The organism is Fundidesulfovibrio magnetotacticus (assembly GCF_013019105.1).
Lineage (GTDB): Bacteria > Desulfobacterota > Desulfovibrionia > Desulfovibrionales > Desulfovibrionaceae > Fundidesulfovibrio > Fundidesulfovibrio magnetotacticus.
The window spans coordinates 57672-112841 of record NZ_BLTE01000002.1; the positions used below are offsets into that span (position 1 = coordinate 57672).

Below are 55170 nucleotides of genomic sequence, written 5' to 3' on the forward strand. Positions count from 1 at the left end.
CAAGCTCTTCCTGGGCGTGGCCGCGGCCTCGCTGGTCACGGTGGTCTGCGGCTTCGCGGCCGTGCGCTTCCTGGGGCTGGAGAGCTTCCGCCGGGTGGACCAGGAACGCGCCGTCAACGACATCGCCCGCGTCGCAGCGGCGCTGGACAACGAACTGGCCCACATGGACACGGCCCTGCGCTTCAAAAGCGCTTCGGACATCACCTACCGCTTCGCCAAGGACCGCGACCGCCAGCTCGCCGCCAACTACTTCTCCCTGGAGGCCCTGCGCGGCGGCAACCTGAACCTCATGGCCCTCTACGATCCCCTGGGGGCCTTCGTGGCAGGGGCCGCTTTCGACCTGGCCACGCGGGAAAGCCTCCCCCTGACGCCCCTGCTGGAGAGCCTGCCTCCGGCCGTGCGCCTCTCCGGCACGGGCGGCAGCCCCATCCAGGGACGGGGCCTGGCGGACACCGAAGCGGGGCTCATGCTCCTGTGCTGGCAGCCGGTGTTCAACTCCCTGGGCTGGGGGCCGCCCCGGGGAACGCTGGCAGCGGGCAGGATCCTGGACGAGCGCATGGCTGAAACGCTCTCGCGCCAGCTCCACGTGCGGTTCACCATCCAGGCCCTGGACCGGGCCGACCCCTCGGCCGTGGCCGGGGCGCTCACCGCCCGGCGCGAGGACAGGCCCGCCTCCTTCGGCCCCGAAAACGAGGAGAGCCTCACGGCGTACGCCGTCTACCCCGGCTACGACGGCGCGCCCGTGGCGCTCCTGAGCGTGCACCACCCCAAGGCCGACATCGCCCAGCTCCGTCAGGCCATGCTCGCGGCCCTGGGCCTGGTGGGCCTGGCGGGTCTTTGCACCTTCGGGGTGAGCCTGTGGCTGCTCGTGCGCACGGTCACGCGGCCCCTGGAGCGCATCACCCGCCACGTGCGCGGCCTCAAGGACGCCCAGGGGCTCTCCCGCCCCCTGGCCCTGGGCCGCTCCGACGAACTGGGCGCGCTGGCCGACGCCCTGGACGCCGCCGGGCGCGACCTGGCCCGCCTCTACGGACAGCTGGACCGCCAGAACGCCGCCCTGAGCCTGCTGGTGGAGAACATCCCCCACCCCATTTCCGTGAAGGACGGCCAGGGCCGCTACGTGCTGGCCAACCCGGCCCTGGCCGAACTCCTGGGCCAGCCCCTCACCCGCCTGACGGGGGCCACGGACCGCGAACTGAACGCGCCCGCGGGCTGGGCGCGCCGCGCCCGCCAGTTGGAGGCCGAGGTGCTCCTGGGCGGGGAGCCCCGCTTCGCCTCCGAGGAGATCTTCGACGCCCCGGCCGGAGGCACGCGCCTCTTCGAGACCAGCCGCCTCCCCCTGGCCGACCCCGAATCCGGCGCGACCCGCGTGCTCACCGTGAGCCTCGACGTCACCGAGCGAGCCCGCGCCGAGGAGCGGCTGCGCCTGAGCGAAAACAGATACCGCTCCCTCTTCGACTCCATGAACGAAGGGGCCGTGGTCCACGAAATCGTCCACGGAGCCGACGGGGAGCCCTCCGACTACCGCGTGCTGGACGTGAACGCCGCCTTCGAGCGCATCCTGGGCATTTCCCGCGCCAGGGCGGTGGGCGCGCTGGCCTCTCAGCTCTACGGAACGCCGGAAGCGCCTTTCCTCGCCGTGTACTCCCGGGTGGCCGAAACCGGCGAGCCCGCGCTTTTCGAGGTGTTCTTCGAGCCCATGGACAAGCACTTCACCATCTCGTCCTTCCGGCCGGCGCCGGGCCAGTTCGCCTCCATCTTCACCGACACCACGGAACGCCTGAAAACCCAGAAGGCCCTGCAGAACGCCCACCTGACCATCCAGCACGTGCTGGACTCCATGCCCTCGCCCGTGATCGGCGTGGACGCCCTGGCCCGCGTCACCCACGCCAACCGCGCCGCCTCGGCCCTCCTGGAGCACGCCCAGGGCGGCCTGCACGGCCGCCCCCTGGCCCAGGCCTTCCCGGCCCTGGCCCCCCACATGGCCGCCGTGGCCGACTCCCTGGAGCGGGGAGGCCCCGCCGAGCTCCACCGCATCCCGCTGACCGTGGGCGGCGTCCAGCGACTGTGCGACCTCCAGGCCTTCCCCATGACCGCCGCCGGGCGCGTCACGGGCGCGGTGGTGCGCATCGACGACGTCACCGAGCGCGTGCGCATGCAGGAGGTGGTGCTCCAGACTGAAAAAATGATGAGCGTGGGCGGGCTGGCCGCGGGCATGGCCCACGAAATCAACAATCCCCTGGGGGGCATCCTCCAGAGCGTGCAGATCATCAAGCGCCGCCTCCAGGAGGACCTGCCCGCCAACATCCGCGAGGCCAAGCGCCTGGGCTGCCCCCTGGAAAACGTGCTGGCCTACCTGGAGGCCCGCGAGGTCACGCGCTTCCTGGACGGCATCCACGAGGCCGGGCGGCGCGCCGCCGCCATCGTGGCCAACATGCTGGAGTTCAGCCGACGCAGCGAATCCAAGATGACCCCCTCCAAACTCGACGCCGTGGTGGACAAGGCCCTGGAACTGGCCTCCAGCGACTACGACCTGCGCAAGAAATACGACTTCCGGCTCATCGGCATCGTGCGCGACTACGACCCCGCCCTCCCATCCGTGCGCTGCACCAAGACCGAGATCGAACAGGTGCTCCTGAACCTCATCAAGAACGCGGCCCAGGCCCTTTCCATGGGGCCTTCCCCCGACGCGCCGCGCATCACCCTGCGCCTGATCCGCGAGGAGAGCTTCGCGCGCATCGAGGTGGAAGACAACGGCCCAGGCATGGAGGAGGCCGTGCGCAAGCGCGTCTTCGAGCCCTTCTTCACCACCAAGCCCACCGGCGTGGGCACGGGCCTGGGGCTCTCGGTGTCCTACTTCATCGTCACCCAGAACCACGGCGGATCCATGACCGTGGAGTCCTCCCCCGGCCGGGGAGCGCGCTTCATCGTGCGCCTGCCGTTCTCGCCGCCCCCGCAGGCCTGAAACGGGCCGCGACCGCCGCGAGCGTCCGGCTTGCGTCCGGCCCCGCGCGGGCCTACACTGGGCCATCATCCACATCCGGAGGTCCGCCGTGCGTTTCAGTGCCAGAATGGGCGGGGTGCGCCGCTCCTACATCCGTGAAATCTTGAAGGTCACGCAGAATCCCGAGATCATCTCCTTCGCCGGGGGGCTGCCCAGCCCGGACCACTTCCCCGCCCAGGCCATGGCCCGGGCCGCCGCCGAGGTGCTGGCCGACAACGGCCCCCAGGCCCTGCAATACGCCACCACCGAGGGCCATCCGCCCCTGCGCGAGTTCATCTCCCGACGTTACAAGGCCACCTGGGGCCTGGACATCCCGGCCGAGAACATCCTCATCACCACCGGCTCCCAGCAGGGGCTCGACCTCATGGCCAAGGTGATGCTCGACGTGGGCGACGCCGTGCTCATGGAGCGCCCGGGCTACCTGGGGGCCATCCAGGCCTTCTCGCTCTTCGGGGCGGCCTTCTCCACCGCCGACCTGGGTCCGCGCGGCGTGGACCTGGACCAGCTCGAAGAGCGCCTGCGCGAGCGCCCCAAGATCTTCTACGCCGTGCCGAGCTTCCAGAACCCCTCGGGCGCCACCTACGACGCCGCCACGCGGCGCGACGCGGCAAGGCTCCTGGAAAACTCCGACACCATCCTGCTCGAGGACAACCCCTACGGAGAGCTGCGCTTCAAGGGCGAGGACGTGCCCCCCGTGCGCGCCTTCCTGGACCAGGAACGCTGCGCCCTCATGGGCTCGTTCTCCAAGATCGCCAGCCCCGGGCTGCGCATCGGCTGGATCACGGCCGCGCCGGAGCTGATGCACAAGCTCGTCACGGCCAAGCAGGCCTCGGACCTGCACACCTCCAGCCTGGCCCAGCGCATCCTTTACCGCTTCCTGGAGACCAACGACCTGGACGCCCACATCGCCGTGATCCGCCAGGCCTACGGCGAACGCCGCGACTGCATGGTGGAGGCCATCCGCCGCCACTTCCCCGAAGAAGCGCGCACCACCGAGCCCGAGGGCGGCATGTTCCTCTGGGGCACACTCCCGGCGGGCACGGACTCGGAAGAGGTGTTCGCCAAGGCCATCGAGCGCAAGGTGGCCTTCGTGCCCGGCCGCCCCTTTTTCGTGGACGGCACGGACAACGCCTTCCGGCTCAACTTCTCCAACTCCACGCCCGAGCGCATCGAGGAAGGCATCAAGCGCATGGGCCAGTGCCTCAAGGAGGTGATGGCCCGGGGCGGATCGGCCCCCGCCGGGGCGGAGCCGGGGCTGGACATCTAGGGGCGCGATCTTGAAAAACATGAATGTGTTTTTCATAATCATAATAAATGGTTCTGGCTGTTTGCCTTGAAAATCCGTAGGGACTGATTTTGAGGACGCAACACCAGCCCCAAGATCGTGCGGACAAGACGAGCCGGGGAAGGCGCAGGCCTTCCCCGGCTTCGTTTTTGCGCCTGGACGCGCGCAATCCTCCCCGCCGCGACCGCATCCCGCCGCGCCGCCCGCCCCATCGCCCACCTTGGCGGTCGGCATTGCACGTTTCTTGACACACACCGCCCTCTTGCGCATGACATGCCAAGAGTCCCAATCCGGAACGGCGCATCGCCCCGGGGGGATTCTCCAGTCCCGCGCAGGAGGAACCGCAATGTCCACCGACCACGCCGGAGCGCACGCGCTTCCCGCGCCGACGCGCCGTCGGGGGGGCGCTCCAGCGCTCTCCCTCCCGCGCCCCTCCCGCCTGACGGCCGCCCTGGCCCTGCTGGCCGCCTGCCTCCTCTCCGCCTGCGGCAAAGAGGAGCCCGTCCGCCCCGCGCCCCGCTCCGTGCAGGCCCCCGTGGCCGTGGTCCGGGCCGTGGAGGCCGTGGAGTGCCGCTCCTTCCCGGCCCAGGTGGAGTCGCTGGGCTCCGTGACCCTGGCGGGCAAGTCCCCGGGCGCGGTGGTGGAGGTGTTCGCCCAGGAGGGCCAGGCCCTCAAGGCCGGGGACCCCATCCTGCGCCTGGACGACCAGGAGCTCAAAAGCCGCGAGCAGTCCCTGACGGCCTCCATGGCCCAGGCCGCCTCGGAGCGCCAGGCCGTGGCCGCCAAGGCCGCCCACGCACGGGCCAACCTGGAGCGCCTGGCCAAACTGCTGACCCAGAAGGTCATCAGCCAGGACGACTTCGAGCGCGCCCGCACCGAGGCCCTGGCCCTGGCCCGCGAGGAGGAGGCCATCGCCGCCCGCGAGCGCTCCGTGGCCGCCCAGCGCGACGAGTTGCGCGCCCAGGGCCAGTACCTGCACATCACCGCCCCCTTCGACGGCGTGCTCTCCCGCCGCTTCGTGGACCTGGGGGCCTTCGTCACCGCCGGGCAGCCCCTGGCGCTGGTGGACGCCGTGTCCTCGGGCTTCGACCTCACGGCCCAGGTGGACGAGAGCCTGCTCTACACCCTCCACGTGGGCCAGCCCCTGGTGGGCGCCGTGCCGGCCCTCTCGCCCGCGCCCTTCGCCGCCCGCGTACGCGCCGTGGTGGGCCGCGTGGACCCGGCCACGCGCACCTTCCGGCTCAAGGCCGAGCTGCCCCCCCTGGGCGCGCAGCCCAGGGCCGGGCTCTACGGCAGGCTCTTCGTGCCCGCGCGCACGGCCAGAAAGATCCTCGTGCCCGCGGCCTGCCTGGCCCCGCGAGGCGACCTGCCCGCCGTGTTCACCGTGGACGACAAGGGCCTGGCCGCCCTGCGCGTGGTCAAGACGGGCGGGCGCTTCCTCAAGGTGGAGTTCGACGGCAAGCCCTTCCTCACCGACTCCGAAGCCTTCGACGACCCCTCCCGCGAGGCCTTCGTGGAGATCCTCTCCGGGCTCTCCGAGGGCGACCGCGTGGCCTGCGCCGGGAGCGTCCCCTTGCGCGACGGCGACCGCGTGGAGGCCGCCCCGTGAGCGCCGAGCCCCCCCGCCACGACCTTCTGGCGCGCGTCACGGCCGCCTTCGTGGACTCCCGACTCGTGCCGCTCATGGTGCTGGCCTCGCTCTTCCTGGGGGTCTTCGCGGTGGTCAAGACGCCCAGCGAGGAGGAGCCCCAGATCACGGCCCCCATGATCGACGTGCACGTCTCCATGCCCGGGGCCACGCCCCGGGAGATCGAGCGGCGCGTGGCGGCCCCCATGGAGAAGATCCTCATGGAGATCCCCGGGGTGGAGTACGTCTACTCCACGGCCGGGCACGGCGAGGCCCTCTGCGTGGTGCGCTTCGAGGTGGGCCAGGACCCCGAACGCAGCGCCGTGAAAACCCACGACCGCCTCTTCCAGCACCTGGACTGGATCCCCCCGGGCTGCTCCCAGCCCCTGCTCAAGCCCCGCTCCATCGACGACGTCCCCCTGGCCGCCCTCACCTTCCACGGCGGCGGCCTGGACGTGCGCCAGCTGCGCGCCCTGGCCCTGCAGGTGAACGAGGAGGTGCGCCGCATCCCCGGCGTGGCCGAAACCACGGTGCTGGGCGGCATGCGCCGCGCCGTCTCCGTGGAGCTGGACCCGGTGCGCCTGCGCTCCCACGGCCTGGACGCCGCCGACGTGCTCTCGCGCCTCACCGACCAGAACCAGGCCGACGTCATGCCCGAAGCCGTGCTGGAGGGACGCGCCGCCGCCGTGCGTCTGGACAGCTTCTTCCGCAGCTCCAAGGAGCTGGCCCGCGCGGTGCTCGCCGTGCGCGAGGGACGCCCCGTCTACCTGGGCGACGTGGCCCGGGTGCAGGACGCCTTCGACGAACCCGGCCAGTACGTCTTCCACTTCGACGGCCCGGCCTCCGGCCGCGCGGAACAGGGCGTCATGGCCCCCGCCGTCACACTCGCCGTGTCCAAGCGCGCCGGGGCCAACGCCACGGACGTCACCCGCGCCGTGGCCCGCACCGTGGAACAGCTGCGCGGCTACGTGATCCCCCAGGGCGTCGCCGCCGACATCACCCGAGACTACGGCGGCACGGCCCGGGCCAAGGTGCACGAACTGCTGGAGCACCTGGCGCTGGCGGCCCTGTCGGTGGGGGCCATCGTCTGGTTCTTCCTGGGACGCCGGGCCAGCCTGGTGGTCATGGTGGCCGTGCCCGTCACCCTGGCGCTCACCCTGGCCACGTACTGGTTCATGGGCTACACGCTCAACCGTGTCACGCTCTTCGCGCTCATCTTCTGCATCGGCATCCTGGTGGACGACCCCATCGTGGACGTGGAGAACATCGTGCGCCACCTGGAGATGCCGGGCAACGCCCGCAGGCCCCTGGCCCGGGTGATCGTGGAGGCCGTGGGCGAGGTGCGCGCGCCCCTGGTGCTGGCCACCTTCACCGTGGTGGCGGCCATCATGCCCATGGCCTTCGTGGGCGGGCTCATGGGCCCCTACATGCGGCCCATGCCCATCGGGGCCTCGGTGGCCATGCTTCTCTCCATGGGCGTGGCCTTCTTCGTGACGCCCTACACGGCCAAGCACCTCCTCAAGCCCGAACCCGCGGCCCACGCCCACGCCGAGGGCCGGGCCACGCTGCTCTACCGCCGGGCCATGGAATCCCTCATCCGCTCCCCGAAGCGGAGGCTGGCCTTCCTGGGCGTGGTGGCGGCGCTGCTCCTGGCGGCCTGCGCCCTGGTTCCGGCCCGGGCCGTGCTGGTGAAGATGCTTCCCTTCGACAACAAGAGCGAATTTCAGGTGGTGCTGGACATGCCCCTGGGAACCCCCCTGGAGGAGACCGCCCGCGTGGCCGCCGAAATGGCCCGAGCCGTGCTCGAGCGGCCCGACGTGGCGAGCGTCCAGCTCTACGCCGGGGTCTCCGGGCCGTTCTCCTTCAACGGCCTGGTGCGCCACTACTACCTTCGCCAGGGCCAGAACCAGGCCGACCTGGCCGTGAACCTGGCCCCAAAGTCCGCCCGGCCGCGGCAGAGCCACGACATCGCCAAGGCCGTGCGCCTGGCCCTTATGCCCATCGCCCTGCGCCACGGCGCGCGCCTTAAAGTGGCGGAGGTCCCCCCCGGCCCCCCCGTGCTCCAGACCCTGGTGGCCGAGGTCTACGGGCCGGACCCCGAGGGCAGGCTGGCCGTGGCCCGGCAGGTGCGCCAGGCCTTCCAGGACTCCCCCGGCGTGACCGACGTGGACTGGCTGGTGGACGACCCGCGCCCCGAGCCCGTGATCCGCATCGAACGCGACAAGGCCCTGGCCGCCGGGGTGGACCCGCGCCGCGCCCTGGAGGTGGTGGCCGCGAGTCTGCGCGGCGGCAAGGCCGGGCTCCTGCACGACGAGTCCGCCGGGGAGGACGCCCCCGTGGTGGTGCGCCTGCCACTGCGGGAGCGCGCCCACCTCCCCGACATCCAGGCCCTGGCCGTGCGGGGGCAGGACGGAACCATGGTCTCCCTGGACCAGATCGCCTCCGTGACGCTTCAGGAGGCCCCCTCGGCCCTCTACCGCAAGAACCTGCGGCCCGTGGTGTTCGTCACGGGCGACGTGGCCGGGAGCGCGGAGAGCCCCGTGTACGCCATGGGGGCCGTGGAGGAGCGCCTTGCGGCCCTGGAGAAGGCCGGCACGGCCGCGTGGCAGGCCCTGGGCACGCCCTCCCTGACCCCGCGCTGGCTGGACCGCCCGCCCGCGCCCGGCGCGTACGGCATGGTCTGGGACGGCGAGTGGCGCATCACCCAGGAGGTGTTCCGGGACATGGGCATCGCCTTCGCGGTGGTCATGGCGCTCATCTACATCCTGGTGGTGGGGTGGTTCGGCTCGTACACCACGCCCATCGCCATCATGTCTCCCATCCCGCTCTCGCTGGTGGGCATCCTGCCCGCCCACGCCCTGGCCGGGGCCTTCTTCACGGCCACGTCCATGATCGGCTTCATCGCGGGCGCGGGCATCGTGGTGCGCAACTCCATCATCCTGGTGGACTTCATCGAGATGCGCCGCGCGCAGGGCGCGCCCCTGGAGGAGGCCGTGGTGGAGGCCGGAGCCGTGCGCTTCCGGCCCATGCTCCTCACGGCGGCAGCCGTGGTGGCCGGGGCCTTCGTGATCCTTTTCGACCCCATCTTCCAGGGCCTGGCCATCTCGCTCATGGCCGGAGAGCTGGCGGCCACCTTCCTCTCGCGCATGGTGGTGCCCGTGACGTACTACCTGGACCAGCGCCGGGCCGGGAGCCGCGCGGCGTTGACGCCCACGGCCAGGGACGGCTAGGCTCGAGGCCTCCGGCCTGCGACCCGGCAGCCCGGGCTCGTGTTTTCCGGCGGAGGCATTGCACCCGCCATGATCGACCGCAACCCGGGCGGTACGACCAGGCCCGACCGCCCGGAAGCCCAAGGAGCCCCCATGCGCGCCGCATTCCGCCTCATTCTCGCCCTGGCCCTGTCGTTGTGCGCCGCCGCCGCCCTGGCCCAGCCCGCCAGCTTCACCGCCGACGTGGTGCACACCGCCAACGGCGCGCCCACCCTCTCGGGCAAGGCCTGGATCGCGCCGGGCAAGGTGCGCGTGGAGTCCTCCATCCAGGGCGTGCCCCAGGTGCTCATCACCGACACGCCGGGACGCCGCGTGATCATGCTTCAGCCGCAGCTCAAGCTCTACATGGAGACCAAGCTCGACCCCGCCCAGGCAGGGGCCGACCCCATGGCCCAGGCCGACGCGGCCCAGTGGCAGACCGTGGGCCGCGAGACCATCGACGGCTGGGAGTGCGAAAAGCGCGTGCTCAAGCAGGACCCCGCCAAGGGCGAGATGACCGCATGGTTCGCCGACAAGCTGGGGCTGCCCATCCGCTCGGTGGCCAAAGGCCCCCAGGGCACGGCCACAATGGAGTTCCGCAACATCAAGGTGCAGCCCGTGGAGGCCTCGCGCTTCGCCGTTCCGGCGGGCTACCAGAAGATGGACCTGCCCCCGGCCGTGCAGGGCATGATCCCGGGCATGAAGCCCGCACAATAGCCCCGCAGTCGCTCCGGCCCGCTCCCAAGGGGCGGGCCGGACGTTTCCTCGGCCGGGTGGGCCGGGATGCCGGGAGGAGCTGCCCGCCGGAGTCCCCGTCCACGCCGCTCCCGGCCTGACGCGCAGGCCTGACGTGCGTGAGCGGTCCCCGCTTGACGGCCACCCTCTCCCCTGATAGTTGCATGTGCAAACAACGAGGACCGCGTGGCCGACTCCAAGACCCTGCTCGAATGCTGCCTCTACTTCACCGCCAACGCCCTGGCCCGCACCGTCACGCGCCTGGGCGAGGAGGCCTTCGCGCCCCTGGGGCTGGCCCCCTCCCAGGCCTTCCTGCTCATGCTGGCCCTGGAGGAGCCAGGCATCGGACCCAAGGAGCTTGCCGCGCGCCTGCGCCTGGCACCCTCCACGGTCACGCGTCTGGTGGACGGCCTGGCCCGCAAGGGCCTCGTTGAAAAGAAGAGCCTGGGCAAGGCCGTGGAGGTGCGCCCCACGGAGAAGGGCCGCCTGCTGGCCCCGGAGATGGCCGCCTGCTGGAAATCGCTGCACCGGGCCTATTCCACGGTGCTGGGCGAGGAGGCCGGGCGCGAGCTCACGCGGCTCAACCATGAATCCTGCCGCAAGCTCGACGGCCTGGACTGAACGGCCGGGCCGGGCGGCCGGACGGAACGCCTGGCCCGTCGGCAGGACTGGGCGGCTGGCCTAAGCAGCTGACCTGAACGGCCGGGTCGGGCGGAACGCCGGGCCTGTCGGCAGGACTGGGCGGCCCAATCCTGCGCCCGTTCATTTGCGTGCACAACCAAACGTCATAGGAGCATCCCGCCATGAAAGACATCGGACCCGTCAACGCCCTCTACCCCTCCCTGACCACCATCGTGGGCTGCGTGGCGGACGGCCGCGCCAACTTCCTGGCCGTGGCCCACGTGGGCATCATGAACCACGGCCAGCCCCAGTACCTGACCTTCGGCATCAACAAGGCGCATCACTCGGGCCGGGGCATCCTGGAGCACGGCGAGTTCAGCGTGAACATCCCCGACCAGGACCTGATGGTGGAAACCGACTACGTGGGCATCGTCACGGGCAAGAACACGGACAAGTCCGGCGTGTTCGAGCACTTCACAGGCGAGCTGGCCCATGCGCCCCTCATCCGGGCCTGCCCCGTGGCCATGGAGTGCCGCCTGTACAAGACCCTCGATTTCGAGACACACGACGTGTTCGTGGGCGAGGTGGTGAAGACCTGGGCGCGCGAGGACGTGCTCACGGACAAGGGCAAGCCCGACCCGGCCCGGGTGCGCCCCCTGCTCTTCGACATGGCCACCCTGGGCTACTACGCCCTGGGCGCGAAGGTGGGCGACTGCTGGAACGCGGGCAAGGCCCTCAAGCGCAGATAGGGCGAGCCTTCAGGCGGGGCGGGCGGCTCGTCATGGCGGGACCGCCCCTCCCCTCGCCCCGGCCTCATGCTCCGCAGCAGGGACGCGGTGCGCGCCCGGCCAGGCGCACGGCGCTCCCCGTAAGCCGAACCCCGGGCAGGACTCGCCGCGCCGGTCACACCGCCGAGCGCAGGCCCGGCACGGGGTTCTCGTAGCCAGGCCCCCGGAAGCGGCCCTCGGCGTCCATGGCCTGCTCGTAGGCCGCGCCCCAGTCGCGCAGCTCCTCCAGGATGGGCACCAGGCCCCGCCCCAGGTCCGTGAGCGCATATTCCACGCGGGGGGGCACCTCCCGGAACACCGTGCGCGTCACGATGCCGTCGGCCTCCAGTTCGCGCAGCTGGCGCGCCAGCATGCGCTCCGTCACCCCCGCCATGGATCGGCGCAGCTCCGAGAAGCGCATCACCCCCGCGCGCCCCAGGTGGTAGATCACGATGGGCTTCCACTTGCCGCCCATCACCAGGAGCGTCAGCTCGAAAAAGCAGCGGTAGCGCTTGTCCCCCAGTTCCTTGACCGCGCAGGGCGCGATGGCCGTCTTCATGCTATACTTCCTGATAGTATGGTACAATCCAGACCGTACTTGCGCTCGTCGCGCGAACGGACCATAGGAGCCCCATACACCGGGCGTCAAGCCCGTCCGAGGAGGAGCATCCATGAAAGTCGTCGCCGTGAACGGCAGCCCCCGCAAGGGCGGCAACACCGAGATCCTGTTGCGCAAGGCCCTTGAATCCCTTGAGGAGGAAGGCTGGGAAACCGAGTACGTGCGGATCGGCGGGCGCAAGATCCGCGGCTGCATGGCCTGCTACAAGTGTTTCGAGAACAAGAACCTGCGTTGCGCCGTAGACAACGACCGCTTCAACGAGGTGATGGAAAAGCTTCTGGCCGCGGACGCCATCATCCTGGGCTCGCCCACCTACTTCGCCGACGTGACCGCCGAGCTCAAGGCCCTGCTCGACCGCGCGGGCCTGGTGGCCCTGGCCAACGGGGGGAAGTTCGGGGGCAAGATCGGCGCGGCCGTGGTTGCCGTGCGCCGGGGCGGGGCCATCCACGTCTTCGACACCATCAACCACATGTACCTGATGTCGGGCATGATCGTGCCCGGGTCCATCTACTGGAACCGGGGCAACGGCCTGAACCCCGGCGAGGTGGCCGGGGACGACGAGGCCATGCGCAACATGCGCCACCTGGGCAAGACCATCGCCTGGATGGGCAAGGCCCTGGCCCCGGTGAAGGACGCCTACCCGCCGCTGCCCTACGCGGCGGGGGCGTAAGGAGGCGGCCGTGAAGCCCGTCGCCGTGGTCGCCACCGTGGTCGCCAGGCCCGGATGCGAGGCCGCCGTGGAAGCCCGCCTGCGCGCGCTCGTAGCGCCCTCGCGCACCGACAAGGGCTGCATCCGCTACGTGCTGCACAAAAGCCAGGACGACCCGCGCGTCTTCGTCTTCATGGAGGCCTGGGAGAGCCGGGCGCTGCTCCAGTCCCACCTGGAGACGGAGCACATCGCCGCCTGGCGCGCCGACGCCCCGGAACTCATCGAGTCCATGGACGTGAAGGTCCTGGACGATATCGCCTGACGCGCGAATCCCCCGTCCGCCCGCGCTACGCGCAAGCGGACGGGGGACCATCCGTCAGCCGGGCCGGGGGAGCGATTCCCCGGCCCTTCGAGCTTCTAACCGACCAGTTTCTTGGCGATCTGGGCCACGTGGCGGCCCTGCCAGCGCGCCCCGGCCAGGTCCGCGTCCGAGGGCAGGCGCGAGCCGTCGCCCCCGGCGATGGTGGTGGCCCCGTAGGGCGAACCGCCCTTCACTTCCTCCACGCCCATCTGGCCCTGGTAGGCGTAGGGCAGCCCCACAACCACCATGCCCTGGTGCAGGAGCGTCACGTGGAAGGTGAGGATGGTGGACTCCTGCCCGCCGTGCTGCGTGGCGGAGCTGGCGAACACGGAGCCCGCCTTGCCCACCAGCGCCCCCTGCATCCACAGCTGGCCCGTGGAATCCAGGAACTGGCGCATCTGGCCGCACATGTTGCCGAAGCGCGTGGGCGTGCCGAAGATGATCGCATCCGCCTTGGCCAGCTCCTCCACGGTGCACACGGGCACGTGGGCCTGGGCCTTCTGGGCCTCCAGAGCGCCCATCTTGGCCAGCACCTCGTCGGGCAGGGTCTCGGGCACACGGCGGATCAGGGCGCTGGCCCCGTCAACCTCGGCCACGCCCGCGGCCACGGCCTGGGCCATGGCGTGGATGTGTCCGTACATGGAATAGTAGACGATGAGCACGTTCATGGATCGCCTCCGTCGCGATGTTTGAACTCCTCCTACCACGGAAAAGAAGCCTTGGACACCTCCGTTTCGTTGACAGCCGCCCGGCCCGGGCGTAGAGGCCGGGCCATGCAGCCGAATCCCGCCCGGGGCGGGAGCGGGGGAACCACCACGTCGAGCGGGAGCTTCGCCTCCCCCACGGCAGGGGCGCATCGCGGCAACGCGTAGGGCACCTTTCGGCCCGAGCCCGTCAGCTAACCTCGCAGGCTTCGAAGGGGAGACCTCCGCCTCGCGGGGGCCGCCCTGGCCCCTGTTTCCGGAGGTTTCCATGTCTTCCTGTTCCCTGCCGGGGGACGGCCCGGCCCATGGCCACGGGGCCTGCTCCCCGCGAGAGACCGCATCCCTGGCCCTGGCCGCCCTGGGCATCGTCTACGGCGACATCGGCACCAGCCCCCTCTACACCGTCAAGGAATGCTTCCACGGCATGCACGCCGTGGCCGTCACGCCGGGCAACGTGCTGGGCGTGCTCTCGCTCATCTTCTGGTCGCTGACCATGGTGGTCAGCTTCAAGTACGTGGTGTTCATCCTGCGCGCGGACAACAAGGGCGAGGGCGGCATCTTCGCCCTGCTGGCCATGCTGCGCTCCGGCCCCGCCAGCAAGGGGCGGCACTGGCCGCACATGATGCTCATGGCCGCCTTCGGCGCTGCGCTGCTTTACGGCGACGGCGTGATCACCCCCGCCATCTCGGTGCTCTCGGCCATCGAGGGCCTGGAGGTGGCCACGGCGGCGGCCAAGGACTTCGTGGCCCCGCTCACCTGCGTGGTGCTGGTGGGGCTCTTCATGTTCCAGAAGCACGGCACGGCCTCCATCGGCCGGGTGTTCGGGCCGGTGATGATCCTTTGGTTCGCCGTGATCGGGGGTCTGGGGGCCGTGGAGATCGCAGGCCACCCGGGCATCCTGGCGGCGCTGAACCCCCTGTATGCCTGGGATTTCTTCGCCGTGAACCACCTGCACGGCATCGTGGTGCTGGGCTCGGTGGTGCTGTGCATCACCGGCGGCGAGGCCCTCTACGCCGACATGGGCCACTTCGGGCGCAACCCCATCCGCATCTCCTGGTACGCCGTGGTGCTCCCGGGGCTTCTGCTCAACTACTTCGGCCAGGGCGCTCTGCTCCTGGACGACCCTGAAAAGGCCTTCAACCCCTTCTACGGTCTGGTGCCCGAGGCCCTGCTCTACCCCATGGTGGCGCTCTCCACGGCGGCCACCATCATCGCCTCCCAGGCGCTCATTTCGGGGGTCTATTCGCTCACGCAGCAGGCCATCCAGCTGGGCTTCACCCCGCGCATGCGCATCGTGCACACCTCCGAGCGCGCGGCGGGCCAGATCTACATGCCCACGGTGAACTGGCTGCTCATGCTGGCCTGCCTGGGGCTGGTGCTGGCCTTCCAGGAATCCAGCCGCCTTGCGGCGGCCTACGGCATCGCGGTCACGGCCACCATGGCCATCACGTCCATCCTCTATTTCGAAGTGGCCAGGCTCAACTGGAAATGGCCCACCGGCCGGGCGGCCTGCCTGCTGGTGGTGTTCCTGGCCTTCGACCTGGCCTTCCTTGGGGCCAACCTCCTCAAGTTCGTGGACGGGGGCTGGTTCACCCTGAGCCTGGCCCTGGGCGTGCTGGCGGTGATGGTCACGTGGCGCGACGGCCGCTCCTTCCTGGCCAGGCACTACGGCCGCATGCGCGTGCCCGTGGACGTGTTCCTGCGCGACGTGGCGGCGCATCCGCCCGTGCGCACCCCGGGCACGGCGGTGTTCATGTCCATCTCGCCCGAGGGCGTGCCCCACACGCTCCTGCACCACCTCAAGCACGAGGAGGCGCTGCACGAGCGCGTGGTGCTGCTCTCCATCCTCGCCGCCGAGACCCCCCGCGTGGACGACGCCCACCGCGTGGAGGCCCAGGCCCTGGGACAGGGCTTCTACCGCCTGACGGCCCGCTACGGTTTCATGGAGACGCCCAACGTCACGGACATCCTGGAACTGGCCGGGGAAAAAGACTTGTACCTGGACGTTTACGCCACTTCCTTCTATCTTGGCCGGGAGACGCTGCTCACCTCGGGCGACTCCGGCATGGCCAACTGGCGCAAGACGCTCTTCGCGTTCCTCTCGCGCAACGCCTGGAACGCCACATCGTTCTTCGGCATCCCGCCGGGGCGCGTGGTGGAACTGGGCAACCAGGTGGAAATCTAGGCCGGACGGCCCCCGGCCTGCGGCCCTCGGGCGAGCGCGATCCCGGCGCGCCGCGGCCGGACGGGCATCGGGTCCGGCCGGACGGCGCGCGGGCGAAGCGCCGGTCCAACGCCCGCACACCACGCCCGCCCGACCATGGGTCAGGCGGCGGAGACGCCATGAACTGGTTCGCGCAGTTGTTCACGAATCACACCCCCGCCCAGGCCGTGGTGGTCCTGAGCCTGGCGGTGGTGCTTGGCCTGGCCCTGGGCAGGGTGCGGGTGATGGGCATCAGCCTGGGCGTGGGGGGCGTGCTCTTCAGCGCCCTGGCCCTGGGGCACCTGGGATTCTCCCTGAACCACGAGGTGATGGAGTTCGCCCGGGAGTTCGGGCTCATCCTCTTCGTCTACACCATCGGCATGCAGGTTGGGCCCGGTTTCGCGGACTCACTGCGCCGCCGGGGCTTCCGGCTCAACGCCATGGCCGCGCTCATCGTGGCCCTGGGCGTGGCCATCACGGCGCTTCTGCACGTGTACGGCGGGCTCCCCGTGCCCGTGGCCGTGGGGCTCTTCAGCGGCGGCACCACCAACACGCCCTCCCTGGCGGCGGCCGCCCAGGCCTTCCAGGAGGTCATGCCCCAGGGCGCGGCCCAGGCCGTGGGCGAGGCGGGCCTGGGCTACGCGGTGGCCTACCCCTTCGGCATCTTCGGCATCATCCTGGTGATGCTCCTCATCCGCCTGATCTTCCGCATCGACCCGGCCCGCGAGCTGCGCCAGATGGAGGAGATGGCCCGCGCCCAGTCCCCGCCCCTGGAGACCGTGACCCTCGAGGTGGCCAACCCCGGCCTGGAGGGCCTGACCCTGGGCCAGGCCCCGGGCCTGACGGAGACCGGCGCGGCCGTTTCGCGCGTGATGCTGGCGGGCCAGGTGAGCGTGGCCGTGCCCTCCACCGTGCTCCGGCAGGGGATGCTCCTGCACGCGGTGGGACGCCCCGACGTGCTGGAGAAGCTCGCCGTGCTGGTTGGCCGCGTGAGCCGGACCCACCTGCCCGCCGTGCCCGGCCCCCTGGAGATGCGCCGCTTCGTGATCACGCGCTCCCAGGTGGTGGGCAAGAGCGTGGCGGAGCTCAAGCTGGCCGAGACCTTCGAGGTGAACCCCACGCGCCTTGGCCGCGCGGGCATGCAGTTCACCCCCGGCCCCGACGTGCACCTGCACCTGGGCGACGTGCTCCAGGTGGTGGGCCAGCCCGAGCGCCTGGCCCAGGTGGAGCGCCTGCTGGGCAACCAGGCCAAGGACCTGGACCACCCCCACGTGCTGCCCATCTTTCTGGGCATCCTGCTGGGCACGGTGGCCGGGGCCATCCCCGTGGCCCTGCCGGGGCTGCCCTCGGGCATCAAGCTCGGCGTGGCGGGGGGGCCGCTCCTGGTGTCCATCCTCCTGTCGCGGCTGCACCACTTCGGGGGGCTGGTGTGGTACATGCACCCCGGGGCGAATCTCATCCTTCGCGAGGTGGGCATCAGCCTCTTCCTGGGCTGCGTGGGCCTTGGCGCGGGCGGACGCTTCGTGGCGGCCATCGCCGGGGGCGAGGGGCTCTACTGGCTGGCGGCCGGGGCGGCCATCACCTTCGTGCCGCTCTTCGTGGCCGGGCTCATCGGGCGCGTGTTCCTCAAGTGCAACTACGCCTCCATGTGCGGCCTGCTGGCCGGGTCCATGACCGATCCGCCCGCCCTGGCCTTCGCCGGGCAGATGCTGAAAAGCGACGCCCCGGCCTCGGTGTACGCCACGGTCTACCCTTTGGTGATGATCCTTCGCATCCTGGCCGGGCAGCTCCTGGTGCTGCTCATGGCCTCCGGCTGAGGCGGCGTTTCCCACGAACACCCCGCGCGGCGTCGATCCGCCGCCCAGGCAAGGATTCCCATGACCGACCCCGAAGCCTCCCCGGCGGCCCCGACCCCGGCCGCGCGCCCCGCCCCCAAGGGCCGCGTGCTCTTCGTGGACGACGAGCAGAAGGTGCTGGACGCCTTGCGCCTGAACCTCAAGCGCCGCTACGACGTGCATCTGGCCCCGGGACCGCGCGAGGCCCTGGAGAAGATCACCTCGGAAGGCCCCTTCCACGTGGTGGTCTCCGACTTCAAGATGCCCGGCATGAACGGCGTGGAGCTGCTCACGCGGGTGAAGGCCGTCTCGCCCAAGAGCGTGCGCGTCATGCTCACGGGCCACGCGGACATGGACGTGGCCATCGACGCCGTGAACTCCGGCAGCGTCTTCCGCTTCCTCACCAAGCCCTGCTCCATGGATCAGCTCACCACGGCCGTGGACGCGGCCCTGGAGCAGAACAGGCTGCTCAACCTGGAGAAGGACCTCCTGCGCAACACGCTCCTGGGCAGCGTGAGCGTGATCGTGGAGATCCTTTCCATGGTCAATCCCCAGGCGTTCGGCCGCTCCGACCGCATCCGGCGGCTGGTGACGGGGCTGGCCAAGGAGATGAAGCTGCCCGGGGCCAGCAAATACGAGCTGGCGGCGCTGCTCTCCCAGCTCGGCTGCGTCACCGTGCCGAACGACATCCTCACCAAGCGCTACTCCGGCCTCCAGCTGGACCCCGAGGAGCAGCACGCCTTCGACCTGGGCATCCGCACGGCCTCGACGCTCATCAAGAAGATTCCCCGCATGGAAGAGGTGGCCGACATCATCCTCTGCCAGCTGGACTCCCCCGAGGCGGGCATCGAGGGCACCCTGGGCGCGCGCCTGCTGCTCCTGGCCCTGGACTACGACGACCTGCTCCTGGCCGGAAAGACCCAGCAACAGGCCCTGGACGCCCTGAGCGAACGCCCCACGCGCTACGGCGCGCCGCTCCTGGCCGCGCTGGAAGCCCTGGTGGCCGGGGAGGACTGCCGTCAGATCCGCGACGTGCGCCTGCCGGGCCTGGCCCCGGGCATGATCCTGGCCGCGGACTTGCGCGCCGTGGACGGCACGCTCATGCTCTCGCGCGGGCTGGCCATCACGGAATTCATCCTGGAGCGCCTGCACTCGCTCTCGGCCATCGTGCCCATCCACGAGCCCATCCGGGTCTACGAGGGCCAGAGCAAGGCCTGCCCGCCCCCGCCCGGCGCGCGCTGAACGAAAAAGCCCGTCCGGGCCGGAAGGCGCGGACGGGCCTGAATTGCGTGGAGCGGGCCGCCAGCGCGCGGAGCGCCCCGCCCGCGCCCGGCTGGCCACGCCCGGGACTACTCCTTCGCGCGCCGGGCCTCCACGCCCGCCAGCTTCTCCCAGTGGCGGATCAGCGCGCCGTGGTCGGCGTCGCCCAGGCCCGAGGCCATGAGCCCCTGCATCACCTCCATGAGCTGCGCCGTGAGCGGCAGGGGCACGCCCAGGGCGTGGGAGGTCTCCAGCACGTTGCCCAGGTCCTTGGCGTGCAGGCGGATGCGGAAGCCCGGGTCGAACTTGCCGTCCATCACCAGGGGGGCCTTGGCGTCGAAGGCCGTGCTGCCCGCCAGTCCGGCGCGGATGGCCTTGTGCACCACGTCGGGGCCGACCCCGGCCTTGGCCGCCAGCACCAACGCCTCGGACATGGCCGCGATGTTGCCCGCCACCATGATCTGGTTGGCCAGCTTGGCCACGTTGCCCGCCCCCGCCTCGCCCACGTGGGTCACGGTGGCGGCCATGGTCTGGAGCACGGGGAGGCAGCGCTCGAAATCGGCCTGGGCGCCGCCGGCCATCACGGCCAGGGTCCCTTCCACGGCCTTGGGCTCGCCGCCGCTCACCGGGGCGTCCACCATGCCCACGCCCTTGGCGGCCAATTCGGCGGCGATCTCGCGCACGGCCAGGGGCGCGATGGAGCTCATGTCCGCCAGCACCAGTCCCGGGGCCGCGCCCTCGGCCACGCCGCCCGGGCCCAGGACCACCTGGCGCACCTCGGGGGAGTTGGGCAGCATGGTGATCACCACGTCCGAGGCGGCGGCCACCTCGGCGGGCGTGGCGGCGGCCTTGGCCCCGGCCGCCGCGAGTTCGTCCACGGCGGACCGGGTGCGGCTGGTCACGGTGAGGGGGAAGCCGCCCTTGAGAATGTTCTTGGCCATGGGCTTGCCCATGATCCCCAGGCCGATGAAACCGACGCGCAGCATAGCGTTCTCCTTTGGATGACGATTCGCCGGTGGCGACCTGCCGTTCGGCGTTCCCGGGAGAGTCCGGGGCAGCCTTTACGGCGTGTAGCCGTATTCGGCGATCCAGCCCAGGGAGCCCGCCGTGTCCGGGGCGGGCACGTACTCCAGGCCCACGTGCCCCGTGTAGCCCATGCGGTCCAGCTCGGCCAACAGGAAGCGGTAGTCGATCTCGCCCGTGCCGGGCTGGTGGCGGCCGGGGTTGTCGGCGATCTGCACGTGCCCGATGCGCTCAAGATTGGCGCGCAGCGTGGCGGTCAGCTCGCCCTCCTCGCGCTGGGCGTGGTAGACGTCGTATTGCAGGAACACGTTGGGACGCCCCACGGCATCGATGAGCCGGAGCACCTGGGCCGTGCCGTGCAGGAAGAACCCGGGGATGTCCTTGCGGTTGATGAACTCCACCAGCAGCGAGGCCCCCACGGCCGCCAGGGCGTCGGCCGCGTGGGCGGCGTTCTCGGCCAGGGCGTCCCAGGCCGCCTCGCAGGAGACGCCGGGGGGCAGCTTGCCCGCCAGGCAGTTCACCCGCGTCACGCCCAGGGCCTGGGCGTATTCCACGGCGCGCTCCACGCCCTGGCGGAACTCGGCCTTGCGGGCCGGGTCCGCGGCGATGCCCCGGTCCCCGGTGGCCCAGTCCCCGGCGGGCAGGTTGAAGAGCGCCTGGGTCAGGCCGTTGTCGCGCAGGAGCCCGGCCAGACGCTCGGGCTCGTAGGGGTAGGGGAAAAGGTATTCCACGGCCTTGAACCCGGAACGGGCGGCCAGGGCGAAGCGCTCCTCGAAGGGGGACTCGGTGTAGAGCATGGTCAGGTTGGCGCTGAAGCGTGGCACGGGTCACCTCCCTGTGAGGGCTGGGGGTTGCGGGAGCGTTTCGCGCAGCGCGTCCAGCGAACGCTGGATGTGGCGGCGCATGGCCAGGGCCGCGCCCTCGGGGCTCTGCGCCTCCAGGGCCTGGATCACGGCCAGGTGTTCGGGCGCGGTGTCCTCCCAGGGCCTGGGCGTGCCGTGCAGATAGAGCCCGGCGAGCATGTTCAGGGGCTCCAGGGAGCGCAGCAGGAAGCGGTTGCCGGAGAGCTCGGCCAGCCGCCAGTGGAAGAGGCGGTCGCTCTCCACGAAGGCGGCGCAGTGCTCCGGGGTGTCGGGGGAGCGGGCCAGCTCCTCCCAGCGCGCGCGCAGGGCGCGGGCCTCGGCGGGCTCGATGCGCCGCGCGGCCAGTTCGGCGGCCATGGGCTCCAGGCGCAGGCGCACCTCCAGGAGGTCGGCCAGGGAGGCGTCGTCCAGGGCGGCCACGCTGGCCCCGCAGCGGGGCTTCCACACGGCCAGGCCCTCCAGGGTCAGGCGTTTGAGGGCGGCGATGAGCGGCGTGCGGCTCACACCCAGGCGCAGGGCAAGGTCCTCCTGGCGCAGGCGCGATCCGGGGGGCAGCGCGCCCGAGGCGATCATGCCGCGCAGGCGCGCAAGCACCTGGTCTTCAAGGTTCTCGTGGCGGATGGGCGGTGTGTCCATGGGCCGGGCATAGTGCAGGGGTTTGCAGAGGTCAAGTATTTTGCATTCTGTATTCAATCGTTTCAAAACCCTTCTCGACAGGGCCGCCCCCGGCGGGCTATCAGGGCAGACCCGACCCCGAGGCCCCGCACACTCACCCAAGCCCCGAGGACTCCCCCCTATGCGCATCCTGGCAGCCCTGTGCCTGATCCTCTTCGCGTCGCTTCCCGCGCTGGCCCAACCCCGGCAGCAGCCCGCCCAGAACGCCCAGAACGGCCAGACCCTCACCCGCGACTGGCTGCGCATCCCCCGCGACGACCGCACCGCCTACATGACCGGGGCCTCCGCCGGAGTGCGCGCCTACGCCGAGAGCCAGCCCGGCACGCCCATGCCCGCCATGGTGGTGGTCTCGCGCGCCGTCTCCGCCATGGACCGCGCCGCGCGCGACCCCCTCACCTCGGGACAGCCCATGATGCAGATGGCCCTCAAGGCCGTCATGGACTCCCAGGACCGGGGCATCCACTTCGTGGAGTCCGGCGGCCACGTGCGCGACCCCCAGTTCGACCAGCGCATCCTTTTTGACTATCCCTGGCTCCAGCCTCTCGACCTGGAAGGCTTCGTGGCCACCCCCTACACGCCCCACGACACCTTCGCCGACAGCTGGAAAAGTGCCTACCAACACCAGAAGCTCTTCTTCATCCAGGGCTTCGGCGACATGGCCGCCGCCCGCTGCCTGGACGCCTTCGGCGACACCCCAAAGGGCCGCGACTGCCTGCGCCCCCTGCTCCCCTTGCCCCCCGAGGCAGTGGTGGCCCAGATGGACCAGATCTACCGCGACCGCCGCTTCGCCAAATCCGGCTACGATCTGGTGATCCGCGCCGCCCTCGTGCGCATGGTGGGGGGCGACTGGGAAAAAATCCTCCTAAGCCAGCCCACGGAGCGTGGCACCCGTTGAAATTTCGTGTGCATTCGGTTACACCTCCTGTAAATTCATGCAACACAAGAGGTGCACCGTGCGCAAGACCGTCCTGACCGCCCTGGCCCTGCTGGCCCTGGCCGCCCCGGCCATGGCCCACTTCGGCATGACCGTGCCGGACAAGAACATCGTCACCAAGGAAGGCGCTAAGACCGTCTCCCTGGACATCCGCTTCTGGCACCCCATGGAGAACCAGGGCATGAACCTGGAGAAACCCAAACTGGAGCTGTGGGCCAAGGGCAGGAAGCAGGATATCTCAGCCTCCCTGGCCCCCGTCACCCTGGACGGCAAGCAGGCCTGGAAGGCCGACTGGGCCGTGAAGACCCCCGGCGTGCACGTCTTCGCCATGACCCCCCCGCCCTACTGGGAGCCCGCCGAGGACAAGTTCATCGTCCACCTCACCAAGACCGTGGTGGCCGCCCTGGGCGACGACGAGGGCTGGGACAAGCCCCTGGGCCTCAAGCTGGAAATCGTGCCCCTGGCCAAGCCCTTCGCGCTCTACGCGGGCAACTCCTTCACGGGGAAGGCGCTCTTCAAGGGCAAGCCCCTGGCCAACGCCGAGGTGGAGGTGGAATTCTTCAACAAGGACGGCGCGCTCAAGGCCCCCGACGACGCCTACGTGACCCAGACCGTGAAGACCGACCCCAACGGCGTGTTCACCTGGACCGTGCCCTGGGCGGGCTGGTGGGGTTTCGCCGTGCTTGCCGACGACGACGCGAAGTTCAAGAAGGACGGCAAGGACAAGGCCGTGGAGCTGGGCGGCGTGCTCTGGGTCTACTTCCACCCCGCGCCGGGCAGATAGCGTGGCCGCCCGGACCCCCTTCGCGGCCGCCGTGCTGACGGCCGCGCTCCTCTTCCGGCCCGGCGCGGCCCTGGCTCACAAGGTGAACGTGTTCGCCGTGGCCGAGGCCGGGGCGCTCACGGGAGAGGGCTACTTCGCCAACGGGAGCAAGGCCCAGGCCTGCCCCGTGGAGCTGCGCGACGCCTCGGGACGCGTGGCCGCCACGGCGCGCACCGGCAAGGACGGCAGCTTCCGACTGGAGCTGCCCCCGGGCCTGACCCCGCCCCTGACCCTGGTGCTCAAGGCCGGTGACGGCCACCAGGCCGACTACACCCTCACGGCGGCGGACCTCGGCCCGGTCTCGTCTCCCCCCGACGGGCCGGGCCGGGCTCCGGCCGTCGCGCCCGGCGGCGTCGCGGGGCCCCAGGCGGTCGCGCCCCCGGGGGCGGCCGCATCCGGCGGGGCCGCCATGTCCGCGGCCGCAGAACCGGGCCGGATGCACACCGCCCCGGCCGCGTCCGCTCAGGCCGCTTCGCCCCCGGGGTCGGCCGCCGCACCGGCGACCCCGGCCCTCCCTCTGGACGAGGCGCGCCTCCAGGCCTTGGTGGAGCGGGCCGCCGCCAAGGCCGTGGAGGAGAAGCTCGCGCCGCTGCGCCTGGAGCTGGCCCGCCTGGCCGCCCAGGCCGAGGGCAACCGCGTGCGCGACATCGCCGGGGGCCTGGGCTGGATCGCCGGGCTCGTCGGACTGGCCGCCTGGTTCAAGCGCAGGCGCTGAGCCCGCACGGGTCAATCCTTCCAGTTCCACCACTTGAGCCGCTCGGGATCGCGCTCCCCGGGCGGCGTGGCCGCGAAGTACACCGCGCAGCGGAACACGTAGAGCACGCAGCGGTCCTGGCGCGCGCCCCGCAGGGCGGCGAGCCTGTCGTGGAGTTCCCGGGGGTCGCTGCCCGCCAGGCCTTGCATGTCGCGCACGCCCAGGTCCCAGAGGTCGCGGGCCATGCTCGGCCCGATGCCGGGGACGGCGCGCAGGAGCTTTTCGGTGGGCTTGTCCATCATGGGGCCATGCCCTATCATGAGCCCGCCATGACAAGAAGCCTCCTCGTCGCCGGCGTCTCTTCGGGATGCGGCAAGACCTCCGTCACCCTGGGCCTGCTCGCGGCCCTGACCCGTCGCGGCGTGGCCGTGGCCCCCTTCAAGACCGGGCCGGACTTCATCGACCCCGGCCTGCACCGTCTGGCCTGCGGCCGAACGAGCCACAACCTGGATTCCTGGATGCTCCCCGACGCGGCCAACCGCGCCCTCCTGGCCCGCCACGCCCGGGGCTCGGGCCTGGCCCTCATCGAGGGGGCCATGGGCCTCTTCGACGGCACGGGGCCTCCCGGCGGACCGGGCAGCGCCGCCCACATGGCCCGGCTCCTGGGCGCACCCGTGGCCCTGGTGGCCGACGCGCGCGGCATGGCCCAGAGCGTGGCCGCGCTGGCCACCGGCTACGCGCGCTTCGACCCGCGCCTGAGGGTGGCGGGCCTGATCCTCAACCGCGTGGGCGGCCCGGGGCATCGCGAGGTGCTTGCCGAGGCCCTGGAGGCGACCGGTGTGCCGCTGCTGGGGATGCTCGCGCGCGACGAATCCCTCGCGCTGCCCTCGCGCCACTTGGGCCTCGTCACCGCCGAGGACCTGGAGCACCGTCCGGGCTGGTTGGAGCGCCTGGCCGACTGGGTGGAGGCAGGCATCGACCTGGACCGGCTCCTGGCGCTCCTGCCCGAGCACGCCCAGGAGGCGCACGCGCCCACCACCCTCGCGGCGCGTGTCCCCGCGCCGGACGCTCCCGTTCCGGACATGCCCGAGCCCGACCCGGCGGCCGCCTCCGGGGCAGAACGGGTGCGCCTGGGCCTGGCCCGGGACCGCGCCTTCTGTTTCGTCTACGAGGAGAACCTGCGCCTGCTCGAAGCCGCCGGAGCGGAAATCGTGCCGTTTTCTCCCCTGGCCGACGCGCGACTGCCCGAATCCCTGCACGGGCTCTACCTGCCCGGGGGCTATCCCGAACTGCACGCCCGCACCCTCTCGGAGAACCGGACCATGCTGGAGGCCCTGCGCGCCTTCTGCGCCTCCGGGCGGCCCGTGCTGGCCGAGTGCGGCGGCTTCATGGCCCTCATGGACTCCCTGGTGGACGCCGCCGGACGGCGCTGGCCCATGGCCGGGGCGTTCCCCTGCGCGGCGCGCATGGGGCCGCGCTTCGCCGCCCTGGGCTACCGCGAGGCCCGCTTCGTGCGCGACACGCCCCTCGGCCCGGCCGGGACCACGGCCCGGGGCCACGAATTCCACTATTCCAGCCTGGAATCCGCCCCGAACCTGCCCGGGGCCTACGACATCTCCGGGCGCAAAGGCCCCCTGCCAGGCCCCGGCGGCTTCCTGGCGGGCAACGCCCTGGGCAGCTACGTGCACCTGCATTTCGCCTCCAACCCCGGGCTGGCCCCGGCCTTCGCGGACGCCATGCGCCGCGCCGGGGGCTGAGCGCCGTGTCCAGGCGGCATCATCAGGGCGCGCCGCGCCAGGGCTTCACCACGGGCTCGGCCGCCGCCGCCGCCGCTCGGGCCGCCCTCACGCTGCTGCTCACGGGGCGCGCGCTCGAAACGGCGGACATCCCCCTGCCCCCGGGCGCGGGGGCGGCCATTCCCAAGGGGGCACGCCCGGACGCCCGCCCCGACGACCCCGACGACGCGAGACTCGCCGATACCGGAGCCGGACGCCTCGTGGTCCCCGTGGACCGCACCGGCCTCGCGGGCCGCACCGCCTGGGCCGAGGTGGTCAAGGACGGCGGGGACGACCCCGACGCCACCCACGGCGCGCGCATCCGCTGCGTGGCGTCCTTGGAGCCCGGCGCGGAGACTTCCGTGATCGTGGAGGGCGGTTCCGGCGTGGGCCGCGTCACCCTGCCGGGGCTGCCCGTGCCCGTGGGCCGGGCGGCCATCAACCCCGCGCCCCTGGCCCAGATCGAGGCCGCCGCGCGCGAGGCCCTGGCCGAAGCCGGAGCCGACGCCAAGGGCTTCACCGGCGAAGGAGCGGACGACGGGCACGGGGCCGTCGCCGGACCGGGAGCGGGGACAGGGCGGACCGGGCTGGTCCGCCTGACGGTGGAGGTGGCGCACGGCGAGGAGCTGGCCCGGCGCACGCTCAATCCGCGCCTGGGCATCACGGGGGGCATCTCCATCCTGGGCACCCAGGGCGTGGTGAAGCCCTTCAGCCACGCGGCCTGGCAGGCCACCATCGACTCGGGCCTGGCCGTGGCCCGCGCCAGCGGGGACAAGACGGCGGCCCTCTCCACGGGGCGGCGCAGCGAACGCCTGCTCATGGCGCGCCGCCCGGAGCTGCCCGAACGGGCCTTCGTCCAGGCTGCGGACTTCTTCGCCCACTCCCTGGGCGAGGCCGCCCGCCTGGGCTTCGAGGAGATCGTCTGGGGCTGCTTCTTCGGCAAGCTGGCCAAGATGGCCCAGGGGCAGGCATACACCCACGCCCGCTCGGGCGACACGGACTTCGCCCTGCTGGCCCGTCTGGCCCGCGAGGCCGGGGCGGACCCGGCGTCAGCCCGCGCCGTGGCGGCGGCCAACACGGCCCGCCACGCCCTGGAGATCGTGCCCGGGGAGCTGCGGGGGGCCTTCGCGGCCCGCGTGCTGGAACGGGCCCTGGAGGCGGCGCGGGGCTTCCTGGAAGCGGGGGCGCGGCGCGCGGGAAACGCGCCGCGCGTGGGCATCGTCTGTTTCGGGTTCGACGAGGGGCTCCTCGTCGAGGGCTACAGCTCGTAGTCCAGGACGCGGCGCTCGGCGGCCACGCTCTTGATGAAGGCCACCACGGCCTGGTGCTCGGGGTGCACGGCGTAGGTCTTGAGGTCTTCCTTGGAGGCGAAGGTGGTGTAGAGGGCGATGTCCGTGGCGGGCACGGCATCGAAGATGCCGCCCAGGGCCACTTCCAGGTCGATCACTCCCGGAACCTTGCCGGGCAGCGCCTCCAGGAGTTCCTTCATTTTCTTGGCGTTCTCGGCCTTGGTGCGGCCTTCGGCCTCGTCCTTGAGAGTCCACATGACGATGTGCTTGATCATGGCGGTTCCTTTGGGGAAAGTCTGGATGGACGCGGCGAGGCGCGCCTGCGCCGGTTTCTAGGACGCCACCCCGGGGCGCGTCAACAGCTCCCCCCTTTACGCCGGGGCCGTCAGGCCCTACAGCCAGGGCATGCACGCTTCGTCGGACCTCCCTCCCCTTCACGTGATCGGCCTGGGCATGGGCGAGCCCCTGGCCCCGGCGGCCCAGGAAGCCCTGGAGTCGGCCCAGGCGCTGGCCGGTGGCGCGCGCCTGCTGGAACGCTTCCCTGGTCCGCCCGGGGAACGCGTGCCCCTCAAGGCCCCCCTCTTCCAGGCCCTGGACCGCCTGGAGGCCTTGCGCGGCAAGGGCCTGCGCGTGGCCGTGCTGGCCGACGGCGACCCCCTTTTCTACGGCATCGGGGCCACGCTCCTGGAGCGCTTCGGCCCGGACGGCCTGCGCTTCTTCCCGGCCGTGACCAGCGTTCAGGCGGCCTGCGCCCGCCTGGGCCTGCCCTGGCAGGACCTCCCCGCAGTCTCGCTGCACGGCCGCCACGACACCGGCCCCTTGTTCCACGCCCTGGCCCGCCAAGGCCGCGCCGCCGTGCTCACCGGCCCCGAGAGCGCCCCCGACGCGCTGGCCCGGCTGCTCCTGGAACGCGGCCTGGACCATGCCGTCCTGGACGTCCTGGAAAACCTGGGCTCGCCCGGGGAGCGCGTGCGCCGCCTCACCCCGGCCCAGGCCGCCGGGGAACGCTTCGCGGCGCTCAACGTGGCGGTGGTCCGCGCCCCGGAGGCCCCCCAGGGGCCGCCGCGCCTGGGAATCCCCGACGAGGACTACGAGAGTCGGGGAGGGCTCATCACCAAGTGGCCCGTGCGCGCCTGCGCCCTGGCGGCCCTGGGCCTGGCCCCGGGCATGACCGTGTGGGACGTGGGCTCGGGCAGCGGCTCGGTGGCCGTGGAGGCCTCGGCACTGGCCGGCCCCGGGCAGGTGTGGGCCTTGGAGCGCGACCCGGAACGCCACGCCATGATCCTGCGCAACGTGCGCCGCTTCGGGGCCTGGAGCGTGCGGGCCGTGCTGGGCGAGGCCCCGGGGGCCTTCGCGGACCTGCCGGACCCGGAGCGTATTTTCCTCGGCGGCTCGCTGGGGGGCGACTCCCTCGAAGGCGCCGCCGTGCTGGACGAGGCCTGCCGCAGGCTGCGCCCCGGCGGTCGGGTGGTGGCGGCCGTGGTGCTCCTGGGCTCCCTGGCGCTCCTGCGGGAGCGCTTCGCGGCCCTGGGCTGGCCGACGCGCACGCTCCAGGCGCAGGCCAGCCTGGGCCAGCCCCTGGCCGGGGACGAGCGCCTCGCCGCCCTGAACCCGGTGTTCATCGTCCGGGCGGACAAACCCCTTCAAACGTGCTAGGATAAGCCCATGCAATCGCTCTACGAAACAGCCACCAACCTCTTCGAGCCCATGACCCGCTTCTGGGAGAACCCCAGGACAGAGCGGGCCATCTCCGGGGCGCTGGTGGTGATCTTCCTGGTTTCCCTGGCGGGCATCGAACTCAAGCGCCAGGGGATGCTGCCCTCGCCCCTCACCAACGTCACGCCGGACCATCACTTCAACGCGGTTTCCGTTGCCTTCACGCTGGTGCTCATCATGGAGGTGATCGGGCTCATCTTCGCGCTGCCCTGCTCCTTCTCCAAGTCCATGGTGAAGCAGTTCGAGATTCTCTCGCTGATCCTTCTGCGCAACGCCTTCAAGGAGCTTGTGAACCTGCCCGAGCCCATCCACGTGACGGCGGACTGGACGCCCATCCTGCGCATCGTCTCCGACGGCTCCGGGGCGCTGGTGATCTTCGCGCTGCTGGGCGTCTACACCCGGCTCATCTTCTCCCACGACCAGGGCCAGCGCACCGAGAAGGCCCGGCCGGGGCAGGCCCGCTACAGCTTCATCGCCTCCAAGAAGATCGTGGCGCTCACGCTCCTGGCGCTCTTCGCCCTGTTGGGCGGGCGGGCCATCCTCGAGGGCTTCACGGGCAACCACACGTTCGAGTTCTTCGAGACCTTCTACACCGTGCTCGTGTTCTCCGACATCCTCCTGGTGCTGCTCTCCCAGCGCTACATCCCGGGCTACCTGGCCGTGTTCCGCAACTCCGGCTACGCCCTGGCCACCCTGGGCATCCGCCTGGCGCTGGCCGCCCCGCCCTTCTACAACGCCCTGCTGGGCATCGGCGCGGCCCTCTACGCCGTGGCCCTCACCTGGGCCTACAACAAGCTCTCCAGCCGCCCCGGGGAGCGCCACCCGTGACCCCCCGCGTCCACTTCGTGGGGGCCGGACCCGGCGACCCGGAGCTCCTGACCCTCAAGGCCGCCCGACTGCTGGCCCGGGCCGATCTGGTGATCCATCCCGGCTCGCTCACGCCCAAGGCCGTCACGGACATGGCCGCGCCCGGCGCGAGAATCCTGGACAGCGCCTCCATGACCCTGGAGGAGACCCACGCCGCCATCCGCGACACCGTGCTTGCGGGCGGCTTCGTGGTGCGCCTCCAGGCCGGGGACCCTGCCCTCTACGGCACCGTGGCCGAACAGGCCCGCCTCCTGGAGGCCGAGGGCATCGACTACGCCGTGGTGCCGGGCGTCACGGCGGCCTCGGCGGCCTCGGCGGCCCTGCGCATTCCCGCCACGGCCCCGGAGGTGACCCAGACCCTGGTGCTCACGCGCCTGGCCGGGCGCACCCCCGTGCCCGAGGCCGAGAACCTGCGCGCCCTGGCCGCCCACAAGAGCGCCCTGGCCGTCTACCTCTCGGCCCACATGCCCGAGGCCGTGCGCGAGGAGCTGCTGGCCGCCGGGCACGACCCCGCGACCACCGTGGCCGTGGCCCACCGCGTGGGCTGGCCCGAGCAGGAGCTGCACCTCTCCACCGTGCGGGACTTCCCCGAGCTGGTGCGCGCGCGCGGCCTCACCAGCCAGACCCTCTTCCTGGTGCTGCCCGGCCACCAGGCCGGGACGCGCTCGAAGCTCTACGACCCGGCCTTCGCCCACGGCGCGCGCCCGGCCCGCGAAGACAGCGGACGGAATACCCCATGCTGACCCTCACCGTGACTACCTTGCGCCGCGAGGAGCTCAAGCCCATCACCCGCGACCTCCAGCAACTGGCGACCGCCAACGGCTGGAGCGAGGGCGTGCTCACGCTCTTCTGCCCCCACACCACGGCCGGGCTCACCGTGAACGAGAACGCCGACCCCGACGTGGCCCGCGACATGCTGGACATCCTGGCGCGCCTCGTGCCCCAGCGCGGCGGCTATCGCCACGCCGAGGGCAATTCCGACGCCCACGTGAAGGCCAGCCTCATGGGGCCGTCGCTTTCGCTCATCGTCTCAGGCGGCCGCATCCGCCTGGGCACGTGGCAGGGCGTCTACTTCTGCGAGTTCGACGGCCCCAGGGAGCGCACGCTCTGGGCGCAGTGGACCGGGACCTAGGCGGACCATGCCTGCAGGCCCGCGCGGGGTCGCTCCTCACCCCGGAAGCGTGAACCGGGCGGGCCTTCTCCAACGCCTGGCCCTTTGCCCGGGAGCTGCCCGGTCCCTGCGGCCCGCGACCGCTCCCCCGGAGCGACGGCCCCGACAAGCCGCGTTAACGCCCGCCTCCCCGCTTCAAAAGGACATCGCCGGGGCCTGCGCGGGCGCGGCGGAAAAGCCGGGCAAACGCATCTTCTGAACCACACTTCGAAGCCGTTGATGCGAGGCATGACGACACACCTCAGCGACCAAAAGGGTCGAGAAGTTTTCCACGATAGTCGAGTTTGTTTACACCCCCGCCCCTGGACGAATGGCCCGATCTGGATTCTCAACCATCCCAGACAATGGGGGAATCACGAATCATTTCCCCCTCCCTTCTCAAATCCCACCGCCTCAAGGCATCCTCGAGATGCCCCGGTATGTCGCGACAGACACACGTACTCTGCCGCAAACCGCTAAAATGTCCATTGATCCTAGGCAAAAGGCAGGCATTCGTCGCGAACTTCAGCCATCGGTTTCACCTTGAGCACATCCGCCCGGCTTCAACAGAGCCAGGTTTTCAGGTCTATTTGCCGATCCTCCAGGAACAATATTTGCTTAGGACAGAGCCAGTTCGCGTACTACAAAACCAGATCAGACTAATCTTGTCTGGTGGCTTCTCAATTGCATTGCTTTTCATCACCACAGACACATACAGAGTACACCCAGGAACAAGCCACGCCCAAGGAGACAACGAATGAAAACAATCCTTTTTCTCGCCATGCTCCTTGTCCCGGTATGCTCCCATGCCCAGACAAGCAGCACATTTAACTTTACATACAATTTTGACAAGCTGAGCATTCTAGGGGCCACTCCGCAACCTATCCAGGGAAACTTCACTGGCAATGCAACATTTGAAATAACATTCAGCAACATAGTAACAGGAACATACTCAAGCCAAGCGAACTCTGGCCAGTACTGGAACTCGACAGGAACAAAGAACGCGACATCAACAATTGATCCCATCTGGAAGCCCGCAGAGATGGGCAGCATAAAAGAATCTTCTGTCGTTGTAAGCGACCTGATGGACAGTGCAACACATTCATACGCAAACACATCAATGGTGTCATTTATAAGCAACTATTTCAAACCTGCGTCCGACAACACATGGAATGCCGCCAGCCTTTCCATCGAAGGCCTGCTCCAAGGACCAATCGCTGACAAGTTTTCGTATGACTTTGTAGTCGCGACCACAAATTCAATTGGGTCTAACTTCACTGCAAGGGGGGGACTCGTCCCGGTAACCCTCGTGGGAAGCCAACTCATCCAACAGACAGCATACTACGAATATTCGGGGACCGCCTTTCTGAACAAAGCCATTGCGAATTTCACATCCAGCGGATCAGGCGGGAAAGATGACCCGTACCTGCCGACCTCCGTGGACATTACAACATCCCCCGGAGCACCGCTTGTTGAATATGGATTTTCAGTGGAGTCGACACCAGGCACGATGACATACATCGACCCTGTAGTGGCCGTCGGATACGACTATAAGACAGACGACGGAGCACTGATACAAGCAATCAACCTGCCGAACATCGGAGACGGTCTCTACAATATTTACACCTTCGACAGCTCCGGAGACCTGTTTCAGGTTGCAAAGGATTGGTCATGGACGCAGGACTTCAATTTTAGCGGAACAGGCGTCAACAAATTTCGTGTCGACGGCATAGAAACTGGAGCAGGACTGGATCCAGGCGACTTCAACGCTTTCAATACCGGTCTTTTGTATTCTATCGAGGGAACGCATCGCGTAACCATGACGGCCTTGACCGTAGACACGGACAATCCACCTTCCGCAACTCCTGAGCCAGGGACCATGCTGCTGATGAGCCTTGGCGCCGCGGGCGTCGCCTTCATGAAGCGTCGCCGCGGCGCGATGAATTCCAACCCTGGACGTGCGCTCTAGCCAGGTCGCCATCCGCTTGAAAATTCATAAGGCCCGGCCCCTTCGCGGGGACCGGGCCTCGTTCGTTTCTTCGCGCCGCTGCCGTGCGGCAGCCGCAGCCCTTCGCGCCTAGCCCCGGAGGCCCTCGATGCGCGCGCGCAGCTCTTCGAGCTTGGCAACCTTCTCGCGCAGCATCTCGCCCTTTTCGCGCTCCTTGGCCACCACCTCGGCCGGGGCGCGGGCCGTGAAGTCCTCATTGGCCAGCTTGCGGCCCACGATCTCGGCCTCCTTGGCGGTCTTGGCCAGCTCCTTGCCCAGGCGCGCCAGCTCCGCGTCGAAGTCCACCGCGCCCGCCAGGGGCACGAACACCGCGTTGCCGCCCGCGGCCGCGCTGGCCGAGGCCTTGGGCGCGGCCACGCCGGGACCGGCCGTGAACGTGGCCAGGCGCGCCAGGGACATGATCAGCCGCTCGTTGCCCAGGAGCACGGAGAGGTCCGCCGCGTCGGCGGTGCGCACCAGGCAGTCGAGCTTCAGGCCCGGGCTGATGGAGAGCTCCGAGCGGATGTTGCGCACGCTCACCACCACCTCGCGCACCAGGTTCATGGCCGCCTCGGCCTCGGGGCGCACGCAGGCGGGACGCGCCGCCGGGTAGGCCACCTTGGAGAGGTCCTTCTCGGCGTGGCCGGGCAGGTGACTCCAGATCTCCTGGGTGACGAAGGGCATGAAGGGGTGCAGGAGCGTGAGCAGCTCCGAGAGCACCGTCCACAGGCAGCGCTCGGCCACGGCCTTGGCCTGGGGGTCGTCCCCGGAGAAGTCGGTCTTGATCATCTCCAGGTACCAGTCGCAGAACTCCAGCCAGAGGAAGGAATAGAGCCCCTGGGCGGCCTCGTTGAAGTGGTAGCCCTCCAGGGCCGGTCCGGTGGCGGCCTTCACGGCCTCCAGGCGGTGCAGGATCCAGGCGTGGTGCAGGGGCAGGCCCTCGGCGTCCAGGTCCGCCGCCGGGATCTCGGCGGGCAGGTTCATCAGCGAGAAGCGCGCCGCGTTCCAGAGCTTGTTCACGAAGTGGCGGTAGCCTTCGATGCGGTCTTCCGAGAGGCGGATGTCGCGCCCCATGGCCGCGAAGGCCGCCAGGGTGAAGCGCAGGGCGTCGGTGCCGAACTTGTCGATCATCACGAGCGGGTCGATGACGTTGCCCGTGGACTTGGACATCTTCTTGCCCTCGCCGTCGCGCACCAGGGCGTGGATGTACACGTCGCGGAAGGGCACCTCGCCCATGAAGTGCTGGCCCATCATCATCATGCGGGCCACCCAGAAGAAGAGGATGTCGAAGGCCGTCACCAGCACCGAGGTGGGGTAGAAGGCCGCGAGCTCCGGGGTCTTGTCCGGCCAGCCCAGGGTGGAGAAGGGCCACAGGGCCGAGGAGAACCAGGTGTCCAGCACGTCCTCGTCCTGGTTGAGCGCGCCGCCGCAGGCGCAGGCCGCGGGGTCTTCCCGCGAGACGACGAGCTGGCCGCAGGCCTGGCAGGTCCAGGCCGGGATGCGGTGCCCCCACCAGATCTGGCGGGAGATGCACCAGTCGCGGATGTTGTCCAGCCAGTGGTAGTAGGTGCTGGTCCACTGGTCGGGGACGATGCGGGTGCGCCCGTCCTCCACGGCCTTGCGCGCCACCTGGGCCAGGGGGCCGGCCTTCACGAACCACTGGGGGGAGACGTGGGGCTCGATGACGGTCTTGCAGCGGTAGCACTCGCCCACGGAGTGGTCGTGCTCTTCCTTCTTCACCAGGAAGCCCTGCTCCTGGAGGGCCTCCAGCACCTTCTTGCGGCACTCCTCGCGGGTGAGGCCCGCGAAGTCCGGCCCGGCGGCGGCGTTCATGCGGCCCTGGCCGTCCATCACCTGGAGCAGCTCCAGGGCGTGGCGCCGTCCCAGCTCGAAGTCGTTCATGTCGTGGGCCGGGGTGACCTTGAGCGCGCCGGTGCCGAACTCGCGGTCCACGTAGGCGTCCGCGATCACGGGAATCAGGCGGTCGGTGAGCGGCAGCCTGACCATCCTGCCCACGAAGGCGGCGTAGCGCTCGTCCTCGGGGTGCACGGCCACGGCGGTGTCGCCCAGCATGGTCTCGGGGCGGGTGGTGGCCACCACCAGCTCGCCGGAGCCGTCGGCCAGGGGGTAGCGGATCTGGTAGAGGCCGCCCTTTTTCGGGGCGTGCTCCACTTCCAGGTCGGCCAGGGCGGTCTGGCAGCGGGGGCACCAGTTGATGATGTAGTCGCCCTTGTAGATCAGGCCTTCCTCGTAGAGGCGCACGAACACCTCGCGCACGGCGCGCGAGAGGCCCTCGTCCATGGTGAAGCGTTCGCGGGTCCAGTCCACGCTGGCGCCCATGCGCCGGATCTGGTTGAGGATGCGCCCGCCGTAGTCCTTGCGCCACTCCCACACCTTCTCCACGAAGGCCTCGCGGCCCAGCGCCTGGCGCGTGACGCCCTCCTTGCCCAGGGAGCGCTCCACCACGTTCTGGGTGGCGATGCCCGCGTGGTCCGTGCCCGGCACCCAGAGCACCTTGCGGCCCTTCTGGCGCATGTGGCGGCAGAGGATGTCCTGGATGGTCAGGTTGAGGGCGTGGCCCATGTGCAGGGCCCCGGTGACGTTGGGCGGCGGGATGACGATGGAGAAGGGTTCGCCTTGGGCCTGGGGGTCGGCCGTGCCGGCCCCGGATTCGCGCCAGAATTCGAGCCAGCGGGCCTCGACCTCGGCGGGTTCGTAGCCTTTGGCAAGGGTGGTGTCGGACATGTGCTCACTCCTTTGGAACGGCCGCGCAATAGCCTGTTTTGCGCCAGTTGTCACCGTGGTCGGGATGGGGCACAACGGGGCCATGTTGGCCGTGCTCTGGGACGAAGCCCACCTCTGGGGCGTGCTGCTGGCGCGCTCGCTCGCGGCCATGGGCGCAAACGTGCGCCTGCTGCGCGCCCACGAGGCCGCCAGGGGCCACCTGGAGGCCCACCCCCCGGCCGCGCTGGTGGTTCCGGGCGGCTTCTCCAGCCGCAAGGCCGCCAGCCTCGGGGGACGCGGCCTGGAGGCCATCCGGCGCTACGTGGCCGCAGGAGGGGCCTATTTGGGCATCTGCGGCGGCGCGGGCCTGGGCCTCACGGTGCCCGGCGGCCTGGCGCTCTGCCCCTGGACGCGCGAGCCCTTCCCCAAGCGCATCCAGCACTTCGCCAGCGGCAACGTGGTGCTCCACCCCCAGGAATCGGCCTTCACGCCCACGGGGCTCTCCGCGCCCCTGGCCCCCGTGTGGTGGCCCGCCACCTTCCGGCCCCACGGCCAGGGGGTGGAGGTGGTGGCGCGCTACGGCGAGCCCGGCCCCGGCTTCATGATGGCCGACATCCCCCTGGCGCTCATCCCGGAGCAGGTGCTGGAAGACTGGGAGGCGCTCTACGGCGTGCGCCTGGCCCCGGCCTTCGCCCCGGGCGACCCCTGCGTGGCGGCGGGGAGCTTCGGCCGGGGGCGCTACGTGCTCTCCCACGCGCACCTGGAATCGCCCGGCGCGCCCGAGGCCAACGCCTGGCTGGCGCACATGCTCTCCGAACTCTCGGGCCTGGAGCTGGCCCCCGCCCCCGCGCCCGCCTGGGCCATCGGGCTTAGGCCGCCCGCCTGGGACGACCCGGCCCTGACGCGCGCCCTGGAGCTGATGCTGGGGGTGGTGGAGCTGGGCCGGGCCCACGGGCTCTTCACCTGGCGCGAGAGCTGGCTGCTGGGCTGGCGGCAGGGGCTGCCCGGCGCGCAGATCTCGGGCGTCCTGGCCATGCTGGACCACGCCCGGAGCCTCTCACCCACCGACGAGGCCCTGTCCTTCCTGGAGCGCCGTCGCAGGGGCTTCGCGCGCGATTCGGAGCTGCTGGCGCGCGGGCTCTCGGGCTACCTGCTGGCCGAGCGCCTGGCCCTGACGCTCTCCCGGGTGGACCCCGAGGCCGTGCCCGAGCGCGGCCTGCGCGAGGCGCGCTTCACGCTCTTCGGCCCCCCCCCCGGGGCGGGCGGCACGGCCGGGGGCCTGTGCGGGCGCGTGCTGGACGTTCTTGAGGAAGCCATCTGCCTGTGCGGACGGCAGAAATCCGGATAGCCCGGTTGACGCGATTCCTTATGCGGTTTAGCGTCCCGGTACATCTCTCTAAGACGTACCGGCCAAACCAGCATGAAGGAGGTTTTTCGTGAACGCCTTGACCCTGGTCTTTGCCTCTCTTTGCGTCTTCGCCATCGCCTACCGCTTCTACGGACTTTTTTTCGTCCGCAAGGTCCTGGGGGTCAAGCCCGAGCGGCCCACCCCCGCCGTCAAGATGGCTGACGGCGTGGACTATGTGAAAACCAACAAATTCGTGCTGTTCGGCCACCACTTCGCGGCCATCGCGGCGGCGGGTCCGCTGCTTGGGCCGGTGCTCGCGGCGCAGTTCGGCTACATGCCGGGCGCATTGTGGATCCTGGTGGGCTGCGTGGTGGCCGGGGCCGTGCACGACTCGGTGGTGCTCTTCGCCTCGGTGCGCCACCGGGGGCAGAGCCTAGCCTACATCGCAACCCAGGAGATCGGGAAGGCTACCGGCTCCGTGGCCTCGGTGGCCGTGCTCTTCATCCTCATCCTCACCCTGGCGGGGCTTTCCCTGGCCGTGGTGAACGCCATGTTCCACAGCCCGTGGGGCACCTTCACGGTGTTCGCCACCATTCCCATCGCGCTCTTGATGGGCGTCTACCTCCACGTCTGGCGCGACGGCGACGTGAAAGGCGCGTCCATCCTGGGCGTGGCGCTCCTGGTGCTGGCCATCCTGGCCGGACCCCACGTGGTGGAGAACCCCACCCTGGCGGGGATGTTCACCATGTCGCGCAACAACATCGCCATCTCGATCCCCATCTACGGCTTCATCGCCTCGGTGCTCCCGGTGTGGCTGCTCCTGTGCCCGCGCGACTATCTTTCCACCTACCTGAAGATCGGCACCATCGCCATGCTGGCCATAGGCATCTTCTGGGTGCGCCCGGACCTTCTGATGCCCGCCACCACGCAGTTCGTCTCCGGCGGCGGCCCCATCATCCCCGGGCCGGTGTTCCCCTTCCTGTTCATCACCATCGCCTGCGGGGCCATCTCGGGCTTCCACGCCATCATCGGCTCGGGCACCACGCCCAAGATGATCGGCTCCGAGGGCGACATCCTCTTCGTGGGCTACGGGGCCATGCTCACCGAGGGCTTCGTGGCCATCATGGCGCTCATCGCGGCCTGCGTGATGGTCCCGGCCGACTACTTCGCCATCAACGCTCCGGCAGCCGCCTTCGAGAAGCTGGGCATGGCCGTGGTGAACCTCCCCGAGCTCTCCACCGCCGTGGGCGAGAAGCTCCAGGGCAGGCCCGGCGGCGCGGTGTCGCTGGCAGTGGGCATGGCCTACATCTTCTCTTCCGTGCCCTTCATGAAGGGCCTCATGGCCTACTGGTACCACTTCGCCATCATGTTCGAGGCAGTGTTCATCCTTACCGCCGTGGACACCGGCACCCGCGTGGGCCGCTTCTTCCTCCAGGAAATGATCGGCCAGTTCGTGCCCAGGTTCGCCGAGAAGCGCTGGTGGCCCGGCATCGTGATCACCAGCGGCATCTTCACCTTCTCCTGGGGCTATCTGGTCTATACCGGGGACATCGGCACCATCTGGCCGCTCTTCGGCATGTCCAACCAGCTTCTGGCCGCCGTGGGCCTGCTCATCGGCACGACGCTCCTCATCCGCATGAACAAGGCCCGCTACGCCTGGATGACCGCCGTCCCGGGCCTTTCCCTGGTGTGCATCACCATGTACGCGGGATTCCTGCAGATCACCAACACCTACCTGCCCAAGAACATGTACCTCCTGGCCACCATGGCCATCATCGTCATGTGCCTGATGACCATCGTCATCGTCAGCGCCTTCCGCCGCTGGATGCAACTGCTCTCCGTGAAGCAGCCCGTGCCCGACGCCTACGGCGAGCCCGTGCTCGACGTGGTGCCCGAGTAGACCTTGACTTCCCCCGGACCCTGGCCTAGCAGCCAGGGTCTGGGAGGATTCGCATGTTCAAGCACCTCGTTCTCGCCCTCGCCCTCGCGGCCTTCCCCGCCAGCGCCATGGCCCAGTCCACCACGGCCGTCGGCCAGACCCAAACCCAGAACCAGGTGACCATCCAGAGCCTGCCACCCGCAGCCACCTGCTTCAACTGCGAGTGCAACAACACGGACTTCACCTGCCGCACCGCCTGCATGGACTACACCGACCTCATCAAGCGCCAGCAGTGCGAGGCCGCCTGCGGACAGACCCTCTCCACCTGCCTGGCCAACGCCCAGAAGCTCCAGCGCGCCGTGGACGAGCAGCGCGCCCTCACCCAGCAGAGTTCCGCCAGCGGCCGCACCAACTGATCCGCTCCCGCGTAGCCGCCAGGCCTGCCCTGGGCTTTGTTCCACTCGACGACAACCGAACCAGCGAGCGCCTCATGAACCGACCTTCACCCGCCGGAAAGGTCCTGCTATTCGGCACCTGCCTGGCCGACGCCGTGTTCCCCGACGCCGGCATGGCCTCCATCCGCCTGCTCGAAAATTGCGGCTTCCAGGTGGCCTACCCCCTGGAACAGGGCTGCTGCGGCCAGCCCGCCTACAACTCCGGCTTCCCCGACGAGGCCCGCGCCGTGGCCCTGGCCCAGGTGAAGGCCTTCGCGGGCTCGGACGCGCCCGTGGTGGTCCCTTCCGGCTCCTGCGCCGGGATGCTGCGCCACCACTACCCCGCTCTCTTCGAGGGACGCCCCGAGCTCTTCGAGGTGCTGGCCTTCAGCGCGCGCGTGCGCGAATTCTGCGAGTTCCTGGCCGAGGCAGCGCCAACGCTCCCCGACAGCGGCCCGCCCGTGCGCGCCGTGTGGCACTCCTCCTGCCACGCCCTGCGCGAGACGGGCTCCACCCCGGCCGCCAAGGCCCTGCTGCGCGCCCTGCCCGGCGTGGAACTGGTGGAACTGGCCCGCGAGTGGGAGTGCTGCGGCTTCGGCGGCACCTTCAGCGTGAAGCGCCCCGAGATCTCCGCCGCCATGGTGCGCGACAAGGTGGAGGACGTGCTGGCCGCCCGCGCCGACGTGCTTCTCACCGCCGACTGCGGCTGCCTGCTCAACATCACCTCGGCCGCCCAGCGCATGGGACGCCCCGTGCGCGGCATGCACGTGGCCGAATTCCTCTGGGAGCGCGTCTCCGGGACGGCCTCGACGCAACAGCCCGCGACCCGGGCCGGGGAGGCGAACCATGGCCGCTGATTCCTTCGATTTCCCCGCCGCCCTGGCCAAGGCCCTGGCCGATCCTCAGATCGCCGGCAACTTCAAGTCCGCCCTGGGCGGCTTGCGCGGCAAGCGTCTGGCCCTCTTCGCCGACCCGGCCGAGCTGGCCAGGCTGCGCGCCACCGGCAAGGCCCTCAAGGGCCGGACACTCTCACGCCTGCCTGAGCTTCTTGTCCAGTTGGAGGCCAACTGCACCCGCAACGGCATCCGCGTGCACTGGGCCGAGACCACCGAAGAGGCCAACCGCATCGTGCTCTCCATCCTGCGCGCCCACGGGGCGGACACGGTGGTCAAGGGCAAGTCCATGGTCTCGGAGGAGATGGGGCTCAACCACTTCCTCGAAGAGCACGGCGTCACCCCCGTGGAAACGGACCTTGGCGAGTTCATCATCCAGCTGGCCCACCAGCCGCCCTCGCACATCACGGCTCCGGCCCTGCACATGAACCGCAAGCAGGTGGCGGAACTTTTTTCCAAGTGCATCCCTGACACGCCCTACACCGAGGACGTGCTGGAGCTCAACGCCATCGCCCGGCGTGTCCTGCGCGAGAAGTTCCGCACGGCAAAGGCCGGGCTCTCGGGCGTGAACTTCGCCGTGGCCGAGACCGGCTCCCTGGTGCTCGTCGAGAACGAGGGCAACGGGCGCATGAGCACCCACTGCCCCGACGTGCACATCGCCCTCATGGGTCTCGAGAAGGTGGTGGAAAAGCTCGAGCACCTGCCGCCGCTCATGCGCCTGCTTACCGGCTCGGCCACCGGACAGCTGCTCTCCACCTACGTGAACGTGGTCAGCGGCCCACGCGGCCCGCACGAACTGGACGGCCCCCGCGAGGTGCACCTGGTCATCCTGGACAACGGCCGTTCCAACATGTTCCAGGACGCCGAACTCTCCGGCTCGCTGCGCTGCATCCGCTGCGGCGCGTGCCTGAACAACTGCCCTGTCTATTCGCGCCTGGGCGGCCACGCGTACGGCTCGGTCTATCCCGGCCCCATCGGGTCGGTGATCACGCCCCAGATGGAAGGGCTCGACGCCAAGGGCGACCTTTCCTTCGCTTCCAGCCTCTGCGGAGCCTGCGAGGAAGTCTGCCCGGTGATGATCCCTCTTGCCCGGCACCTGCGCCGCATCCGCTCCGAGTGCGAGGCCGCGCCCGGACAGGGCCTCGTGCGCGGTCGCGGGGCCAAGCGTTGCGCCGTCAAGACTCTGGGCTGGCGTCTCTGGGCCTTCGTGGAGCGCAGGCCCTGGCTGCGCGAACGCCTGCTCGCCCTGGCCGCGCGCCTCACCGGCCGCTGGACCCCGGCCGTGGGCCCTCTCGCCGCATGGAGCCAGGCCCGCACGCTGCCCAAACTTGCCCGCAAGAGCCTGCGCCAGCGCGTGCGCGAGGAAGGAGTCCGCCATGGATAGCGCCATCGCCCGCGAGGCCATTCTGGCCCGCCTCTCCCGTAACCGTCCGGCCGCGCCCGCTCCCGTGGCCCCCGACCGCGCCTGGAGCCCCCCCCGGCCCGGACGCCACGAGGCCGTGGACCTCCTCTGCGCCCGCATGGCCGCCGTGAAGACCGAAGTCATCCGCACCAGCGCCGCACAAATGGCCGACGCCCTGGCCGACCTGCTCGCCGCCAAAGCGCCTTCGTCCTTGGCCTACGGCCCCGCCTCCGGCGTGGCCCCCCTTGTGCGAGAGGTCCTCGCCCGGCCCGGCATGCCCTCACCCCTCCCCGTGGACCGCCCCGTGGAGGAACTGCGCGACGCCCTCTTCGCCGTGGACGCCTCGGTGACAGGCGTCCGCCTTGCCATCGCGGAAAACGGCTCGCTGCTCCTTACCCCCGACGCCACGGAGTCCCGGCTGCTCTCCCTCGTTCCGCCCCTGCACATCGCGGTGCTGTTCGAATCCCAGGTGCGGGCCACTTTCGCGGATGCCCTGGCCGAACTGGCCGAAGCCGGGCCGCTGCCCCCCAACGCGCTGCTCATCTCCGGCCCGTCCAAGACCGCCGACATCGAACTGACGCTCACCTTCGGCGTGCACGGCCCCAAGGAACTGGCCGTGCTCGTGGTGTCCGGCGTCGCGCCGTAATCCGTCCACTGGAGGCCCCGCCATGGAAGAGATCCTGCTCGTCGAAGACAGCCGCACCTTCGGTTCACTCCTGCGCCGCACCGTGGAGCGCGAGGTGGGACGCACCGTCACCTGGGTCAAATCCCGCGCCGAATGCGAAGCCGCGCTGGCGGAGAATCCCCACGGTTTCGCCGCCGCGCTCCTGGACCTGAACCTCCCCGACGCCCACGAAGGCGAAGTGGTGGACGTGGTGCTCGCCTACAACGTGCCCGCCGTGGTGTTCACGGGCGAGATGGCCCCGGGACTGCGCGAGGCCATGTGGGAAAAGGGCATCGTGGACTACGTGTTCAAACAGGGCCTGCACACCCTGGACTACGTGGTGCGCCTGCTGCGCCGCATCCTGCGCAACAAGGGGCTGCGCGCCGTGGCGGCCCTGGCGGACGACGCCGAACGCGCCCGCCTGACACGTCTCCTGACGGCCCACGGCTACCAGGCCATCCCCTGCGCCGACGCGCGCACCGCCCTGGAAACCGCCCGCGCGGACGCCTCCGTGCGGCTGGTCCTCACGGATTCTATCCTCCCGGACGCAACCGGCGCGGAACTCACCCGCTCCGTGCGCGAAACGCGCGGACTGCGCGACGTGGCCGTGATCGGCATGGCCGCCGAACACGACGGCGAAGCCTCGGCCGCACTGCTCAAAAGCGGCGCAAACGACTTCATCACCCGCCCGTTCATGACCGAGGAGTTCTACTGCCGCATCTCCCAGAACGTGGACATGCTGAACCTCCTTGACGACTTCGCGGACCTCGCCAACCGCGACGTGCTCACGGGCCTGGGCAACCGCACACACCTCTTCGACGCGGGCAACAGACTCTTCACGACCCTGCGCCGGGAAGACCGCGGCCTCGCGGCGGCCCTCATCGGCGTGGACCGCCTCAAGGAAGTGAACGACACCCACGGCCACGACGCGGGCGATACCGTGCTTCGCCACGTGGCCGTGCTCCTGCGCCAGCACTTCCGGGGCAGCGACATCCTCGCCCGCCTCGCCGGAGACGAATTCTGCGTGCTCGACGCCGAAATGACCCCGGAGCAGGCCCTCGACGCCTTCGACGCATTCCGCGCCGACGTGGCGGCCGGCCCGGCCCAATACGGAGGACTCCAAATCACCGTGAGCGTGAGCATCGGCCTGCAATGCGCCGAAATGGCCAGCTTCGACGCCCTCATCCGCTCCGCTACGGCCCTCCTCGACAAGGCCGAGGAGACCGGCGGCGATCAGGTTCTGCTCAACACGGACCCCATCGGCCTCCACCTCTCCGCCTGATGCGCCCATTCGGCGCACCCAGCGAACGGCTGCGCGGACAGAAAAGATGCCTCCGACCGCGCTTCCCACCCCGCCGCGACCTCACCGAACGTCACCGTGAACCGAAGCGGGAGTCCGAAGTGCGGAGCCCTCTCTGCCCGCCGGAGGTTATTCCTCTGACCACCCTCACCAAGCCGACGCAGCCCTCTTCACGCGGCAACCGCCGCCAGCACGACGGTTACTTCCCCCAGCACGATAGCCGCGCCGACGAAGTCGCCGTTGAAACCACCCTGACGCCGAGAAATCCGTGCGAGGGCCCAGGTTACGGCTGCGCAGGCGGCCAGCCCCAGTGCGGTGTCCCGGAGTCCGGCCAGGGCGAACCCCAGGATCGCGCAGAGCGCGACTCCCAACGCGATTAGTCGCGGTGTCGCGCCGCGAGCGAAGAGCGCGCCCAGTCCGGGCCGGGCGCGTGAACGGCAGACGTGGAGCACGGCGAGCCCTGCTGTCCTGCCTGCCACGAAAGACCAGACCACCACGCCGAGACGGCCCTGGGAGGCCAGTTCGCCGCAGGCCGAGGCCTGGGCCGTGAGAGCCAGTGCCAGGGCCATGACGGCGAAGGGACCGGCCCGGCTGTCCTTGAGGATGGCCCAGAAACGGTCACCGGTGGCGGCGCTGCCCACGGCGTCGGCTATGTCGGCCAGGCCGTCGGCATGCAGTCCCCGGGTGAGCAGCAATCCAAGAAGAGCCACGGTCCATCCCGCGAGGAATGGCGTGTGCGCGAAGAGTCCCAGCCAGGCCGGGAGCGTGGCCAGGAGCCCGACAACAAGCCCCGCAACAGGGAACCAGGGCAGGGCGCGCGGGAAGGCGTCGTCTGGTTCCGCACGGGCCGGGGCAAGCACGGTGAGGAAGGACAGGGCCAGGCGCAGGCCTTCAAGACAACGGGGCACGTCTCCTCCTGGGGGGTGTGGTTTGTGACGGCGCGGCGAAGCAGCACCGCCGCGACCGATTCATGATTGCACGATGCGTGGCCGTCTCGCGAGGGGGCGCGTATCTGGCCCGGTGGTGGTCCGCTACCCGTGACGTTCCAGGCGCAGGCGGACGGTCGCGCCGGGCGCGAGCCCCAGCACGGAGGCGGCGGATTCCTTGTTCATGGCCAGCTCCAGGTAGCCCTGGCTGCCTTTGAGCACGCCCACTTGTCCCGGCTCCAGCTTCTCGTAGGTGAAGGCCGGTTGCAGCGGCATCTCCACCGGCGTCGCGAGCACGGGGTCACGGGCCTTGAGGATCATGTTGGCGTAGGCTTCGCATTCCAGGTTGAGCAGGCAATTGCCGAAGCGGTCCACGTGGAGCACCATGGCGTCCACCACGGCATCGGTGTGCACGGGCTCAAGCCCGGGGAGTCGCACGAGGGTGTGCGGGTTCACCTCTTCGCCCAGGCGTTCGGGCGGCGCGCCGGTGAGGAGCTTGGCGGCAAGGGGCGCGAAGATGTCGCGGCCGTGGAAGGTGGCGCTGGCTTCGCGCCGCCAGGCCGGAGTGACGTCGCGCACGCGGCTGCCGCCGCCATGCTGCATCACCAGTGTGAGCAGGCCGTTGTCCGGGGCGAGGAAGAACTGCCTGTGCTTCTCCAGGAGAACGATGCGGCGGTCGCCTCCGACGCCGGGGTCCACCACGGCCACGAACACAGTCCCTTCGGGGAAATGTTTGCGGCTGGACTCCAGGAAGAAGGCGGCCTGGAGGATGTTGAATGGCTCCACCTGATGGCAGAGGTCCAGGACGCGGGCTTCCGGGGCGTGCAGGGCGAACGCGCCCTTCATCTGGCCCACGTAGGGGTCCGCGAAGCCGAAATCGGTGAGCAGCACGGCGAAAGCCGCCATGGCCTCCTCCTTGCGAGCCGGGTCTGTGGGAACGTCGGTGCGGCCGCGCCGGGATCGCGGCCCTGGGGATGATAGGGCCTAGCGGTCCTGATTGTCCATGTTCAGGTTGAAGGCGACGGCGTAGAGATGGTGGAAGAAATCGACGTATTCCACGTAAACGGTCTCGGGGACGTTGATGCGGGCGGGGGCGAAGTTGATGATGCCGCGCACGCCTGCGTCCACGAGGTAGTTGGCGGCGCGCTGGGCGCGCTCGGGGGGCGTGGTGATGAGGCCGATCTCGATGTCGAGTTCTTCGACTTTTTCCTTGAGGCGGCGCGAACAGATGACTTCGAGGCCGGAAACTTCCTCGCCGATCTTGAAGGGATCGCAGTCGAAGGCGCCGACGATGTGGAAGCCGCGCCGGGGGAAGTCCTGGTGGCGCAGGAGGGCCTTGCCCAGGTTGCCCACGCCCACGAGCGCGGCCTTCCAGACGCGGTCGACGCCGAGCGCCTGCTTGATGGAGCTGATGAGGTCCTGGACGAAGTAGCCGACGCCGCGCACGCCGAATTCGCCGAAGTATGCGAGATCTTTGCGGATCTGGGAGGGATTGACGTTGCAGGCCTTGGCCAGGACTTCGGAGGAGAGCACTTCGGAGCCCTCCCTGCGAAACGTCTCAAGCACCTGGACGTAGAGTGCCAGGCGCTGGATGGTGGCGCGGGGGATGTGCTCGCTCTTCACGTGTGTGGGGCTCCTGACCCGGGAAAAAAGCCGGGAGGCCCGTTGGGGCCTCCCGGCGGGAAGGCGTCGTTTAGCCGAGGGGCTTCACGAACATGAGGATCAGGCAGACGACCAGGGCGTAAATGGCCAGGGATTCGATGAAGGCCAGGCCCAGGATCAGGGTGGTGGTCAGCTTGCCGCCGATCTCGGGGTTGCGGGCCATGCCTTCGCAGGCGCCCTTCACGCCGATGCCCTGACCGATGCCGCAGCCGAGGGCGGCCAGGCCCATGCCGATGGCGGAGCCGATGGCGGCCATGGGGCCGACGGAGGAGGCGCCGTCGGCGGCGAAGGCCATGGAGGCGAGACCGAGCATGGCGATGGTGTTCAGGACGACGAGCAGGTTCTTGCGCATGGAATAACTCCTCACGTGTTGGTATGTTGTTTGGTCAGATGACCATTTCCCCCGGTTTAGTGGGCGTGTTCGAAGGCTCCCTTCAGGTAGACGAGGGTGAGCATGAAGAACACGAAGGCCTGGATGAAGTCGGCCAGCATGAAGAGGAAGTAGAGCGGGAACGTGGAGACGATGGGCGCCAGCATGAACAGCAGGATGAGCACCAGTTCCTCGCCGCGGATGTTGCCGAAGAGTCGCAGGGTGAGCGACAGGGGCCGGGCCAGATGGCTCATGAATTCAAGGATGATCATCATGGGAGCCAGGGCGGGCATGGGGCCCATGAAGTGCTTGATGTAGCCGGGACCCCAGTTCCTGATGCCCCAGTAGTTGTAGTAGATGAAGACGAACAGGGCCATGGCGGCGTTGTGGTTCACGCTGTTGGTGGCCGAGTCGAAGCCGGGGATGAGGCCCATGAAGTTGCAGGTGAGGATGTAGAGGAAGATCGCCACCAGAATGGGGGTGACCTTGCGGCCGTCCTCGCCCATGGTCTCCACGATGAAGTTCTCGAGCCCGCCGATGACGAACTCGAAGAAGTTCTGGAGGCCTCCGGGCACCATCTTGAGACCCGACGTGGTCATCAGACCCAGGGTCAGGAGCACGACGATGGCCAGCCAGGAGAACAACACTTCGTTGGGGATGTGCATCCCCGCGCCCTTGGCAGCCATTTCCAGAAACAATACCGGGTGATCCAATCCGCCAGCCATGGCTCTCATGCCTCCTTCGCGCTGTTAGACCCGGCCCTCTTGAGGGCCCCCCACACCAGAATCGTGACCATGACCGTGGACATTCCGCCCAGGGTGGCCCACACCGGCCATCCCGCTTCCACGATCATCAAATACAGTCCCACGCCCGTTATGCCCAGGCGCACGAAAAACCTGAAAAAGCTGCCGCCCACCGCCCCCGCCGTGCTGGCCAGGAGCCCTTGGGCGAAGCGCACCATCCACCAGAAGTTCACGGTGATGAGCGCCGCCCCGCACGTCCAGGCCACGCCCCACGTCCCGCCTTGCGACAGCACCAGGGCGGCCAGGCTGGTCACCAGGGCCATCATGATCTGGTCGCGCAGAAGGGTGCGCCCTTCCGGGTGGTGGAAGCCGATGCGCGCCAGAAAACGTCCGATCCACTCACGCATCGCGCGCGCCTCCGTGTCCGCCGTCTTTGTCCTTGTCCGCCTTGGCGGCGTCTTCGGACTTGGTGGCAGACTTCAGGGACTGGGTTCCGCTGACCTTCATGGCGTCGTGGTACATGGTCTTGAAACCCGCCACCACGCCCAGAAGCAACCAGCCGAGCAGGCCCCAGGGCGACGTGCCGAACCATTTGTCGGTGTAGTAGCCCAGAACGAGGCCAACGATGGTGTGGGCCACGAAGTTCGTGCCCATCACCGCCGCTTTCTCGATCCCTTCCCAGGTTCCCTTGTCCCTGTTCTTAAAGAACATCCGCTCTCCTCCGGCTCCCTGCCGGGCGACCGCGGCACTCGTGCATTGCTTCACAAGTCGGGCAGGACTAGCACACCGGCAAGCTTTCCGTCAACGAGCCAGCAGCCCGAAGCCGGGATTTTTCCGAGGTTTTTTACTGGCCCCGGCAGGAGCCCGCCGGAGCTTGTGACAACCGCCACAAAGTCCTAGGGCTGCACCTCGGCCTCGAATACCCTTGCGACGCCGTCGTAGCGTTCGATGGCCACCACCTTGAGCGGCGGTTCCTGGGGCTCCTCGAAGCCGATGCGCCCCGTCACCCCCACGAAGGCCCTCGTCTGGGCCAGGGCGCGGCGCAACTGCGCCGGCTCGTCCGACCCGGCCCTGGCCAGGGCGTCGGCCACCAGGGCCACGGCGTCGTGCCCCAGGGCCGCGAAGCCGCTCACGGGACGCGAGCCGTGGGCGCGGGTCCACGCCTCCACGAAGCGGCGCACCTCCGCGCGGGGGCTGTCGTAGGACACGTGGGTGGAAAAGAAAACCCCCGGCTTGGCCATCTCGCCCACCTGCTCCAGCAGCGGCGTGTCGAAGCCGTCGCCCGAGAACACCGGCCCCTTGAACCCGGCCTCACGCAGGGCCTTCACCGTGCGCGGGGCGTCCTCGGGCATGCCCGCCACGAATGCGCCCTGGCACGCGCCGTCCGCGAGGCACGCGGGCACGGGGCTGCCCAGAACGCCCCCCGGGGCGGCCCCGTAGCGCGCCTGGGCCGGAATGTCGCCGCCCAGGAGCTTGAACGACTTCACGAACGACCCCGCCAGCACCGTAGTGAAGGCGAAATCCCGGTTGGCCGTGAGCATCATGCTCGTGATGCCCTTGCGCCGCACCGCGAACTTGGCCAGGGCCTTGGCCTGGGCGTCGTCGCCGAAGCAGGCCATGAAGAAATAGGGACCCAGCGTCCGGGGCAGGGTGGGCAGCGTGGCCCCGGCCGTCACGAAGGGGACCTTGGCGAGCGTGACGGCCTCCCCAGCGGCCAGGGCGAAATCGGAGTCGTTGAGGCCCACCACGGCCGCAACGCCCAGGGCCGCCAGCTCCCTGGCGGCCTCGCGGCAGCGCTCCACGTCGGTGCCGCAGTCGCGCACTTCCAGCACGAGGGGGCGTCCCTTCACGCCGCCCTTGCTGTTCACGGCCTCGGCCGCCAGGCGCGCGCCTTCCAGGCCCGGCACGTCCAGTGAGGCCTGACTGCCCGTGAGGTTGTAGAGCACGCCCACCACCACCGGCTTCGCCGCCAGGGCCGGAGCCGCCCAAAGGGCCGCCGCAAGGATCATCGAGAGCACCGCGCGCACCGCGTCCTCCTCGCCCGTGCGTGCCGACCGCCGGGGCAGACTGTTCTCGCCCTTCTCCATGCCCGTTTCCCCGGGGCGGCGCAACGCCCGCGCTTGCCCTCGCGCCCGTTTCGGGGCAACAAGCAGCGAAACGTCTCACCCGGAGCCCACATGCCCCGCCTAGCCGCCTGCGCCGCGCTCTGCCTCCTGCTGGCAGCCTGCTCCTTCGGCCCCGCCAAGCTCCCCGCCACGCGCATGGACTACAACCTGGCCGTGGCCCGCTCCTCCAACGAGGAGATGCTGCTCAACCTCGTGCGCATGAAATATTTCGAGCAGCCGCTCTTCCTCCAGGTGGGCTCCATCGCCTCCAGCTTCAACTACACCGTCACCGCCGGAGCCACCGGCACCTTCCCGGACCAGCGCGACTTCCTGCGCGGCGTCTACTACAATTACGCCCCCACCTTCACCGGGCAGTACTCCGACTCCCCCACCGTCACCTACACGCCCTACCAGGGCCAGACCTACGCCCAGCAGTTCCTGGCCGAAGTGGACCTGGAGCGCTTCGTGGTGCTCTACCGCGCGGGCTGGGACATCGAATACCTCCTGCGGCTCCTGGTGAAGCGCATCGGCAGCCTGGACCACGCCTACGACGCCCGAACGGGCTTCGACCCGGCGGACCACGCCCGCTTCCTGGAGCTCACGCGGCTCATCGCCGCCATGGACGACCGGGGCGACCTGGACATCGTGACCGCCTCGCCGGGCAAGGACAAGCCCAACATCACCCTGATGACCCTGCGCTTCAAGGACGAGGCCGAGATCGAAACGCTGGCGGGGCTCATCGGCGTGCGGTTGCGGGCCGGGAGGACCGGCAAGGGCCACCTCGTGGCCAAGGCGCGCCTCGTGCCCGTGCGGGAGCGCGAGCTGGCCAGGGAGGAACAGGGCGACGGCGGAACGACGGCCCTGGCCTTCAGCCTGCGCAACTGCCTGCGGGCCATGGACGTGGCCGGGCAGGGCGTGGAGGTGCCCGCCGAACTGGCCGCGCGCAAGGCCGCCTTCGACCTGCGCCCACAGTTCGCCGACGTGATGGACGTGCGAGCCAGCCGCACGCGGCCCCTGGACGCCTACGTGAGCGTGAACCACGGCGGCTGGTGGTACTCCATCCGCGCCGAGGACACCCGCTCCAAGGAAGTGCTCCAGCTCATGCTGAACCTCTTCGCGCTGCAATCCGCCGACCCGCCCAAGAACACGCCGGTCTTGACCCTGCCCGTGGGCGGCAATTAGGGTGGCGGGATCGACACCGTGAAAGGACCTACCATGCTGGAACCCGATTTCGACAAAGCAGGCGGGCTCGTGCCCGTCATCGCCCAGGACGCCGCCTCGGGCGAAGTGCTCATGCTGGCCTACATGAACCGCCAAGCCTGGGAAGAGACCCTGCGCACCGGCGAAGTGCACTACTGGAGCCGCAGCCGGGGCAAGCTCTGGCACAAGGGCGGCACCTCCGGCCACGTGCAGCGCCTGAAGTCCCTGCGCCTGGACTGCGACCGCGACGCCGTGGTGGCCCTGGTGGAGCAGGTGGGCGGCGCGGCCTGCCACACGGGCTACCGCTCCTGCTTCTACCGCGAGATAGGCAGGGACGGAGCGGACGCCGAATGCTCGCCCAAGGTCTTCGACCCCGAGAAGGTCTACGGTCCGGGCGCGTGATGCTTGGCGCATCGCACCGCACGCGCTGGATCACCTCCGCCGTTGCCCTGCCCCTGCTGGCGGGCTGCATCTGGGCCGGGGGCGGCTGGATGTTCGCCCTGGCCCTGGCCGCCTCGCTGGCCGGGCTCTGGGAGTTCGCGGGCCTGTTCCCCGGCACGGGGTTCGCGGCGCGCGCCGCGTCCCTGGCGCTGGGCGCGCTCATGCTCTGGCTGGCCCGCCGCCACGGCCCCGGCGCGGCCCTTGCCGTGCCCCTGGCCGTGTTCTGGCTGGAGGAGTTCGCCCGGCTCTTCGGGCTCTTCAAGGGCGCTCCCCGCTGGTTTCTGCCCGCCGCTCTGCTCTACGTGCCCGGCAGCCTGCTCTTCCTCCCGGGCTTCGGCCCCGGCGAGACGGCCCTGGTGATCGCGGCGGTCATGGCCTGCGACACGGGGGCCTACTACGCCGGGTCGCTGATCGGCGGCCCCAAGATCTGGCCCTCGATCTCGCCCAGGAAGACCTGGGCGGGCAGCGCGGGCGGGCTGGCGGCCTGCATGGCCGTGTGCGCGGCCGCCGGAGCGCTCTGGGGCGCGGCCCCCGCGGGCGTCTACGCCCTGCTGGGCGCGGCCCTGGCCGTGGCCTCCCAGATGGGCGACTTCATGGAGTCCGCCATGAAGCGCGCGGCCGGTGTCAAGGACTCCGGCAACCTGCTGCCCGGGCACGGCGGCCTGCTGGACCGCGTGGACGGCCTGATCCCCGCGATCCTGGTCTACGCCCTGGCGCGCAACCTCACCCAGCTGCCATGATCGACTACATCTCGCCCCTGCCCAAGCCCTCCGACCTGCCGCCCTTCCCGCGCAGCCTCTGCGTGCTGGGCGCGACCGGCTCCATCGGCGAATCGGCCCTGGCCGTGGCGCGCGAGCACCCCGCCCAGTTCCGGGTGACGGCCCTGGCCGGGGCGCGCAACGTGGAGCTGCTGGCCCGCCAGGCCGCCGAGTTCCGCCCGCGCTTCCTGGCCGTGCTGGAGGAGGAGGGCGCGCGGGCGCTCAAGAGGCTCCTGCCCCCGGGCTACGCCCCGGAGATTCTCTGGGGGCCTGGGGCCTACGTCACCCTGGCGGCCCTGCCCGAGGTGCAGGTGGTGCTGGCGGCCATCGTGGGGGCGGCCGGGCTCGCGCCCACCCTGGCGGCGGCTCAGTCGGGCAAGATCATCGCCCTGGCCAACAAGGAATCCCTCGTGCTGGCCGGGCACCTCATCCGCCGGGCCTGCCGCGAGACCGGGGCCGTGGTCCTGCCCGTGGACTCCGAGCACAACGCGCTCTTCCAGTCCCTGGTCGGCCACCCCGGCGACGACGTGGACCACCTGATCCTCACCGCCTCGGGCGGCCCCTTCCGCGACTGGGCCTCCGAAGAGCTGGCCCGGGCCACCGCCGCCCAGGCCCTCAAGCACCCCAACTGGTCCATGGGAGCCAAGATCAGCATCGACTCGGCCACGCTCATGAACAAGGGGCTGGAGGTCATCGAGGCCTGCCGCCTCTACGGCCTGCCCCAGGAGCGCGTGAAGGTGCTGGTGCATCCGCAGTCCATCGTGCACTCCCTGGCGGCCTACCGCGACGGCTCCTTCCTGGCCCAGATGGGCCAGCCCGACATGCGCATCGCCATCGCCTACTGCCTGTGCTACCCGGTGCGCCTGCCCCTGAGCATCCCCCCGCTGGACCTGGCGGCCCTGGGCGCCCTGACCTTCCGCGAGCCCCGCCACGACGACTTCCCCTGCCTGGGCCTGGCCCGGCGCGCCGTGGACGAAGGCCCCGCGCACTGCACCGCTCTCAACGCCGCCAACGAGGTGGCCGTGGAGCGCTTTCTCCAGGGACGCATCGGCTTCCTGGACATCCCCCGGGCCGCGGCCTGGGCGCTGGACCGGCTCGCCCCCCTGGACGATCCGGATTTCATGACCATACTGGAGATCGACCGGGCCACCCGCCAGGCCGTGGCCGACTTCCTCACGGACACCACATGATCGACTTTCTGCTCAAGGCCGTCCATTTCGTCGTCGTCATCGGCGTGCTCATCTTCATCCACGAACTGGGGCATTTCCTGTTGGCCCGGTTCTTCGGCATGGGCGTGCGCGTGTTCTCCCTGGGCTTCGGCCCGAAGCTCCTGGCCTTCAGAGCCGGGCAGACCGAATACCGCGTCTGCGCCGTGCCCCTGGGCGGCTACGTCCAGCTGGTGGCCCAGGACTCCGAGGACGACGACACCACCGAAGGCTTCCCTCCGGACACATGGTTCGTGCGCCGCCCCTCCTGGCAGCGCATGCTCGTGGTGGCCGCCGGGCCGTTGTTCAACCTGGTGCTGGCCTGGGCGCTCTATGCGGGGCTCTACTACGCCAACGGCCGCTTCGAGACCCCGGCCTCCGTGGGCGAGGTGGTCCAGGCCGGGGCCGCCGAACGCGCGGGCATCAAACAGGGCGACGTGGTCACGGCCGTGGACGGCGCGCCCATCCTCTATTTCCGCGAGCTGCGCGAAAAGGTGGAGCAAAGCGGCGGCAAGCCCCTGCGCCTGGACGTGAAGCGCGGCCAGGAACAGCTCGCCTTCACCGTCACCCCGGACCTGCGCCCCCAGAAGAACCTCTTCGGCGAGGACGTGAGCAAGCCCCTCTTGGGCGTCACCTCCACCAAGGAGAGCGTGAACATCCCCATGGGCGCGGCGAGCGCCCTGCGCGAGGGCCTGGCCCAGACCTGGGAGATCACCGCCGTGACGGGGCAGATCTTCTGGAAGCTCGTGGCGGGGGTGGTGCCCGTCTCCACCATCGGCGGCCCCATCATGATCGCCGAACTGGTGGGCAAGCAGTCCGAACAGGGGTTGGCCCATCTGGTGAGCCTCACGGCCATGATCAGCGTGAACCTGGCCATCCTGAACCTGCTGCCCATCCCCGTGCTCGACGGCGGGCACATCCTCTTCTTCGCCCTGGAGACCGTGCTGCGCCGCCCCGTGCCGGAGCGCCTGCGCGCCATGACCACCAAGGCGGGCTTCGTGCTGCTCATGGGGCTCATGCTCATGGCCACGGCCAACGACATCCTGCGCCTGATCGGCGGCGGCTCCAAGTGATCCTTGTCCTGAACACGGCCGAGGAGACCATGCAGATCCTGCTGGCCGGGCCGGGCGACGCCCCGGCCCGCTTCTCCGGCGGCCTCTTCGACCCCTCGGGCTTCGATATCCTGGAATTCCACGAGGAGCGCTGCCCGGGCAGGATGAACGAACTCCTGGCTCCGGCCGCCATGGAGCTTCTGGACCGCCGCTCCGGCGCGACGCTCCAGGGCGTGGCCTGCGTGCGCGGGCCGGGCAGCTTCACGGGGGTCCGCCTGGGCCTGGCCTTCGCCACGGGCCTGTGCCTGGCCCGCACGCTGCCCATGGCCGGGCTGGACCACCTGCCGCTCCTGGCCCTGCGCGCCCCCAGGGGCTACGGCGAGGTGCACGTGGTCACCCATTCGCGCACGGGGCAGGTCTACCATCAGGCCTTCGGCCCCGGCGCGCTGCCCTACTCCACCCCGGAGGACATGGACGCCGCGCGCGCCCGGCACCTGGCCGCCCATGCGGTCTCGCGCTCGGGCAAGGGCCGCGTGGCCCTGCTGGGCACGGGCCTGGCGCGCAATCCCGAGGCCTTCGCGGACATCGCTGGAACCGTCCTCCTGGAGCAGCAGGCCCCCACGCCCCAGGCGCTCCTGCGCGCGGCCCTGGCCGCCCGCTACGACGGCCCCCCCGTGGACGCCCTCTACCTGCGCGGCTCCGACGCCGAGGAGAACCTGGCGACCATCGGGGCGCAGCGCGGGCTCACGCCGCTCCAGGCCCAGTCCAGGCTGGACAAGGCCCAGCGCGACGGCACGCCCGTCTGGAGCGCCTGAGGCCGGAGCGCGCCCTCCGGCGCCGCAAACGCGACGCCCCCGAATCCGGCGCGGACAAGACGCCCGCGCACCGCTCCCGGACCGGTCCGGCCCCCGGCTAGTACATGGCGCGCGAGCGGGCCCAGCTCTCCAGGTTGTTGGCGTCCAGGGCCCCGGAGATGGAGTCCACGGCCTTGCCGTTCTTGAAGAGGATCAGCGTGGGCACGCTGCGGATGCCCATTTGGGCGGCCAGGATCTGCTCGGTCTCGGTGTTCACCTTGGCGGCGCGGATCTCCGGCTCCAGGCGGCGGGCCACCTCCTCGTAGGCGTTGGCCATGCCCCGGCAGGGGCCGCACCAGGGCGCCCAGAAGTCCACCAGCAGGGGCACGTCGGTCTCCTGCACGTGGCGGGCGAAGTCGGCCTCGGTGAGGTCCACGGGCTTGCCGGGGAAGAGACTGCCGTGGCACTTGCCGCACTCGGCGGCCAATTCCTTGCCTTTGAGGACGCGGTTGCGGGTATGGCAGTGGGGACAGGTGACCTTGAGCGTGTCGGACAT

General features: G+C 70.0%; 52 protein-coding genes and 1 riboswitch (1 of these 53 cut by a window edge). Of the genes, 35 read left to right on the forward strand and 17 right to left on the reverse strand.

Annotated features, from left to right (window positions below):
• From NNJEOMEG_RS03310 to NNJEOMEG_RS03340, 7 genes are all read left to right on the forward strand, one after another.
• On the forward strand, nucleotides 1-2965 hold the 3' portion of the coding sequence (locus NNJEOMEG_RS03310; RefSeq protein WP_173081294.1) for a PAS domain-containing protein. Its footprint begins 14 nt before the window's first position; the window shows 2965 of its 2979 coding nt (coding positions 15-2979); the start codon falls outside the window, past its left edge; the stop codon is at nucleotides 2963-2965.
• Between the two features lie 88 nt (nucleotides 2966-3053).
• The gene (locus NNJEOMEG_RS03315; protein WP_173081295.1) at nucleotides 3054-4271 is read left to right on the forward strand and encodes an aminotransferase-like domain-containing protein; all 1218 of its coding nucleotides are present in this window, start codon (nucleotides 3054-3056) and stop codon (nucleotides 4269-4271) included.
• A 364-nt stretch (nucleotides 4272-4635) separates the two neighbouring features.
• Entirely contained in the window at nucleotides 4636-5898 is a 1263-nt protein-coding gene (locus NNJEOMEG_RS03320) for an efflux RND transporter periplasmic adaptor subunit (RefSeq protein WP_173081296.1), read from the forward strand.
• Complete coding sequence (locus NNJEOMEG_RS03325; protein ID WP_217270473.1) at nucleotides 5895-9146, forward strand: efflux RND transporter permease subunit; 3252 nt, start codon at nucleotides 5895-5897, stop codon at nucleotides 9144-9146. The genes NNJEOMEG_RS03320 and NNJEOMEG_RS03325 overlap by 4 nt, the downstream gene beginning before the upstream one ends.
• Nucleotides 9147-9278: 132 nt before the next feature.
• Nucleotides 9279-9881 carry a DUF4412 domain-containing protein gene (locus tag NNJEOMEG_RS03330; RefSeq protein WP_173081297.1) on the forward strand — a complete coding sequence of 201 codons (603 nt, stop codon included), beginning with the start codon at nucleotides 9279-9281 and terminating at the stop codon, nucleotides 9879-9881.
• 204 nt (nucleotides 9882-10085) lie between these two features.
• The gene (locus NNJEOMEG_RS03335; RefSeq protein ID WP_173081299.1) at nucleotides 10086-10520 is read left to right on the forward strand and encodes a MarR family winged helix-turn-helix transcriptional regulator; all 435 of its coding nucleotides are present in this window, start codon (nucleotides 10086-10088) and stop codon (nucleotides 10518-10520) included.
• 182 nt (nucleotides 10521-10702) lie between these two features.
• Nucleotides 10703-11269, forward strand: a complete 567-nt coding sequence (locus NNJEOMEG_RS03340; RefSeq protein WP_173081300.1) for a flavin reductase family protein — start codon at nucleotides 10703-10705, stop codon at nucleotides 11267-11269.
• 154 nt (nucleotides 11270-11423) lie between these two features.
• On the opposite strand, the gene NNJEOMEG_RS03345 is transcribed toward NNJEOMEG_RS03340, so the two are convergent.
• The gene (locus NNJEOMEG_RS03345; RefSeq protein WP_173081301.1) at nucleotides 11424-11846 is read right to left on the reverse strand and encodes a winged helix-turn-helix transcriptional regulator; all 423 of its coding nucleotides are present in this window, start codon (nucleotides 11844-11846) and stop codon (nucleotides 11424-11426) included.
• Between the two features lie 112 nt (nucleotides 11847-11958).
• Between NNJEOMEG_RS03345 and NNJEOMEG_RS03350 the strand changes: the two genes are divergently transcribed.
• Both NNJEOMEG_RS03350 and NNJEOMEG_RS03355 read left to right on the forward strand, forming a co-directional pair.
• Nucleotides 11959-12576, forward strand: coding sequence for a flavodoxin family protein (locus tag NNJEOMEG_RS03350; RefSeq protein WP_173081303.1), 618 nt, complete (start codon nucleotides 11959-11961; stop codon nucleotides 12574-12576).
• Between the two features lie 10 nt (nucleotides 12577-12586).
• Nucleotides 12587-12877 carry a putative quinol monooxygenase gene (locus NNJEOMEG_RS03355; protein ID WP_173081305.1) on the forward strand — a complete coding sequence of 97 codons (291 nt, stop codon included), beginning with the start codon at nucleotides 12587-12589 and terminating at the stop codon, nucleotides 12875-12877.
• Between the two features lie 95 nt (nucleotides 12878-12972).
• On the opposite strand, the gene wrbA is transcribed toward NNJEOMEG_RS03355, so the two are convergent.
• The gene (wrbA, locus tag NNJEOMEG_RS03360) at nucleotides 12973-13584 is read right to left on the reverse strand and encodes an NAD(P)H:quinone oxidoreductase (RefSeq protein WP_173081307.1); all 612 of its coding nucleotides are present in this window, start codon (nucleotides 13582-13584) and stop codon (nucleotides 12973-12975) included.
• Nucleotides 13585-13683: 99 nt separating this feature from the next.
• Nucleotides 13684-13844: riboswitch (cyclic di-AMP (ydaO/yuaA leader) on the forward strand.
• A 44-nt stretch (nucleotides 13845-13888) separates the two neighbouring features.
• Here wrbA and NNJEOMEG_RS03365 point away from each other — a divergent pair.
• From NNJEOMEG_RS03365 to NNJEOMEG_RS03375, 3 genes are all read left to right on the forward strand, one after another.
• The gene (locus NNJEOMEG_RS03365; protein WP_173081309.1) at nucleotides 13889-15805 is read left to right on the forward strand and encodes a potassium transporter Kup; all 1917 of its coding nucleotides are present in this window, start codon (nucleotides 13889-13891) and stop codon (nucleotides 15803-15805) included.
• Between the two features lie 158 nt (nucleotides 15806-15963).
• Complete coding sequence (locus tag NNJEOMEG_RS03370; protein ID WP_173081311.1) at nucleotides 15964-17640, forward strand: putative transporter; 1677 nt, start codon at nucleotides 15964-15966, stop codon at nucleotides 17638-17640.
• Between the two features lie 60 nt (nucleotides 17641-17700).
• On the forward strand, nucleotides 17701-18900 hold the full coding sequence (locus NNJEOMEG_RS03375) for a response regulator (RefSeq protein ID WP_173081313.1): 1200 nt from the start codon (nucleotides 17701-17703) through the stop codon (nucleotides 18898-18900).
• A gap of 107 nt (nucleotides 18901-19007) precedes the next feature.
• On the opposite strand, the gene garR is transcribed toward NNJEOMEG_RS03375, so the two are convergent.
• The 3 genes from garR to NNJEOMEG_RS03390 are packed head-to-tail and all read right to left on the reverse strand — an operon-like array spanning nucleotide 19008 to nucleotide 21440.
• The gene (gene garR, locus NNJEOMEG_RS03380) at nucleotides 19008-19976 is read right to left on the reverse strand and encodes a 2-hydroxy-3-oxopropionate reductase (RefSeq protein WP_268885675.1); all 969 of its coding nucleotides are present in this window, start codon (nucleotides 19974-19976) and stop codon (nucleotides 19008-19010) included.
• A gap of 3 nt (nucleotides 19977-19979) precedes the next feature.
• Nucleotides 19980-20765: a hydroxypyruvate isomerase gene (hyi, locus tag NNJEOMEG_RS03385; RefSeq protein WP_173081317.1), complete on the reverse strand. Its 786-nt coding sequence runs from the start codon at nucleotides 20763-20765 to the stop codon at nucleotides 19980-19982.
• 3 nt (nucleotides 20766-20768) lie between these two features.
• The gene (locus NNJEOMEG_RS03390) at nucleotides 20769-21440 is read right to left on the reverse strand and encodes a GntR family transcriptional regulator (RefSeq protein ID WP_173081318.1); all 672 of its coding nucleotides are present in this window, start codon (nucleotides 21438-21440) and stop codon (nucleotides 20769-20771) included.
• A 160-nt stretch (nucleotides 21441-21600) separates the two neighbouring features.
• On the opposite strand from NNJEOMEG_RS03390, the gene NNJEOMEG_RS03395 reads away from it, so the two are divergent.
• From NNJEOMEG_RS03395 to NNJEOMEG_RS03405, 3 genes are read left to right on the forward strand one after another with little or no spacing between them, the layout of a single operon-like run.
• Nucleotides 21601-22374, forward strand: coding sequence for a hypothetical protein (locus NNJEOMEG_RS03395; protein WP_173081319.1), 774 nt, complete (start codon nucleotides 21601-21603; stop codon nucleotides 22372-22374).
• 58 nt (nucleotides 22375-22432) lie between these two features.
• On the forward strand, nucleotides 22433-23197 hold the full coding sequence (locus NNJEOMEG_RS03400) for a DUF4198 domain-containing protein (protein WP_235956818.1): 765 nt from the start codon (nucleotides 22433-22435) through the stop codon (nucleotides 23195-23197).
• Nucleotide 23198: 1 nt separating this feature from the next.
• Nucleotides 23199-23951 carry a NikL family nickel/cobalt ECF transporter subunit gene (locus NNJEOMEG_RS03405; protein WP_173081321.1) on the forward strand — a complete coding sequence of 251 codons (753 nt, stop codon included), beginning with the start codon at nucleotides 23199-23201 and terminating at the stop codon, nucleotides 23949-23951.
• A gap of 11 nt (nucleotides 23952-23962) precedes the next feature.
• On the opposite strand, the gene NNJEOMEG_RS03410 is transcribed toward NNJEOMEG_RS03405, so the two are convergent.
• Complete coding sequence (locus tag NNJEOMEG_RS03410) at nucleotides 23963-24232, reverse strand: helix-hairpin-helix domain-containing protein (protein ID WP_173081322.1); 270 nt, start codon at nucleotides 24230-24232, stop codon at nucleotides 23963-23965.
• A gap of 27 nt (nucleotides 24233-24259) precedes the next feature.
• Between NNJEOMEG_RS03410 and NNJEOMEG_RS03415 the strand changes: the two genes are divergently transcribed.
• Nucleotides 24260-25687: a cobyrinic acid a,c-diamide synthase CobB gene (locus tag NNJEOMEG_RS03415; protein ID WP_173081323.1), complete on the forward strand. Its 1428-nt coding sequence runs from the start codon at nucleotides 24260-24262 to the stop codon at nucleotides 25685-25687.
• A gap of 5 nt (nucleotides 25688-25692) precedes the next feature.
• Nucleotides 25693-26976: a cobalt-precorrin-5B (C(1))-methyltransferase CbiD gene (gene cbiD / locus NNJEOMEG_RS03420; protein WP_173081325.1), complete on the forward strand. Its 1284-nt coding sequence runs from the start codon at nucleotides 25693-25695 to the stop codon at nucleotides 26974-26976.
• Here the strand turns inward: cbiD and NNJEOMEG_RS03425 are convergent.
• Nucleotides 26964-27269: a Dabb family protein gene (locus NNJEOMEG_RS03425; RefSeq protein ID WP_173081327.1), complete on the reverse strand. Its 306-nt coding sequence runs from the start codon at nucleotides 27267-27269 to the stop codon at nucleotides 26964-26966. The genes cbiD and NNJEOMEG_RS03425 overlap by 13 nt on opposite strands.
• Before the next feature lie 130 nt (nucleotides 27270-27399).
• Here NNJEOMEG_RS03425 and cbiE point away from each other — a divergent pair, with 130 nt between their 5' ends.
• From cbiE to NNJEOMEG_RS03450, 5 genes are all read left to right on the forward strand, one after another.
• Nucleotides 27400-28650 (forward strand): precorrin-6y C5,15-methyltransferase (decarboxylating) subunit CbiE, encoded by a 1251-nt coding sequence (gene cbiE, locus NNJEOMEG_RS20880; RefSeq protein WP_173081329.1) that lies wholly within the window; start codon nucleotides 27400-27402, stop codon nucleotides 28648-28650.
• Nucleotides 28651-28659: 9 nt separating this feature from the next.
• A complete protein-coding gene (locus tag NNJEOMEG_RS03435) occupies nucleotides 28660-29538 on the forward strand; it encodes a hypothetical protein (protein WP_173081331.1) in 879 nt (292 codons plus the stop codon).
• Complete coding sequence (gene cobM / locus NNJEOMEG_RS03440; RefSeq protein ID WP_173081333.1) at nucleotides 29535-30320, forward strand: precorrin-4 C(11)-methyltransferase; 786 nt, start codon at nucleotides 29535-29537, stop codon at nucleotides 30318-30320. The genes NNJEOMEG_RS03435 and cobM overlap by 4 nt, the downstream gene beginning before the upstream one ends.
• Nucleotides 30314-30709: a secondary thiamine-phosphate synthase enzyme YjbQ gene (locus tag NNJEOMEG_RS03445; protein ID WP_173081335.1), complete on the forward strand. Its 396-nt coding sequence runs from the start codon at nucleotides 30314-30316 to the stop codon at nucleotides 30707-30709. Before cobM ends, NNJEOMEG_RS03445 begins: the two co-directional genes overlap by 7 nt.
• A 775-nt stretch (nucleotides 30710-31484) precedes the next feature.
• Entirely contained in the window at nucleotides 31485-32696 is a 1212-nt protein-coding gene (locus tag NNJEOMEG_RS03450) for a PEP-CTERM sorting domain-containing protein (RefSeq protein WP_173081337.1), read from the forward strand.
• 108 nt (nucleotides 32697-32804) lie between these two features.
• On the opposite strand, the gene NNJEOMEG_RS03455 is transcribed toward NNJEOMEG_RS03450, so the two are convergent.
• Nucleotides 32805-35459 carry a valine--tRNA ligase gene (locus NNJEOMEG_RS03455; protein ID WP_173081339.1) on the reverse strand — a complete coding sequence of 885 codons (2655 nt, stop codon included), beginning with the start codon at nucleotides 35457-35459 and terminating at the stop codon, nucleotides 32805-32807.
• Between the two features lie 82 nt (nucleotides 35460-35541).
• Here NNJEOMEG_RS03455 and NNJEOMEG_RS03460 point away from each other — a divergent pair, with 82 nt between their 5' ends.
• The 7 genes from NNJEOMEG_RS03460 (at nucleotide 35542) to NNJEOMEG_RS03490 (ending at nucleotide 43340) form a co-directional block, all read left to right on the forward strand.
• Complete coding sequence (locus NNJEOMEG_RS03460; protein WP_235956819.1) at nucleotides 35542-36786, forward strand: BPL-N domain-containing protein; 1245 nt, start codon at nucleotides 35542-35544, stop codon at nucleotides 36784-36786.
• A gap of 88 nt (nucleotides 36787-36874) precedes the next feature.
• Nucleotides 36875-38686 carry a carbon starvation CstA family protein gene (locus tag NNJEOMEG_RS03465; RefSeq protein ID WP_173081343.1) on the forward strand — a complete coding sequence of 604 codons (1812 nt, stop codon included), beginning with the start codon at nucleotides 36875-36877 and terminating at the stop codon, nucleotides 38684-38686.
• Nucleotides 38687-38739: 53 nt separating this feature from the next.
• The gene (locus tag NNJEOMEG_RS03470) at nucleotides 38740-39081 is read left to right on the forward strand and encodes a hypothetical protein (RefSeq protein ID WP_173081345.1); all 342 of its coding nucleotides are present in this window, start codon (nucleotides 38740-38742) and stop codon (nucleotides 39079-39081) included.
• A 74-nt stretch (nucleotides 39082-39155) separates the two neighbouring features.
• Nucleotides 39156-39956: a (Fe-S)-binding protein gene (locus tag NNJEOMEG_RS03475; RefSeq protein ID WP_173081347.1), complete on the forward strand. Its 801-nt coding sequence runs from the start codon at nucleotides 39156-39158 to the stop codon at nucleotides 39954-39956.
• On the forward strand, nucleotides 39946-41376 hold the full coding sequence (locus tag NNJEOMEG_RS03480) for a LutB/LldF family L-lactate oxidation iron-sulfur protein (RefSeq protein ID WP_173081349.1): 1431 nt from the start codon (nucleotides 39946-39948) through the stop codon (nucleotides 41374-41376). The genes NNJEOMEG_RS03475 and NNJEOMEG_RS03480 overlap by 11 nt, the downstream gene beginning before the upstream one ends.
• A complete protein-coding gene (locus NNJEOMEG_RS03485; protein WP_173081351.1) occupies nucleotides 41369-42040 on the forward strand; it encodes a LutC/YkgG family protein in 672 nt (223 codons plus the stop codon). Before NNJEOMEG_RS03480 ends, NNJEOMEG_RS03485 begins: the two co-directional genes overlap by 8 nt.
• A gap of 22 nt (nucleotides 42041-42062) precedes the next feature.
• A complete protein-coding gene (locus NNJEOMEG_RS03490; RefSeq protein WP_173081353.1) occupies nucleotides 42063-43340 on the forward strand; it encodes a diguanylate cyclase in 1278 nt (425 codons plus the stop codon).
• A 188-nt stretch (nucleotides 43341-43528) separates the two neighbouring features.
• Here NNJEOMEG_RS03490 and NNJEOMEG_RS03495 read toward each other — a convergent pair whose 3' ends face one another.
• The 8 genes from NNJEOMEG_RS03495 to NNJEOMEG_RS03530 all read right to left on the reverse strand — a co-directional run bounded on the left by NNJEOMEG_RS03495 (nucleotide 43529) and on the right by NNJEOMEG_RS03530 (nucleotide 49146).
• Entirely contained in the window at nucleotides 43529-44266 is a 738-nt protein-coding gene (locus tag NNJEOMEG_RS03495) for an adenosylcobinamide-GDP ribazoletransferase (protein ID WP_235956820.1), read from the reverse strand.
• Nucleotides 44267-44389: 123 nt separating this feature from the next.
• On the reverse strand, nucleotides 44390-45190 hold the full coding sequence (locus NNJEOMEG_RS03500; RefSeq protein WP_173081355.1) for an SAM hydrolase/SAM-dependent halogenase family protein: 801 nt from the start codon (nucleotides 45188-45190) through the stop codon (nucleotides 44390-44392).
• A 78-nt stretch (nucleotides 45191-45268) separates the two neighbouring features.
• On the reverse strand, nucleotides 45269-45907 hold the full coding sequence (locus tag NNJEOMEG_RS03505) for a redox-sensing transcriptional repressor Rex (protein ID WP_173081358.1): 639 nt from the start codon (nucleotides 45905-45907) through the stop codon (nucleotides 45269-45271).
• Nucleotides 45908-45977: 70 nt separating this feature from the next.
• Nucleotides 45978-46298, reverse strand: coding sequence for an ATP synthase F0 subunit C (gene atpE, locus NNJEOMEG_RS03510; RefSeq protein WP_173081360.1), 321 nt, complete (start codon nucleotides 46296-46298; stop codon nucleotides 45978-45980).
• A gap of 56 nt (nucleotides 46299-46354) precedes the next feature.
• Nucleotides 46355-47041: a F0F1 ATP synthase subunit A gene (gene atpB / locus NNJEOMEG_RS03515; RefSeq protein WP_173081362.1), complete on the reverse strand. Its 687-nt coding sequence runs from the start codon at nucleotides 47039-47041 to the stop codon at nucleotides 46355-46357.
• Nucleotides 47042-47046: 5 nt separating this feature from the next.
• Nucleotides 47047-47466: an ATP synthase subunit I gene (locus tag NNJEOMEG_RS03520; protein ID WP_173081364.1), complete on the reverse strand. Its 420-nt coding sequence runs from the start codon at nucleotides 47464-47466 to the stop codon at nucleotides 47047-47049.
• Nucleotides 47459-47770, reverse strand: a complete 312-nt coding sequence (locus NNJEOMEG_RS03525) for an AtpZ/AtpI family protein (protein WP_173081366.1) — start codon at nucleotides 47768-47770, stop codon at nucleotides 47459-47461. The genes NNJEOMEG_RS03520 and NNJEOMEG_RS03525 overlap by 8 nt, the downstream gene beginning before the upstream one ends.
• A 185-nt stretch (nucleotides 47771-47955) precedes the next feature.
• Complete coding sequence (locus tag NNJEOMEG_RS03530; RefSeq protein WP_173081368.1) at nucleotides 47956-49146, reverse strand: ABC transporter substrate-binding protein; 1191 nt, start codon at nucleotides 49144-49146, stop codon at nucleotides 47956-47958.
• A 90-nt stretch (nucleotides 49147-49236) separates the two neighbouring features.
• Between NNJEOMEG_RS03530 and NNJEOMEG_RS03535 the strand changes: the two genes are divergently transcribed.
• Genes NNJEOMEG_RS03535 through tsaB form a run of 6 tightly spaced genes read left to right on the forward strand, consistent with a single transcriptional unit; the run spans nucleotide 49237 to nucleotide 54635 of the window.
• Nucleotides 49237-50346, forward strand: coding sequence for a hypothetical protein (locus tag NNJEOMEG_RS03535; RefSeq protein ID WP_173081370.1), 1110 nt, complete (start codon nucleotides 49237-49239; stop codon nucleotides 50344-50346).
• A 33-nt stretch (nucleotides 50347-50379) separates the two neighbouring features.
• The gene (hisI, locus tag NNJEOMEG_RS03540) at nucleotides 50380-50766 is read left to right on the forward strand and encodes a phosphoribosyl-AMP cyclohydrolase (RefSeq protein ID WP_173081372.1); all 387 of its coding nucleotides are present in this window, start codon (nucleotides 50380-50382) and stop codon (nucleotides 50764-50766) included.
• Entirely contained in the window at nucleotides 50766-51545 is a 780-nt protein-coding gene (locus NNJEOMEG_RS03545; RefSeq protein ID WP_173081374.1) for a phosphatidate cytidylyltransferase, read from the forward strand. The genes hisI and NNJEOMEG_RS03545 overlap by 1 nt, the downstream gene beginning before the upstream one ends.
• Nucleotides 51542-52753 (forward strand): 1-deoxy-D-xylulose-5-phosphate reductoisomerase, encoded by a 1212-nt coding sequence (dxr, locus tag NNJEOMEG_RS03550; protein WP_173081376.1) that lies wholly within the window; start codon nucleotides 51542-51544, stop codon nucleotides 52751-52753. The genes NNJEOMEG_RS03545 and dxr overlap by 4 nt, the downstream gene beginning before the upstream one ends.
• Nucleotides 52750-53841, forward strand: a complete 1092-nt coding sequence (gene rseP / locus NNJEOMEG_RS03555) for an RIP metalloprotease RseP (protein ID WP_173081378.1) — start codon at nucleotides 52750-52752, stop codon at nucleotides 53839-53841. Before dxr ends, rseP begins: the two co-directional genes overlap by 4 nt.
• Nucleotides 53838-54635 (forward strand): tRNA (adenosine(37)-N6)-threonylcarbamoyltransferase complex dimerization subunit type 1 TsaB, encoded by a 798-nt coding sequence (gene tsaB, locus NNJEOMEG_RS03560; protein WP_173081381.1) that lies wholly within the window; start codon nucleotides 53838-53840, stop codon nucleotides 54633-54635. Before rseP ends, tsaB begins: the two co-directional genes overlap by 4 nt.
• Before the next feature lie 97 nt (nucleotides 54636-54732).
• Here tsaB and trxC read toward each other — a convergent pair whose 3' ends face one another.
• Nucleotides 54733-55170: a thioredoxin TrxC gene (gene trxC / locus NNJEOMEG_RS03565; protein ID WP_173081383.1), complete on the reverse strand. Its 438-nt coding sequence runs from the start codon at nucleotides 55168-55170 to the stop codon at nucleotides 54733-54735.

Excerpts from the sequence above, each read along its gene's own strand:
- NNJEOMEG_RS03320 (WP_173081296.1), top strand. The coding sequence starts at position 4,636 with ATGTCCACCGACCACGCCGGAGCGCACGCGCTTCCCGCGCCGACGCGC.
- NNJEOMEG_RS03330 (WP_173081297.1), top strand. The coding sequence starts at position 9,279 with ATGCGCGCCGCATTCCGCCTCATTCTCGCCCTGGCCCTGTCGTTGTGC.
- NNJEOMEG_RS03340 (WP_173081300.1), top strand. The coding sequence starts at position 10,703 with ATGAAAGACATCGGACCCGTCAACGCCCTCTACCCCTCCCTGACCACC.
- NNJEOMEG_RS03345 (WP_173081301.1), bottom strand. The coding sequence starts at position 11,846 with ATGAAGACGGCCATCGCGCCCTGCGCGGTCAAGGAACTGGGGGACAAG.
- NNJEOMEG_RS03350 (WP_173081303.1), top strand. The coding sequence starts at position 11,959 with ATGAAAGTCGTCGCCGTGAACGGCAGCCCCCGCAAGGGCGGCAACACC.
- wrbA (WP_173081307.1), bottom strand. The coding sequence starts at position 13,584 with ATGAACGTGCTCATCGTCTACTATTCCATGTACGGACACATCCACGCC.
- NNJEOMEG_RS03365 (WP_173081309.1), top strand. The coding sequence starts at position 13,889 with ATGTCTTCCTGTTCCCTGCCGGGGGACGGCCCGGCCCATGGCCACGGG.
- NNJEOMEG_RS03370 (WP_173081311.1), top strand. The coding sequence starts at position 15,964 with ATGAACTGGTTCGCGCAGTTGTTCACGAATCACACCCCCGCCCAGGCC.
- NNJEOMEG_RS03375 (WP_173081313.1), top strand. The coding sequence starts at position 17,701 with ATGACCGACCCCGAAGCCTCCCCGGCGGCCCCGACCCCGGCCGCGCGC.
- NNJEOMEG_RS03390 (WP_173081318.1), bottom strand. The coding sequence starts at position 21,440 with ATGGACACACCGCCCATCCGCCACGAGAACCTTGAAGACCAGGTGCTT.
- NNJEOMEG_RS03395 (WP_173081319.1), top strand. The coding sequence starts at position 21,601 with ATGCGCATCCTGGCAGCCCTGTGCCTGATCCTCTTCGCGTCGCTTCCC.
- NNJEOMEG_RS03410 (WP_173081322.1), bottom strand. The coding sequence starts at position 24,232 with ATGATGGACAAGCCCACCGAAAAGCTCCTGCGCGCCGTCCCCGGCATC.
- NNJEOMEG_RS03415 (WP_173081323.1), top strand. The coding sequence starts at position 24,260 with ATGACAAGAAGCCTCCTCGTCGCCGGCGTCTCTTCGGGATGCGGCAAG.
- NNJEOMEG_RS03425 (WP_173081327.1), bottom strand. The coding sequence starts at position 27,269 with ATGATCAAGCACATCGTCATGTGGACTCTCAAGGACGAGGCCGAAGGC.
- cbiE (WP_173081329.1), top strand. The coding sequence starts at position 27,400 with ATGCACGCTTCGTCGGACCTCCCTCCCCTTCACGTGATCGGCCTGGGC.
- NNJEOMEG_RS03435 (WP_173081331.1), top strand. The coding sequence starts at position 28,660 with ATGCAATCGCTCTACGAAACAGCCACCAACCTCTTCGAGCCCATGACC.
- NNJEOMEG_RS03445 (WP_173081335.1), top strand. The coding sequence starts at position 30,314 with ATGCTGACCCTCACCGTGACTACCTTGCGCCGCGAGGAGCTCAAGCCC.
- NNJEOMEG_RS03450 (WP_173081337.1), top strand. The coding sequence starts at position 31,485 with ATGAAAACAATCCTTTTTCTCGCCATGCTCCTTGTCCCGGTATGCTCC.
- NNJEOMEG_RS03455 (WP_173081339.1), bottom strand. The coding sequence starts at position 35,459 with ATGTCCGACACCACCCTTGCCAAAGGCTACGAACCCGCCGAGGTCGAG.
- NNJEOMEG_RS03460 (WP_235956819.1), top strand. The coding sequence starts at position 35,542 with ATGTTGGCCGTGCTCTGGGACGAAGCCCACCTCTGGGGCGTGCTGCTG.
- NNJEOMEG_RS03470 (WP_173081345.1), top strand. The coding sequence starts at position 38,740 with ATGTTCAAGCACCTCGTTCTCGCCCTCGCCCTCGCGGCCTTCCCCGCC.
- NNJEOMEG_RS03475 (WP_173081347.1), top strand. The coding sequence starts at position 39,156 with ATGAACCGACCTTCACCCGCCGGAAAGGTCCTGCTATTCGGCACCTGC.
- NNJEOMEG_RS03480 (WP_173081349.1), top strand. The coding sequence starts at position 39,946 with ATGGCCGCTGATTCCTTCGATTTCCCCGCCGCCCTGGCCAAGGCCCTG.
- NNJEOMEG_RS03485 (WP_173081351.1), top strand. The coding sequence starts at position 41,369 with ATGGATAGCGCCATCGCCCGCGAGGCCATTCTGGCCCGCCTCTCCCGT.
- NNJEOMEG_RS03490 (WP_173081353.1), top strand. The coding sequence starts at position 42,063 with ATGGAAGAGATCCTGCTCGTCGAAGACAGCCGCACCTTCGGTTCACTC.
- NNJEOMEG_RS03500 (WP_173081355.1), bottom strand. The coding sequence starts at position 45,190 with ATGGCGGCTTTCGCCGTGCTGCTCACCGATTTCGGCTTCGCGGACCCC.
- atpE (WP_173081360.1), bottom strand. The coding sequence starts at position 46,298 with ATGCGCAAGAACCTGCTCGTCGTCCTGAACACCATCGCCATGCTCGGT.
- atpB (WP_173081362.1), bottom strand. The coding sequence starts at position 47,041 with ATGGCTGGCGGATTGGATCACCCGGTATTGTTTCTGGAAATGGCTGCC.
- NNJEOMEG_RS03520 (WP_173081364.1), bottom strand. The coding sequence starts at position 47,466 with ATGCGTGAGTGGATCGGACGTTTTCTGGCGCGCATCGGCTTCCACCAC.
- NNJEOMEG_RS03525 (WP_173081366.1), bottom strand. The coding sequence starts at position 47,770 with ATGTTCTTTAAGAACAGGGACAAGGGAACCTGGGAAGGGATCGAGAAA.
- NNJEOMEG_RS03530 (WP_173081368.1), bottom strand. The coding sequence starts at position 49,146 with ATGGAGAAGGGCGAGAACAGTCTGCCCCGGCGGTCGGCACGCACGGGC.
- NNJEOMEG_RS03535 (WP_173081370.1), top strand. The coding sequence starts at position 49,237 with ATGCCCCGCCTAGCCGCCTGCGCCGCGCTCTGCCTCCTGCTGGCAGCC.
- hisI (WP_173081372.1), top strand. The coding sequence starts at position 50,380 with ATGCTGGAACCCGATTTCGACAAAGCAGGCGGGCTCGTGCCCGTCATC.
- NNJEOMEG_RS03545 (WP_173081374.1), top strand. The coding sequence starts at position 50,766 with ATGCTTGGCGCATCGCACCGCACGCGCTGGATCACCTCCGCCGTTGCC.
- dxr (WP_173081376.1), top strand. The coding sequence starts at position 51,542 with ATGATCGACTACATCTCGCCCCTGCCCAAGCCCTCCGACCTGCCGCCC.
- rseP (WP_173081378.1), top strand. The coding sequence starts at position 52,750 with ATGATCGACTTTCTGCTCAAGGCCGTCCATTTCGTCGTCGTCATCGGC.
- trxC (WP_173081383.1), bottom strand. The coding sequence starts at position 55,170 with ATGTCCGACACGCTCAAGGTCACCTGTCCCCACTGCCATACCCGCAAC.